The sequence below is a fragment of the Caldimonas mangrovi genome, from assembly GCF_023721835.1.
In the GTDB taxonomy this organism is placed as follows: domain Bacteria; phylum Pseudomonadota; class Gammaproteobacteria; order Burkholderiales; family Burkholderiaceae_C; genus Caldimonas; species Caldimonas mangrovi.
The window spans coordinates 388,814-443,520 of the sequence record NZ_JAMKFE010000001.1; the positions used below are offsets into that span (position 1 = coordinate 388,814).

Annotated in this window: 55 protein-coding genes and 1 pseudogene (2 of these 56 running past the window's edge); 29 read left to right on the plus strand and 27 right to left on the minus strand. The window is 67.5% G+C overall.

All coding sequences use genetic code 11. From position 1 onward, the window contains the following. The 7 genes from M8A51_RS01910 to M8A51_RS01940 form a co-directional block, all read right to left on the minus strand. Positions 1-206, minus strand: partial view of an ABC transporter ATP-binding protein gene (locus M8A51_RS01910; RefSeq protein WP_251776420.1) — the start only. It extends 586 nt beyond the left edge of the window; 206 of the gene's 792 nt are visible here — the first part of the coding sequence; its start codon is at positions 204-206; the stop codon falls past the left edge of the window. Then, positions 203-1,507, minus strand: coding sequence for a branched-chain amino acid ABC transporter permease (locus tag M8A51_RS01915; protein WP_251776421.1), 1,305 nt, complete (start codon positions 1,505-1,507; stop codon positions 203-205). The genes M8A51_RS01910 and M8A51_RS01915 overlap by 4 nt, the downstream gene beginning before the upstream one ends. Before the next feature lie 21 nt (positions 1,508-1,528). Next, positions 1,529-2,551, minus strand: coding sequence for a branched-chain amino acid ABC transporter permease (locus M8A51_RS01920; RefSeq protein ID WP_251776422.1), 1,023 nt, complete (start codon positions 2,549-2,551; stop codon positions 1,529-1,531). Between the two features lie 34 nt (positions 2,552-2,585). Further along, positions 2,586-3,833 (minus strand): branched-chain amino acid ABC transporter substrate-binding protein, encoded by a 1,248-nt coding sequence (locus M8A51_RS01925; RefSeq protein WP_251776423.1) that lies wholly within the window; start codon positions 3,831-3,833, stop codon positions 2,586-2,588. 77 nt (positions 3,834-3,910) lie between these two features. After that, on the minus strand, positions 3,911-5,560 hold the full coding sequence (locus M8A51_RS01930) for a 3-(methylthio)propionyl-CoA ligase (RefSeq protein ID WP_251776424.1): 1,650 nt from the start codon (positions 5,558-5,560) through the stop codon (positions 3,911-3,913). 34 nt (positions 5,561-5,594) lie between these two features. Further along, on the minus strand, positions 5,595-7,334 hold the full coding sequence (locus M8A51_RS01935) for a carboxylesterase/lipase family protein (protein WP_368408511.1): 1,740 nt from the start codon (positions 7,332-7,334) through the stop codon (positions 5,595-5,597). 121 nt (positions 7,335-7,455) lie between these two features. Beyond that, positions 7,456-8,571: an ABC transporter substrate-binding protein gene (locus tag M8A51_RS01940; RefSeq protein ID WP_251776425.1), complete on the minus strand. Its 1,116-nt coding sequence runs from the start codon at positions 8,569-8,571 to the stop codon at positions 7,456-7,458. 202 nt (positions 8,572-8,773) lie between these two features. Between M8A51_RS01940 and M8A51_RS01945 the strand changes: the two genes are divergently transcribed. The 4 genes from M8A51_RS01945 (at position 8,774) to M8A51_RS01960 (ending at position 12,990) form a co-directional block, all read left to right on the plus strand. Then, on the plus strand, positions 8,774-9,811 hold the full coding sequence (locus M8A51_RS01945) for a sensor histidine kinase (RefSeq protein ID WP_251776426.1): 1,038 nt from the start codon (positions 8,774-8,776) through the stop codon (positions 9,809-9,811). Between the two features lie 50 nt (positions 9,812-9,861). Further along, the gene (locus tag M8A51_RS01950; protein WP_251776427.1) at positions 9,862-10,494 is read left to right on the plus strand and encodes a response regulator; all 633 of its coding nucleotides are present in this window, start codon (positions 9,862-9,864) and stop codon (positions 10,492-10,494) included. 332 nt (positions 10,495-10,826) lie between these two features. Continuing rightward, the gene (locus M8A51_RS01955) at positions 10,827-11,102 is read left to right on the plus strand and encodes a hypothetical protein (protein ID WP_251776428.1); all 276 of its coding nucleotides are present in this window, start codon (positions 10,827-10,829) and stop codon (positions 11,100-11,102) included. Positions 11,103-11,445: 343 nt separating this feature from the next. After that, entirely contained in the window at positions 11,446-12,990 is a 1,545-nt protein-coding gene (locus M8A51_RS01960; RefSeq protein WP_251776429.1) for a phospholipase D-like domain-containing protein, read from the plus strand. Positions 12,991-13,024: 34 nt separating this feature from the next. Here the strand turns inward: M8A51_RS01960 and M8A51_RS01965 are convergent, their stop codons facing one another. Next, the gene (locus M8A51_RS01965; RefSeq protein ID WP_280925963.1) at positions 13,025-14,503 is read right to left on the minus strand and encodes an NAD-dependent succinate-semialdehyde dehydrogenase; all 1,479 of its coding nucleotides are present in this window, start codon (positions 14,501-14,503) and stop codon (positions 13,025-13,027) included. Between the two features lie 212 nt (positions 14,504-14,715). On the opposite strand from M8A51_RS01965, the gene alaS reads away from it, so the two are divergent. The 3 genes from alaS to M8A51_RS01980 all read left to right on the plus strand — a co-directional run bounded on the left by alaS (position 14,716) and on the right by M8A51_RS01980 (position 18,387). Further along, positions 14,716-17,343: an alanine--tRNA ligase gene (gene alaS / locus M8A51_RS01970; RefSeq protein ID WP_251776431.1), complete on the plus strand. Its 2,628-nt coding sequence runs from the start codon at positions 14,716-14,718 to the stop codon at positions 17,341-17,343. Positions 17,344-17,354: 11 nt separating this feature from the next. Then, positions 17,355-18,041, plus strand: a complete 687-nt coding sequence (locus tag M8A51_RS01975) for an NMCC_0638 family (lipo)protein (protein WP_251776432.1) — start codon at positions 17,355-17,357, stop codon at positions 18,039-18,041. A gap of 127 nt (positions 18,042-18,168) precedes the next feature. Further along, complete coding sequence (locus M8A51_RS01980; protein ID WP_251776433.1) at positions 18,169-18,387, plus strand: hypothetical protein; 219 nt, start codon at positions 18,169-18,171, stop codon at positions 18,385-18,387. Positions 18,388-18,415: 28 nt separating this feature from the next. Here the strand turns inward: M8A51_RS01980 and M8A51_RS01985 are convergent, their stop codons facing one another. Genes M8A51_RS01985 through M8A51_RS01995 form a run of 3 tightly spaced genes read right to left on the minus strand, consistent with a single transcriptional unit; the run spans position 18,416 to position 21,310 of the window. Further along, positions 18,416-19,411 (minus strand): cytochrome d ubiquinol oxidase subunit II, encoded by a 996-nt coding sequence (locus M8A51_RS01985; RefSeq protein WP_368408512.1) that lies wholly within the window; start codon positions 19,409-19,411, stop codon positions 18,416-18,418. Continuing rightward, positions 19,408-20,799, minus strand: a complete 1,392-nt coding sequence (locus tag M8A51_RS01990; RefSeq protein ID WP_251776434.1) for a cytochrome ubiquinol oxidase subunit I — start codon at positions 20,797-20,799, stop codon at positions 19,408-19,410. Before M8A51_RS01990 ends, M8A51_RS01985 begins: the two co-directional genes overlap by 4 nt. 1 nt (position 20,800) lies before the next feature. After that, positions 20,801-21,310: a GbsR/MarR family transcriptional regulator gene (locus tag M8A51_RS01995; protein WP_251776560.1), complete on the minus strand. Its 510-nt coding sequence runs from the start codon at positions 21,308-21,310 to the stop codon at positions 20,801-20,803. A 239-nt stretch (positions 21,311-21,549) separates the two neighbouring features. On the opposite strand from M8A51_RS01995, the gene M8A51_RS02000 reads away from it, so the two are divergent. Genes M8A51_RS02000 through dut form a run of 4 tightly spaced genes read left to right on the plus strand, consistent with a single transcriptional unit; the run spans position 21,550 to position 24,940 of the window. Next, the gene (locus M8A51_RS02000) at positions 21,550-22,101 is read left to right on the plus strand and encodes a TlpA family protein disulfide reductase (RefSeq protein WP_251776435.1); all 552 of its coding nucleotides are present in this window, start codon (positions 21,550-21,552) and stop codon (positions 22,099-22,101) included. A gap of 42 nt (positions 22,102-22,143) precedes the next feature. Further along, positions 22,144-23,244 (plus strand): transglutaminase-like domain-containing protein, encoded by a 1,101-nt coding sequence (locus M8A51_RS02005; protein WP_251776436.1) that lies wholly within the window; start codon positions 22,144-22,146, stop codon positions 23,242-23,244. Next, on the plus strand, positions 23,244-24,488 hold the full coding sequence (coaBC, locus tag M8A51_RS02010) for a bifunctional phosphopantothenoylcysteine decarboxylase/phosphopantothenate--cysteine ligase CoaBC (RefSeq protein ID WP_251776437.1): 1,245 nt from the start codon (positions 23,244-23,246) through the stop codon (positions 24,486-24,488). Before M8A51_RS02005 ends, coaBC begins: the two co-directional genes overlap by 1 nt. Continuing rightward, positions 24,485-24,940, plus strand: a complete 456-nt coding sequence (gene dut, locus M8A51_RS02015) for a dUTP diphosphatase (protein WP_251776438.1) — start codon at positions 24,485-24,487, stop codon at positions 24,938-24,940. The genes coaBC and dut overlap by 4 nt, the downstream gene beginning before the upstream one ends. Before the next feature lie 117 nt (positions 24,941-25,057). Here the strand turns inward: dut and M8A51_RS02020 are convergent, their stop codons facing one another. Next, positions 25,058-25,579 (minus strand): FKBP-type peptidyl-prolyl cis-trans isomerase, encoded by a 522-nt coding sequence (locus M8A51_RS02020; RefSeq protein WP_251776439.1) that lies wholly within the window; start codon positions 25,577-25,579, stop codon positions 25,058-25,060. Positions 25,580-25,604: 25 nt separating this feature from the next. On the opposite strand from M8A51_RS02020, the gene M8A51_RS02025 reads away from it, so the two are divergent. From M8A51_RS02025 to M8A51_RS02035, 3 genes are all read left to right on the plus strand, one after another. Beyond that, the gene (locus M8A51_RS02025) at positions 25,605-26,735 is read left to right on the plus strand and encodes a cupin domain-containing protein (RefSeq protein WP_251776440.1); all 1,131 of its coding nucleotides are present in this window, start codon (positions 25,605-25,607) and stop codon (positions 26,733-26,735) included. Positions 26,736-26,737: 2 nt separating this feature from the next. Continuing rightward, positions 26,738-27,238 (plus strand): hypothetical protein, encoded by a 501-nt coding sequence (locus M8A51_RS02030; protein WP_251776441.1) that lies wholly within the window; start codon positions 26,738-26,740, stop codon positions 27,236-27,238. Positions 27,239-27,405: 167 nt separating this feature from the next. Then, positions 27,406-27,624, plus strand: coding sequence for a hypothetical protein (locus M8A51_RS02035; protein WP_251776442.1), 219 nt, complete (start codon positions 27,406-27,408; stop codon positions 27,622-27,624). A gap of 84 nt (positions 27,625-27,708) precedes the next feature. Here the strand turns inward: M8A51_RS02035 and M8A51_RS02040 are convergent, their stop codons facing one another. Genes M8A51_RS02040 through M8A51_RS02070 form a run of 7 tightly spaced genes read right to left on the minus strand, consistent with a single transcriptional unit; the run spans position 27,709 to position 33,357 of the window. Then, positions 27,709-28,485: an MBL fold metallo-hydrolase gene (locus tag M8A51_RS02040; RefSeq protein WP_251776561.1), complete on the minus strand. Its 777-nt coding sequence runs from the start codon at positions 28,483-28,485 to the stop codon at positions 27,709-27,711. A 25-nt stretch (positions 28,486-28,510) separates the two neighbouring features. Beyond that, the gene (gene bamC / locus M8A51_RS02045) at positions 28,511-29,665 is read right to left on the minus strand and encodes an outer membrane protein assembly factor BamC (protein ID WP_407062189.1); all 1,155 of its coding nucleotides are present in this window, start codon (positions 29,663-29,665) and stop codon (positions 28,511-28,513) included. A 53-nt stretch (positions 29,666-29,718) separates the two neighbouring features. Then, positions 29,719-30,600, minus strand: coding sequence for a 4-hydroxy-tetrahydrodipicolinate synthase (dapA, locus tag M8A51_RS02050; RefSeq protein WP_251776444.1), 882 nt, complete (start codon positions 30,598-30,600; stop codon positions 29,719-29,721). A 46-nt stretch (positions 30,601-30,646) separates the two neighbouring features. Beyond that, positions 30,647-31,195: a class I SAM-dependent methyltransferase gene (locus M8A51_RS02055; protein WP_251776445.1), complete on the minus strand. Its 549-nt coding sequence runs from the start codon at positions 31,193-31,195 to the stop codon at positions 30,647-30,649. Then, positions 31,192-31,986 carry an SDR family oxidoreductase gene (locus tag M8A51_RS02060; protein ID WP_368408513.1) on the minus strand — a complete coding sequence of 265 codons (795 nt, stop codon included), beginning with the start codon at positions 31,984-31,986 and terminating at the stop codon, positions 31,192-31,194. The genes M8A51_RS02055 and M8A51_RS02060 overlap by 4 nt, the downstream gene beginning before the upstream one ends. A 5-nt stretch (positions 31,987-31,991) precedes the next feature. Next, a complete protein-coding gene (locus M8A51_RS02065; RefSeq protein ID WP_251776446.1) occupies positions 31,992-32,135 on the minus strand; it encodes a hypothetical protein in 144 nt (47 codons plus the stop codon). 7 nt (positions 32,136-32,142) lie between these two features. Further along, positions 32,143-33,357 (minus strand): MFS transporter, encoded by a 1,215-nt coding sequence (locus M8A51_RS02070; RefSeq protein WP_251776447.1) that lies wholly within the window; start codon positions 33,355-33,357, stop codon positions 32,143-32,145. Between the two features lie 95 nt (positions 33,358-33,452). On the opposite strand from M8A51_RS02070, the gene M8A51_RS02075 reads away from it, so the two are divergent. The 3 genes from M8A51_RS02075 to parC are packed head-to-tail and all read left to right on the plus strand — an operon-like array spanning position 33,453 to position 38,309. Next, positions 33,453-35,438: a DNA topoisomerase IV subunit B gene (locus M8A51_RS02075; protein ID WP_251776448.1), complete on the plus strand. Its 1,986-nt coding sequence runs from the start codon at positions 33,453-33,455 to the stop codon at positions 35,436-35,438. Beyond that, positions 35,438-35,965: a GNAT family N-acetyltransferase gene (locus M8A51_RS02080; protein WP_251776449.1), complete on the plus strand. Its 528-nt coding sequence runs from the start codon at positions 35,438-35,440 to the stop codon at positions 35,963-35,965. The genes M8A51_RS02075 and M8A51_RS02080 overlap by 1 nt, the downstream gene beginning before the upstream one ends. Before the next feature lie 22 nt (positions 35,966-35,987). Beyond that, a complete protein-coding gene (gene parC, locus M8A51_RS02085) occupies positions 35,988-38,309 on the plus strand; it encodes a DNA topoisomerase IV subunit A (RefSeq protein ID WP_251776450.1) in 2,322 nt (773 codons plus the stop codon). An 11-nt stretch (positions 38,310-38,320) separates the two neighbouring features. Here parC and M8A51_RS02090 read toward each other — a convergent pair whose 3' ends face one another. From M8A51_RS02090 to M8A51_RS02100, 3 genes are all read right to left on the minus strand, one after another. Further along, positions 38,321-38,668, minus strand: a complete 348-nt coding sequence (locus M8A51_RS02090) for a hypothetical protein (RefSeq protein WP_251776451.1) — start codon at positions 38,666-38,668, stop codon at positions 38,321-38,323. A gap of 113 nt (positions 38,669-38,781) precedes the next feature. Further along, the gene (locus M8A51_RS02095; RefSeq protein WP_251776452.1) at positions 38,782-39,273 is read right to left on the minus strand and encodes a disulfide bond formation protein B; all 492 of its coding nucleotides are present in this window, start codon (positions 39,271-39,273) and stop codon (positions 38,782-38,784) included. A 15-nt stretch (positions 39,274-39,288) separates the two neighbouring features. After that, positions 39,289-39,744 (minus strand): RidA family protein, encoded by a 456-nt coding sequence (locus tag M8A51_RS02100; RefSeq protein WP_251776453.1) that lies wholly within the window; start codon positions 39,742-39,744, stop codon positions 39,289-39,291. 74 nt (positions 39,745-39,818) lie between these two features. Between M8A51_RS02100 and M8A51_RS02105 the strand changes: the two genes are divergently transcribed. The 10 genes and pseudogenes from M8A51_RS02105 to M8A51_RS02125 all read left to right on the plus strand — a co-directional run bounded on the left by M8A51_RS02105 (position 39,819) and on the right by M8A51_RS02125 (position 46,692). Beyond that, complete coding sequence (locus M8A51_RS02105) at positions 39,819-42,278, plus strand: DNA internalization-related competence protein ComEC/Rec2 (protein ID WP_251776454.1); 2,460 nt, start codon at positions 39,819-39,821, stop codon at positions 42,276-42,278. Then, the gene (locus tag M8A51_RS02110) at positions 42,275-43,711 is read left to right on the plus strand and encodes a circularly permuted type 2 ATP-grasp protein (RefSeq protein ID WP_251776455.1); all 1,437 of its coding nucleotides are present in this window, start codon (positions 42,275-42,277) and stop codon (positions 43,709-43,711) included. The genes M8A51_RS02105 and M8A51_RS02110 overlap by 4 nt, the downstream gene beginning before the upstream one ends. A 3-nt stretch (positions 43,712-43,714) precedes the next feature. Continuing rightward, positions 43,715-43,792, plus strand: a pseudogene (locus M8A51_RS26685) (alpha-E domain-containing protein); the annotation flags it as partial. 73 nt (positions 43,793-43,865) lie between these two features. Further along, positions 43,866-44,015, plus strand: coding sequence for an alpha-E domain-containing protein (locus M8A51_RS26435; protein ID WP_368408515.1), 150 nt, complete (start codon positions 43,866-43,868; stop codon positions 44,013-44,015). Between the two features lies 1 nt (position 44,016). Next, positions 44,017-44,166 carry an alpha-E domain-containing protein gene (locus tag M8A51_RS26440; RefSeq protein WP_368408516.1) on the plus strand — a complete coding sequence of 50 codons (150 nt, stop codon included), beginning with the start codon at positions 44,017-44,019 and terminating at the stop codon, positions 44,164-44,166. Between the two features lies 1 nt (position 44,167). Continuing rightward, positions 44,168-44,317, plus strand: a complete 150-nt coding sequence (locus tag M8A51_RS26445) for an alpha-E domain-containing protein (protein WP_368408516.1) — start codon at positions 44,168-44,170, stop codon at positions 44,315-44,317. Position 44,318: 1 nt separating this feature from the next. Continuing rightward, positions 44,319-44,468: an alpha-E domain-containing protein gene (locus M8A51_RS26450; RefSeq protein WP_368408516.1), complete on the plus strand. Its 150-nt coding sequence runs from the start codon at positions 44,319-44,321 to the stop codon at positions 44,466-44,468. 1 nt (position 44,469) lies between these two features. Next, positions 44,470-45,429 (plus strand): alpha-E domain-containing protein, encoded by a 960-nt coding sequence (locus M8A51_RS02115; protein WP_251776456.1) that lies wholly within the window; start codon positions 44,470-44,472, stop codon positions 45,427-45,429. A gap of 164 nt (positions 45,430-45,593) precedes the next feature. Then, entirely contained in the window at positions 45,594-46,430 is an 837-nt protein-coding gene (locus M8A51_RS02120; RefSeq protein WP_251776457.1) for a transglutaminase family protein, read from the plus strand. A 43-nt stretch (positions 46,431-46,473) separates the two neighbouring features. Beyond that, on the plus strand, positions 46,474-46,692 hold the full coding sequence (locus M8A51_RS02125; protein ID WP_251776458.1) for a hypothetical protein: 219 nt from the start codon (positions 46,474-46,476) through the stop codon (positions 46,690-46,692). Positions 46,693-46,713: 21 nt separating this feature from the next. Here the strand turns inward: M8A51_RS02125 and mltB are convergent, their stop codons facing one another. The 4 genes from mltB to M8A51_RS02145 are packed head-to-tail and all read right to left on the minus strand — an operon-like array spanning position 46,714 to position 51,836. After that, positions 46,714-47,814, minus strand: a complete 1,101-nt coding sequence (gene mltB, locus M8A51_RS02130; RefSeq protein WP_251776459.1) for a lytic murein transglycosylase B — start codon at positions 47,812-47,814, stop codon at positions 46,714-46,716. Further along, a complete protein-coding gene (locus M8A51_RS02135) occupies positions 47,807-49,891 on the minus strand; it encodes a transglutaminase TgpA family protein (RefSeq protein WP_251776460.1) in 2,085 nt (694 codons plus the stop codon). The genes mltB and M8A51_RS02135 overlap by 8 nt, the downstream gene beginning before the upstream one ends. Beyond that, a complete protein-coding gene (locus M8A51_RS02140; protein ID WP_251776461.1) occupies positions 49,888-50,847 on the minus strand; it encodes a DUF58 domain-containing protein in 960 nt (319 codons plus the stop codon). The genes M8A51_RS02135 and M8A51_RS02140 overlap by 4 nt, the downstream gene beginning before the upstream one ends. A 50-nt stretch (positions 50,848-50,897) precedes the next feature. Continuing rightward, entirely contained in the window at positions 50,898-51,836 is a 939-nt protein-coding gene (locus tag M8A51_RS02145; protein ID WP_407062190.1) for an AAA family ATPase, read from the minus strand. A gap of 51 nt (positions 51,837-51,887) precedes the next feature. On the opposite strand from M8A51_RS02145, the gene M8A51_RS02150 reads away from it, so the two are divergent. Both M8A51_RS02150 and M8A51_RS02155 read left to right on the plus strand, forming a co-directional pair. Further along, on the plus strand, positions 51,888-52,823 hold the full coding sequence (locus tag M8A51_RS02150; RefSeq protein WP_251776462.1) for a histone deacetylase family protein: 936 nt from the start codon (positions 51,888-51,890) through the stop codon (positions 52,821-52,823). Between the two features lie 85 nt (positions 52,824-52,908). After that, positions 52,909-54,192 (plus strand): mechanosensitive ion channel family protein, encoded by a 1,284-nt coding sequence (locus M8A51_RS02155; protein ID WP_251776463.1) that lies wholly within the window; start codon positions 52,909-52,911, stop codon positions 54,190-54,192. 48 nt (positions 54,193-54,240) lie between these two features. Here the strand turns inward: M8A51_RS02155 and M8A51_RS02160 are convergent, their stop codons facing one another. Then, positions 54,241-54,707, minus strand: partial view of a fumarate hydratase gene (locus M8A51_RS02160; protein WP_251776464.1) — the 3' end only. The gene runs 1,060 nt beyond the window's last position; only the last 467 of its 1,527 coding nucleotides appear in the window; its start codon lies beyond the right edge, outside the window — the gene reads right to left on this strand; its stop codon occupies positions 54,241-54,243.

Below are 54,707 nucleotides of genomic sequence, written 5' to 3' on the forward strand. Positions count from 1 at the left end.
TCGCCGTTGAGCCGGATCTCGCCGCTGCTGGCGGCGAAGCGTCCGCTGATGAGGTTGAACAGCGTGGACTTGCCCGCGCCGTTAGGTCCGATGATGGCCACCCGTTCGCTTGGCCTCACCTGCAGGTTGGCGCCACGGATGATCTCCGTCTTGCCGAAGCGCTTGCGGACGTCGCGCAACTCGACGGCGTAGGTCTCAGTGCTCATCGCTCCTCCTCGTTCACCAGCTCGCTTTCGATCTGCAACTGCACTTCGTTCCATTCCCTGCGGAAGCGTCGCCGCGCATGCGACAAGCACCACAGTCCCAGTACGGCTGCCAGGCCGGCACCCAACCAGGCCGGCATGCCCTGCGCATCCAGTGTCAGTCCGAGGTGGTGCAGCGGCGGCGATTCGGCACCGTGCTGGCGTAGGTGATAGGTCATCTCGACGAGCGCCGATGTACCGGCCAGCGTGAGCAGCAGCGATGCAACCATGCCGAGGTAGGCGAGGCGCATCTGTGCCAGCCTGCGATAGCGCAGCACGCGCGCGAGCGCTGCTGCCAAGCCTGCGATGCCGCCCGGCGCATGCATCACCATCAGCACGAAAGCCACGCCGAGGTAGAGCGACCAGGCGGGCGTGAGTTCGGAAAGCAGCACCAGCGACAGCACCATCAGCACCGCGCCGATGATGGGGCCGAAAAAGTGCGCGGTGCCGCCCACGAATACGAACAGCAGGTAGGTGCCCGATCGCGCCGCGCTCACCATTTCGGCGGTCACGATCTCGAAGTTCAGCGTGCTCAGTCCGCCCGCGATGCCGGCGAAGAAGCCTGAGATCATGAATGCGATGTAGCGCACGTGCCGGGTCGAGTAGCCGATGAACTGCACGCGCTCCGGGTTGTCCCGTACAGCGTTGAGCAAGCGGCCGAGCGGCGTGCGGGTGAACGCGAACATGGCCGCGGTACAGACGAAGCAGTAGGCGGCAATGAGGTAGTAGACCTGGATCTGTGGGCCGAAGCTGATGCCCAAGGTGGTGAGGCCGGCCACGCGATTGCCCGCCACACCCGCTTCGCCGCCGAAGAATTCGGGCAGCATCAGCGACATCGACCACACCAGTTCCCCGATGCCCAGGGTGATCATCGCGAAGGTGGTGCCTGCTTTTTTGGTGGTCACGTAGCCGAACAGCGCTGCGACTCCGAGGCCGGCCGCGCCGCCCACCAGCGGTATCAGACTCACCGGCAGCGCCAACCCGCCGGCCGACACGAGATTGAGCGTGTGGATCGAAAGGTAGGCGCCGAGTCCGCTGTAGACGGCATGGCCGAAACTCAGCATGCCGCCCTGCCCCAGCAGGATGTTGTAGGCCAGGCAGGCGACGACGGCAATGCCGATCTGCGACAACAGGCTCTGCGCAAAGTCGCTGTGCCACAGCAGCGGCGCCGCAAGCAGCACGGCTGCGAAGCCGATCCAGGGAGCCAGGCCGGCATCGAGGCGCTGCGGCGGGCGCGGCAGCGCGAGGGAAGGGGTGGAGTGCATGGCGGGGTGTGAGGCCTTGGTTCAGTCGCTGCGGGTGCCCAGCAGGCCCTTGGGCCGGAAGATCAGGACCAGCACCAGCAATAGGTAAGGCAGGATCGGCGCAGCCTGCGCGAGCGTGATGCGCAGCAGCGGCCAGCCCGTTGTCTGCGGGCCGACTTCGGCGCCCAGGCTGTTGGCCACACTGGCGAGCGAGGCGTCCACCGTGAGCGGCAGCGTCTGCAGCAAGCCGATCAGCATCGAGCCGGCAAAGGCGCCTGCCAGCGAGCCCATGCCGCCGACCACAACTGCCACGAAGACGATCGAGCCGACGATCGCCGCCATGGGCGGTTCGGTGACGAAGGTGACGCCGCCGATGACACCGGCCAAGGCCGCCAGCGCACAGCCGCCGCCGAACACGGCCATGAACACACGTGGCACGTTGTGCCCCAGCGACTCGGCCATCTCGGGATGTGTGAGCGCGGCCTGTATGACCAGTCCGATGCGCGTGCGCGTCAGCAGCAGCCACAACGACGCCAGCATCAGCAGCGCGACGAGCATCATGAAGGCGCGCGTGGCGGGGAACGCGGAGCAGGAGACACCGGCGGCGGCGCAGGCCGAAGCCGGCGCCTTGCCGGCCATGAGCGAGAGGCCGGCATCGGGAGGCTGCACGATGGTGAAGGCCGCGCCCTGCAGCAGCTCGGGCGGTGCGAAGGGCACGGCGCTGCGCCCCCATACCAGCTGCACCAGCTCCAGGATCACATAGGAGGCGCCGAAGGTGACGAGCAGCTCCGGCACGTGGCCGTAGCGATGCACATGCCGCAGTGCCGCGCTCTCGAACCATGCGCCGATGCCGCCCACCAGCAGCGGGGCCAGCAGCAGCGCGGCCCAGAAGCCGAGCGCGCCGGCCAGGGCGTAGCCGAAATAGGCGCCCATCATGTAGAAGCTGGCGTGGGCGAAGTTCAGCACGCCCATCATGCTGAACACCAGCGTCAGGCCCGAGCTGAGCAGGAACAGCAGCAACCCGGAGCTGATACCGTTCAGGAGATTGATGAGTAGCTGGTCCATGGCGGTCGGGCTTTCGTCGTCAGGGCAGGCTGCCTCAGCTCGGCGAGACAGGCAGCTTCATCTGACAGGTCGTGGGCGTGCTGGCCACCCAAGCGTCGAACTTCTTCACGGGTGCAAAGGTGTAGCCGGTGTTCTCAACGCTGTACTTGTTCTTGTCGTCGACCTTCTGCCATGCCGCGATGTACAGGCTCTGCTGCAACTGATGGTCGGTCTTGCGCATCTCGACGTCACCGTTGAAGCTCTTGAACTTCAGGCCGTGCATCGCGGCGGCCACCTTCACCGGGTCGATGGACTTGGCCTGCGCCATGGCGGATGACAGCATTGCCAGGGTGGCGTAGGTCGAGTTGACGTACCAGTCCTCGTTGAAGCGGGCCTTGAACTCTTCGGCCAGCTTGCCCGTTTCCCCGCCCATGTTCGGGTGGCTGTAGGCCACCGTGAACACACGTCCGGTCGACTCGGCGCCCAGGGTCGTCGGCGTGCCGGTGGCGTTGGCGTAGTACGTGTAGAACTTGGTCGCGAGGCCGGCATCGTGGGCGGCCTTGACCAACAGCGTGAGGTCGGAGCCCCAGTTGCCGGTGATCACGGTATCGGCGCCCGAGGCCTTGATCTTGGAGATGTAGGGTGCGAAGTCACGCACCTGGGCCAGCGGATGCAGGTCGTCGCCGACGATCTCGATGTCAGGGCGCTTGCGCGAGAGGGTGTCCTTTGCGAGCTTGGAAACCTGATGACCATGCGCGTAGTTCTGGTTGATGAGGTAGACCCGCTTGATGTCTTTCTGGTCTTTCATGAAGGTGGTGAGGGCCTCCATCTTCATCGAGGTGTCGGCGTCGACACGGAAGTGCCAGTACGAGCACTTGCTGTTCGTGAGTTCGGGGTCGACCGCGGCATAGTTGACGTACACCACCTCCTTGCCGGGATTGCGTTCGTTGTGCTTGTTGATCGCGTCGACCAGCGCACCAGCCACTGATGAGCCGTTGCCCTGCACGATGTAGCGTGCGCCGTCGTGGATGGCCGACTTCAGCGCGTTCAGGCTTTCGGACGGGGACAGCTTGCTGTCGAACGGCGCGAGCTCGAACTTCACGCCGGCCGGGTTGCGCTTGTTGAAGTGCTCGACGGTGAACTGGAAGCTCTTGAGCATGTTCTGGCCTATCGGCGCCATCAGGCCCGATTGCGGGTCGATCCACGCGATCTTCACGGTCTGGCCCTGCTGGGCGGCAGCCGGCAGCGCGCAGGCCGCCAGTGCGGCGGCCGAGGCGAGAGTGCGGCAGAGTTTGGGCGTCATGGTGGTCTCCTGTGAGCTGGAAAAACGTGCGAACGCAAGCAGTTCGCTTGTCGCGAACGGGTTGAAGGGCAGGGAAGTCAGGCGGTCGGCAGCACGTGGTCCTTGAGCTGCTCGCGCAGGCGCAGCTTGTGGACCTTGCCGGTGGCGGTGTGGGGCAGCGCCTCGACGAATACGACGTCGTCGGGGATCTGCCAGGAAGCGATCTTTCCACGGTAGTGCTCGAGCAGCGATTCACGCGACAGCGCGGCGCCAGGCTTGGGCACCGCCACCAGCAACGGGCGCTCATCCCACTTGGGGTGAGGGCAGGCAATGGCAGCCGCTTCCTGTACGCCGGCATGCGACATCGCGATGTTCTCGAGGTCGATCGAGCTGATCCACTCGCCACCGGACTTGATGACGTCCTTGCTGCGATCGGTGATCTGCATGAAACCGTCAGGGTCGATGGTGGCCACGTCACCGGTGGGGAACCACTCGCCCTCACCGTCCACGCTCACCAGCGGCGAGGCGGGCAGACCCAGGTAGCGCTCGATCACCCAGGGCCCGCGCACCACCAGATCGCCGGCGGTCTGGCCGTCCCACGGCAGCGATCGGCCTTGATCGTCGACGATGGCCATGTCGAGCCCGAACACCGCGCGGCCCTGCTTCTCGAGCACGCGCTGTTGCTGGGCGGCGCTCTGCACCGCATGTTTGGCCTTCAAGCGAGACAGCGTGCCCATCGGCGACAACTCGGTCATGCCCCAGGCATGGATCACTTCGATGCCGAAGTCCTGGCGCAGCGTGTGCAACATGGCCGGCGGGCACGCCGAGCCGCCGATCACCGTGCGTTTGAAACTGGAGAAGCGCAGCCCGTTGGCGCTGATGTAGTTCAGCAGCCCCAGCCACACAGTGGGCACACCGGCGCTGAACGTGACCTGCTCTGACTCGAACAGCTCATAGAGCGACTTGCCGTCCAGATCGGGCCCGGGCAGCACCAGCTTGGCGCCCACGAGCGCGGCCGAGTAGGGCATGCCCCAGGCGTTGACGTGGAACATCGGCACCACCGGCAGCATCACTTCGCGGGCCGAGCAGCCCATCGCGTCCGGCAGCGCGGCGGCATAGGCGTGCAGCATCGCCGAGCGGTGGCTGTAAACGGCTCCCTTCGGGTGGCCGGTAGTGCCCGAGGTGTAGCAAATGCTCGAGGCCGTGTTCTCGTCGAACTGGGGCCAGCGGTACCGGCCGTTCTCCTGCCCGACCAGTTCCTCGTAGCACAACAGGTGGGGCAGCGTCGTCGCGGCCGGCATGTGCGCACGGTCGGTCATCAGCACGAAGTGCTCAACGCTGGTCAGCTGTGGGGCGATCTTCTCCACCAGCGGCAAAAAGGTGAGGTCGAAGCACAGCACACGGTCGCCCGCGTCGTTGGCGACCCAGGCGATCTGCTCGGGATGCAGACGGGGGTTGATGGTGTGGCACACCAGGCCCGAGCCCGAGCTGGCGTAGTAGATCTCGAGGTGCCGGTAGCCGTTCCATGCCAGGGTGCCGATGCGGTCGCCGGGCATGCAGCCCAGCCGTGCGAAGGCCTGTGCCATCTGCCGCGAGCGCAGCTCGGCGCCGGCCCAGTCGTAGCGGTGAAGGCCACCCTCGGCGCATTTCGAGACGATCTCGGTGTCCGCCGCATGGCGGGCCGCGTGCTGGATCAACGACGAGATCAACAGCGGCATCTGCATCATCTGGCCGCGCAGTGCGGTCATGGGTTTCTCCTGAAGGTTTGAAAGGGGCGCGGGATCACTGCACGCTGATCTGCTGGCGCGTGAGGCTCGCATCGAAGTGGAGTCGCGCCGGCCACGGAGCCCAGGTGACGCCCAGCGAGGCGTTGTTGGGGTCGCCGGTGCGCATGAAAGCGCCGAGCGTGCGCATCATCGACGCTGAAAGCGCCCGCCTGCCGGGATCGTTGGCGGCGCTGTTGACCACGTTGGCAAACAGCGATGGTCCGAAGTTGCCGAACAGGAAAGGCAGGTCGAAGGCGTGCGCGGCGCCGTAGATGTCGTTCCACGGCGCCGGCTGCTGCGCCCATTTGAAGTGGTAGTACCAAACGTCGGCCTGCTGCGACTTCAACGTGTCGAGCACGTTGTCGCGGCTGGGCACCATGAAGACGGCATTGAGCGTCGCGGTGCGCGCGTTCCAGCCGGTGCCGGCCGCATCCACCGGCAGGTAGGAGGGATCGATCACCTGGTCGATCGTCGTCGCCGCTGCCTGCGCCGCATCGGCCATCACCGCGAAGCGCGTCGCGTCGTTCATGATGAAACCGGGTTTGCCGCCCAGCACCGGCGACAACGCCAGGAAGGACCCGAACAGCTTGCCTTCGTCGGCCGTGTTGCCCGCCAGCACCGGGACCTTGTTGTAGTTGCCCGCTGCGATGGCGGCGGTCGGGTCCGTGGGCAGCACGGTGCCTTCGGGGATGGGGCCCGAGCCGGTGAGGCCCTTGGTCGACAGCGTGGTGAGGATGGTGGCGGCGCTTTTGCCTCGCAGGTAATCGGCCACCTGCTGCGGGGCGAGTGCGGCGATGTGGTCGGTTGCCGCCGACAAGTCGGCCGCTGTGCCGTCGGCCACCATCAGTTGGGCCAGCAGCGCGTTGGCCTGGGTGGCGTATGTGGCGGCGGGATTCAGCATCGGGACCGTGCCGGGCGGCAGGTTGCCTGCTAGAGAGATGCCGCCGCTCAAGGGCACGGCCTTGTGGAACAGTCCCACCGCCTTGGGCGAAGCGAGCAAGGCCCAGGTATTGATGGCGCCGGCCGACTGGCCCATCACGGTGACGTTGCTGGCGTTGCCGCCGAATGCGGCGATGTTGTCCTGCACGAACTTCAGCGCCTGGATCAGGTCGAGGAGCGCGAAGTTGCCGGAGTCGCCGTCGGGGTCGGTGCTCGTGCCGCCGCTGGCCGTGGTCTTGAGCTGCGCCAGGTTGAAGAAGCCGAACGGTCCCAGGCGGTAGTTGACCGTCACGACGACGGCGTTGGCCGCCTTCGCGAGCTTCGCCCCGTGATAAACCGGGTCGGCCGTGTAGCCGGAGATGTTGCTGCCGCCGTAGATGAAGAACAGCACCGGCAGGTCCGGCTCGCTGCTGGCAGGGCGCCAGATGTTGAGCGTGAGGCAGTCTTCGCTGCCCACCGGCGTGTTCAGCGAGGTGCCGATGGTAGCGTCGTAGGTGTTGTTGGTGCCGGGGCCATAGATGCGGCCGTTCTGGATGCAGGCATTGCCGAAGGCCTTGGCCTCGCGCACGCCGCTCCAGGCATCGGGAGTCATCGGGGCCTTCCAACGCAAGTCGCCCACCGGCGGCTTGGCGTAGGGCACGCCGAGCCAGGCGTAGGTGCCGCCGCTGCTCGCCTCGTCGAGGCCGGCGAGCTTGCCGAGGCGAGTCTGGCGCTCCAGCGGAGAAGGCAGGTGCTCGTCGTTGTTGCCGCCGCAGGCAGACATGACGGTCAGCAGCGCGAAGCCGGCGGTGGCCACCGGTTTGAGCTTGATGAACATGCGCAGGGATTCCTTGGAGCAGGGGTGCTCGCTGGGGATGGACGATAGGGATTGCGTCGCGACGGGGCCATCGGAAATTTCCGAGCGCCGGCCCGGGTAAGCCCGGGCCAGCCACCGTGCGCTAATGAACAAGCTTGCCGTTCCAGCCGATCATCGACAGGGTCACCGAATGCGGAAGCACACCCGGTGTGCCGGCCCGGGAGATCGGCATGCCGTGGATCTCGCGTCGCACCAGTTGCTGCATTGCTTCTTCCATCGTGCGGCGCGGAGTGCTCGTGTAGGCGACGCGGGCGGCCTCCACCGCCACCATCGCGGCAACGTAGCCTTCGAGCGAGAAGTAGCTGAACTTCTCTTCCTCGCTGAAGCGTCGCATGTCCTGCTGGTAGCGCTGCACGAGCGTGGTACTGGGAAGGTGAGGGTTGGGCATGACCTGCGAGATGACCGTGCCCCGTGCCGCCTGGCCCACTGTGCTGGAGAGCATCTCGCCGTTGACGATGGACAACGCATACGGCGTGAACCGGTAGCTGCCATCCGACCCGACGCCCGACAGCACCTTGGCTGCGCATGGCGTGACACACAGCATGAACAGCGCGTCCGGCTTGGCGGCGCGCACTGCCGCAGCCACGGCTGCAGCATCCATGGACTTCAGCGACACGGCCTGTTGCCCCACAAGCGTGATTCGGGCGTCCTTCAGTGCGGCTTCGAGCGCGTCGAAGGCGTCCCGGCCCAGGCCGTCGTCCTGCCAGACGGCGAACACGCGCGATTGCGCGACGGCCTGCACCTGGGCGACCAGGCGACGCACCTCATCCGCATAGCTGGCGCGCAGGTGGTAGATCAGCGAGCGCTGTGCATCGCGCAGCACCATGGCGCCGCTCATCGTGCCGATCAGCGGCTTGCCGGACTTCTGCACGATCGGGTAGGCCGCGTCGATGTGCGAGGTGCCGGCCGACAGCACCAGTGCGGCGACCTTGTCCTCTTCGAGCAACTGCCTGACGTTGGCCACATGCCGCTCGACCGAATACCCGTCGTCGAGCATGCGCAGCACGACCTTGCGGCCGGCCACGCCGCCCTCGCTTTGCACGCGAGCCAGATAGGCGTCCATGCCTGCCTTGACCGATCGGCCGGCCACCCCGAGCGGGCCCGACAGCGGCCCGGATTGCCCGATGACGATCGGTTCTCCAGCGTAGCTGACATTGCAGAACAACAGGAGGCAAACAAGTTTGAGCCAGTACTGCATGCGGCTTCCTTTCAGGCCTGGTGTGCAAGACGTCACGATCTATTTGTGACTAAGTGCAACAGTACCGGCCGCGGGCTTCGCCACCCATCGGAAATTTCCGAATCGGCGTCGGGGAAAGCCGCCTGCTCTTGAACCCCTAGAGTCACTCCCGCGAGGGAAACGGTTGCCTATCATGGGGCACCCCTTGGAGCAGTACCGTCCCATGAGTGAAATCACGCAGCTGCCCGACATCCCGTTCGATGCCATCGTCGAGCAGTCGGTGGTGGGCATATACGTGATCCAGGATGACTGTTTCGTGTATGCCAACGCTCACTGGGCAGCCATCGGCGGCTATACCCCTGCCGAGTTGATCGGCATGCCGCTCGCGAGCATCGTGCCTCCGGACTTTCTGGAGACAGTTCGTTCACGCGTGGCCCAGCGCCTCGCCGGGGACCCGCCGAGCATGCGCTTCATCACTCGCGGGTTGCATCGCGATGGCCACATGGTGCTGGTCGAAGTTCATGGCTCGCGCATAACGTACCGAGGGCGACCGGCGGTGATGGGGGTCGGGATCGAGGTGACCGAGCGGCTGCGTAACGAAGATGAGCTGCGGCGCTCGCGCGAGCAACTGCAAGCGCTCACGGCGTACACGGAAGCCAAGCTCGAAGAACAACGCCTGGCGATTGCGAGGGAGGTGCATGACGTCCTAGGCGGCATGCTCACGTCGATCAAGATGGACGTCGCTCGCTTGCAGCGCCGCGCCGACAGCACCGAACTGCAGGCGCTCACGCAGGATCTGCTGAGCTTGACGCAACAGACCATCGAAACCGTCAAGCAGATCTCCGAAACGCTGCGCCCGGCGGTGCTCGACCACCTCGACCTTCCGCTAGCGCTGGCGCACGAATTGCACCAGTTCACGCACCGTTCAGGCGTGTTGCACGAACTCGAAGCCGACAACCCTACCGTGCGCCTGCCGCCCAAGCGCATGACGGCCGTCTTCCGCGTGTTCCAGGAGGGGCTCACGAACGTGGCACGGCACGCTCAGGCGCGGCACGTGAGAGTGTCGATGCGAGTGGACGGCGACCTGCTCCGGCTCGCGCTGCGCGACGATGGCTGCGGCTTCGACCCGGCAGCGCCCGGTCGCAATGCGTTGGGGCTGCTGTCCATGCGCGAGCGTGCGCGGGAGATCGGTGGCGAGTTGGGCATCGAATCGGTGCCTGGCCGGGGCACGGAGCTCAAGCTGACCGTGCCGTTGCTCTGACGTGTGGCGACAAAGGCCCGCGATGTCGTGCACAGAGGAAGACCGGGACCATGATTGACGTTCTACTGGTCGATGACCACACCATCTTTCGATCCGGCGTGCAGCGGCTGCTGCTGGACGAGTCCGACATCCGCGTGACGAGCGAGGCCAGCAACGGCGTCGAGGCGCTCGACCAGATCCGCCATCGTCGTTTCGACGTGGTGCTGCTGGACATCAACATGGAGGGGCGCAACGGCCTGGACGTGCTGGCGTCGATCCGCCATGCGCAGCCTGGCCTGCCGGTTCTGATGCTGTCGATGTACCCCGAGGAACAGTACGCGCTGGTGGCGGTGCAAGGTGGCGCGGCCGGCTATGTCGCCAAGGACGCCGAGGCCGCCGAGCTGGCGCTCGCTATTCGCAAGGTGGCCGCAGGCGGCCAGTATCTGAGCGCCCGCGCCGCTCCGCTGGTGCGTGATCAACTGCAAGGCAAGGACGAGCGCCCCGCACATCAGCGCCTCACCGTGCGCGAGCACCAGATCATGTTGATGATGCTCAAGGGCATGTCGCTCACCGAGATCGGCGAGGAGATGCTGATCAGCGTGAAGACCGTGAGCACGCATCGCACCAACATCTTCGAGAAACTGGGGGTCGCGAGTACCGCGGAACTCGTGTTGTATGCGGTGCGCCAGGGAATGATTCACTGAAGTACCTTCTCGTTCCAGCCGCCGTGGGGCCTTGGATGATGGCCTGGGACCACCTGATGTTGTTTCAACGGTTGGATGCCAGAAACTGTTCCCTTCACCCGCTCAAGACAAAAAGGGCCGCCTCGTGCGGCCCTTTGCTTTGCAGCGCGCAGGATGGGCCATCCGGTCGATTTCCCACGCCGTCAGACGTGTCCGACATACCAAGTCGTGTCCGGCCGACGCAGGCCGGCCTCGTCGGGAACGCACGTTGCCGCAATCTTCTTGCGGTCGTTCCGACACCTCATTCAAGGCGGTCGGCCGCTGACACCACTCACGAACTGCAGGAGATCGATATGAGCAAGATTCGCATGAGCGTTGCCGCAGCCGTTGCCTCCCTGATGGCGCTTTCCGGCGCGGCCCAGGCACAGTCCGCCAACACCGACGAAAGCACCAGCCAATCCGAGATGCAACGCGGCGTGCCGGGCGTGGACGTGGACGCCGGCCGGCGGGCCGACGGCGCGGTGGACGTCGACACCAACGCGGGCCAGAACCGGCAAGCGGAACAGGACTTGAATGCGCAGGGAGCGGCGGACGCCGATACCCGCGCGCCGCGCGCCGACCGCAACTGACGTTCAGACAGCACCAGCGACGCCCGGCGCACGCCGGGCGTTCGCCTGTCCTGTTCTGCCTGCCGGCAAGGGCCGTGCAGGACCTCCGACCCACTCGAGCAGCCGCGCGGCGCTGGCGAGAAGGAGCAGGCTGGCGCCCGTCTCAGGGCTCGCGATACCGCGTTCACCTTCATGCGCGGTCGTGACGAACGCGAGCAGAGCCAGCAGGTGCAGCGTCACCCGTTGCGCCTGCATCCCATGCGTGAGAAGTGCACAGCACGCCGGCCGCCCCATGGCGCCGCGTCGGTAGCGCCTGGAAACGTTCTGGCCGCACGGAAATTGCTCCCTGAGATACAAGCGAGGCATGTCGTTGGAAGTCTTGTGGTCTGCGGCACTTGTACGGTGGATGCTGGCCGGTGCATGCCTGCTGACGGGTTGTGCCAGCTTGCCGGCGCCGGCCCATGCGCCGCCCAGCCGGGCTTATCCGCAACCGCACGACACCCCGCTAGGACGGTTGGCCGCGGGATCCGCGCCGCACCCCCGGTTGTCCGGTTTTCGCCTGCTGGTGTCAGGAGAAGATGCGCTGGGCTCGCTGATGACACTGGCCGACCACGCACGGCACACGCTCGACCTGCAGTACTACCTCATACACAACGACGAATCGACACGGGAGATTCTCCAGCGCGTCAGGGCTGCCGCCGACCGGGGCGTGCGCGTGCGTTTCCTGCTCGACGACATTCACACGGCGGGCGAGGACGACAAGCTGCTCGCGCTGGACGATCATCCGAACATCGAGGTGCGGCTGTTCAATCCCTTCCCGAGCGGGCGCTTCTCGATGATCACGCGGCTGGCGTTGTCGCTGACAGACATTCCGCGCATCAATCAGCGCATGCACAGCAAGATGTTCGTGGCTGACAACGCGCTGGCGATCACCGGCGGCCGCAACCTGGGCGACCCCTATTTCGTGCGCAGCCCCACGAGCAATTTCCTCGACCTGGACGTGGTCGCCGCCGGCCCGGTGGTGCGGCAGCTGTCGGCCTCGTTCGACGAGTTCTGGAACCATCGGCTGGCCTACCCGGTGCGCACGCTCGCCACGGCGCGGCCGTCGGCCTCCGACGACGCCGCGCCGAGCCTGGCCGCGCCGACGAGCGAGTCGGCGCTGCCCCATGACGCCCGGTTGGCACGCGAGCTGGAGCGCGGGCGGCTCGACCTCGTGTGGGCGCCCGCGGTCATCCTCAGCGACAAGCCCGCCAAGATCGTCAGCGAGGGGGATCCCGGGCGGGAAGAAAACATTGCGCAGGACGTGTACTCGCTGATGCGCTCGGCACGCAGCGAGCTGATCGTGATCTCGCCCTATTACGTGCCCGGGGAGCGCGGCATGGCGCTGGTGCGCGAATTGCGCTCGCGTGGGGTGCGCGTGCGGGTGCTGACCAACTCCCTGGCGGCCACCGACGCGCCTGTCGTGCACATCGGCTATGCGCGTTACCGCAAACGCCTGGTCGCAGCCGGCGTGGAGTTGCACGAACTGCAGCCACGACTGGCAGGCGGCCGTAGCCGGATCGGCTCGTTCGGTTCGTCGCGCGCCAGCCTGCACGCCAAGGCCTTGATCATCGACCGCCACACGGTGCTGGTGGGCTCGATGAACATGGACCCCCGTTCCGAAAAGCTGAACACCGAGATCGGCATGGTGGTGCGCAGCCGGCCGCTGGCCGGGCAGCTGGTCAAGCTGTACGAGGACGTGACCCTGCACAGCAGCTATCGCATCGCGCTCACCGGCGACGACGAGGTGCGCTGGCTCAAGGAAGCGCCCGAGGACCGCGAGGCGCATGACAGCGAACCGGAGGCCAGCCGCGGGCTGCGCCTGCTGCTGTTCCTGCTGACGCCGTTCGCGGCCGAAGAAATGCTGTAGCGGGCGCCGTTCCCGGGGAGCCGCCGGGAAAGGGCTATTTCTGGATGTCGCCCAGGCAGAGGTACTTGACCTCGACGTAGTCGTCCATGCCGTGGTGCGAGCCTTCGCGGCCCAGGCCCGACTGCTTGACGCCGCCGAACGGCACTTCTGCCACGGCGATCAGGCCGGTGTTGATGCCCACCATGCCGTATTCCAGCGCCTCGCCGACACGGAAGATGCGGCCGATGTCGCGACTGTAGAAATAGCTCGCCAGGCCGAACTCGGTGTCGTTGGCCAGCGCGATGACCTCGTCTTCGGTGCGGAAGCGGATCACCGGCGCGACCGGGCCGAAGGTTTCCTCGCGCGAGCACTGCATCTCCGAGGTCACGTCGGCCAGCACGGTGGGCTCGAAGAAGCGACCTTCGATGCGCTTGCCGCCCGTCAACACCCGGGCACCCTTGCCGACGGCGTCGGCCACGTGCTGCTCCACCTTCGCGATCGCGTTGTCGTCGATCAGCGGGCCCTGGTTGACGCCGTCCTCGAAGCCGTTGCCGACCTTCAAGGCCTTGGCTTTTTCGGCGAGGCGCTCGACGAAGGCGTCATAGATGTCCTCCTGCGCATAGAGGCGGTTGGCGCACACGCAAGTCTGGCCGGCATTGCGGTACTTGCTCTGCATGGCGCCTTCGACGGCGCTGTCGAGGTCGGCATCGTCGAAGACGATGAAGGGGGCATTGCCGCCGAGCTCGAGCGAGAGCTTCTTGATGGTTGGTGCGCATTGCTGCATCAGGATGCGCCCGACTTCGGTCGAGCCGGTGAAGGACAGGTGCCGCACCGTGTCGCTGCCGCACAGCACCTTGCCGACGTCGATGGATCGGTCGCTGTCGGCCGTGACGATGTTCAGCACGCCGGCCGGGATGCCGGCGCGCACCGCAAGTTCCGCCGTCGCCAGCGCCGACAGCGGCGTCTGCTCCGCCGGCTTGATCACCACCGGGCAGCCGGCGGCCAGGGCCGGCGCCACCTTGCGCGTGATCATCGCGATCGGGAAATTCCACGGCGTGATCGCTGCGCACACGCCGATCGACTGCTTGATGACCAGGTAGCGCTTGTTGTTGTCGGTGGTCGGAATGGTTTCGCCATAGACGCGCTTGGCCTCTTCGGCGAACCACTCGATGAAGCTGGCGGCATAACCGACCTCGCCCTTGGCTTCGGCGAACGGCTTGCCCTGCTCGGCGGTCATGATGCGGGCGAGGTCGTCAGCGTGGTCCTGCAGCAGCCTGAACCACTTCAGCAGGATGGCCGCGCGCGCCTTCGCGGTGGTGGTGCGCCAGGTCTTCCAGGCGGTATCGGCCGTGGCGACGGCTTGCGCGGTCTCGTCGGCACCCAGGTTGGCGACGTCGGCGAGCTTGAGGCCCGTGGCGGGGTCGTGCACGTCGAAGCGGGCGTGGCCCTTGACCCACACGCCGTTGATCAGCGCGTCGGTCTTCAGCAGGCTCGGGTCCTTCAGGGCGGCCAGGGGAGAGGTCTTCATGTCCATGTTCGGGGCTCCGGTACGGCGGGGAAGGCCGGGAAAAGCGTGAAAACCATCATAAATGGCGCTGCTGAAAGCCACCTGTCGCGCCCGTGCCACCGCCTTGCGCCATGGGTCTTCCGTGCCTGCCCCACCTATAATCGAAAACTTCGTCAAATCAAGCATTTACGCCGCCTTCAGCCGCATTCGGCACGGCAGCGAGCCAGAAAGAGACCCGGATGAAAGCCGCCGAGATCCGTCAGACGTTCCTGAAGTTCTTCGAATCCAAGGGCCACCAGATCGTCGCCTCCAGCGCGGTGGTGCCTGGCGACGATCCGACGCTGCTGTTCACCAACGCCGGCATGAACCAGTTCAAGGACGTCTTCCTCGGTTTCGACAAGCGCCCCTACACCCGCGCGACCACCGCGCAGAAATGCATCCGGGCCGGCGGCAAGCACAACGACCTGGAGAACGTCGGCTACACCGCGCGTCACCACACCTTCTTCGAGATGTTGGGCAACTTCAGCTTTGGCGACTACTTCAAGAAGGACGCCATTGCCTATGCCTGGGAGCTGCTGACGGAAGCGTTCAAGCTGCCGAAGGACAAGCTGTGGGTTACCGTCTACGCCGAGGACGACGAGGCCTACGAGATCTGGAACAAGCAGGTGGGCGTGCCGGCCGAGCGCATCGTGCGCATCGGCGACAACAAGGGTGCTCGCTACGCGTCCGACAACTTCTGGATGATGGGCGACACCGGGCCCTGCGGCCCGTGCACCGAGATCTTCTACGACCACGGCCCCGACGTGGCGGGTGGCCCCCCGGGCAGCCCGGATGAAGACGGCGACCGCTACATCGAAATCTGGAACAACGTGTTCATGCAGTTCAACCGCGACGAAGCGGGCGTGATGCACAAGCTGCCGAAGCCGAGCGTGGACACCGGCATGGGCCTGGAGCGCATCACCGCGGTGCTGCAGGGCGTGCACTCCAACTACGAGATCGACCTGTTCGTGGCCCTGCTCGCTGCGTCGAAGAAGGCCGTGGACGCAGCCGGAGGCGGTGACTGCGACAAGGACAGCCCCAGCCTGAAGGTGATCGCCGACCACCTGCGGGCTTGCACCTTCACGGTGATCGACGGCGTGATCCCCAGCAACGCCGGCCGCGGCTACGTGCTGCGCCGCATTGCACGCCGTGCCATCCGCCACGGCTACAAGCTCGGCGCGCGCAAACCTTTTTTCCACACGCTGGTGCCGGCGCTGGTCGAGCAGATGGGCGAGGCCTACCCCGAACTGCGCCAGGGTGCACAACGCGCCGCGGAAGTGCTCAAGCAGGAAGAAGAAGGCTTCTTTCGCACCATCGCCAACGGAATGGAGATCCTGGAGCGTGCGCTCGCCACGGGCACCCGCCAGATCGACGGCGAGACCGCCTTCAAGCTGCACGACACCTATGGGTTCCCGATCGACCTGACAGCCGACGTGTGCCGCGAGCGCGGCGTCACGGTGGACCAGCCTGGCTTCGATGCGGCGATGGAGCGGCAACGCAAGGAAGCTCAGGCCGCCGGCAAATTCAAGATGGCGCAGGGCCTCGAGTACACCGGCGCGGCCACCACCTTCCACGGCTACGAGGCGCTGCTGCACGAAACCGCCAAGGTCACGGCGGTCTATGTCGACGGCACGCCCGTCGAGGCTGCGCGTGCCGGCGACGACGCCGTGGTCGTGCTCGATCACACGCCGTTCTATGCCGAGTCGGGCGGCCAGGTGGGCGACACCGGCGAGCTGCGAAACAACACCACCCGGTTCATCGTCGAAGACACGCTGAAGGTCCAGGCCGAGGTCTACGGCCACCACGGCCGTATGGTCGAAGGCGAGATCAAGGTGGGCGACACGATCACTGCCCGGGTCGACGCAGATCAGCGCGCCAGGACCGTGCGCAACCACAGTGCGACGCACCTGATGCACAAGGCCTTGCGCGAAGTGCTGGGTGCACACGTGCAGCAGAAGGGTTCGCTGGTGAATGCCGAGCGCACCCGCTTCGACTTCGCGCACAACGCGCCGGTGACCGATGAGCAGATCCGCAAGGTCGAGGCCCTCGTCAACGCCGAGATCCTGGCGAACCACCCGACGAACGCGCGCGTGATGCCGATCGACGAGGCGCAGAAGCTGGGCGCGATGATGCTGTTCGGCGAGAAGTACGGCGACAACGTGCGCGTGCTCGACATCGGCAGCAGCCGTGAACTGTGCGGCGGCACACACGTGCAGCGCACCGGCGACATCGGGCTGTTCAAGATCGTCTCCGAAGGCGGCGTCGCCGCCGGCGTGCGCCGCATCGAGGCGGTGACCGGCGACAACGCGCTGGCCTACCTGCAGTCGCTCGAGTCGACCGTCAACCAGGCCGCGGTCACGTTGAAGGCCGCGCCGGCCGAGTTGACCGGGCGGCTGGCCCAGGTGCTCGACCAGGTGCGCGTTCTCGAGAAGGAGCTCGCCGCGCTGAAAGGCAGGCTGGCCTCGGCCCAAGGCGACGAACTGCTCGCCAAGGCGGTCGACGTGAAGGGTCTGAAGGTGTTGGCCGCCACGCTGGAGGGCGCTGACGCTAAGGCGCTGCGCGAGACCCTGGACAAGCTCAAGGACAAGCTCAAGAGCGCAGCCATCGTGCTGGCCGCGGTTGACGGCGGCAAGGTGCAGCTGGCGGCTGGTGTCACCAGCGACAGCACCGCCCGGGTCAAGGCCGGCGAACTGGTCAACTTTGTCGCCCAGCAAGTCGGCGGCAAGGGCGGCGGCAAGCCCGACATGGCGATGGCCGGGGGCACCGACCCGTCCAAGCTGGGTGTGGCCCTCGCGTCGGTGCAGGGCTGGGTGGCCGAGCGGGTGTGACGGAGCCCACCATGCTTTCTGTTGTGGCTGCTCCCGGCTGGCACCGAAAGGCGGCGTCCTGCCTGCTCGCCTGGGCCACCGCTGTCGCCGTGCCGGCGGCCGCGCAACCCCAGGCCGTGACGCAGCCCGACGTGCGGGCCATGCCGCTGGACGGTGCACCTGCCATCGGATGGGTGGCGCCGCCAGACCCCGAGGCAGTCGCGCGCGCGTTCGTCGAAGGCTGTGTCGCGCATGAGGGCGACATGACGGCCATCGTCGACTGGGCCTTGTCCGAAGGCTATGAACCACGCGATGCGCTCGCACCCGAGTCGCAGACCTTGCTGGAGGGGCAGGCCGGGACGGTCCTCGCGATGCCCGGAGCCGCCTTGCCGGTGTATCTGGTGGCCTTGACGGGCCAGCGTTGCATCGTGTGGGCCGAGGGCGCGGCCGGACCGGCGCTGCACCAGGCCTTCCTGCTGGCACTCGGCCGACTGGAAAGCAAGACCGGCCGGGTCGACAAGCTGCTGGAGCGCAATATCGATCGCGGCGGGACCTGGCGGCGCCAGCTGCAGCTGCGCTACCGGCGTGCCGGGGGTAGCCAGGACTTCGGCATCAACGCGGTGACGACACTCAACGATCAACTCGGCGTGCAGGCCTTTCACCTCGCACCCGCCGCGCGCGAAGCCACCTACGCACCCGACGGCATGCCGACGAGGTGATCGGCCGATGGTGGCGCGCCGTTCGCTGCGGGGCTCGCAACCCTTCGGATCCCCTGAGCCCGCGATCGCACCGTGCCCATTGTGCGGGCGGCGCATCGTGCCGGGCGCGAGCGCCGACGAGCATCACTTGGTACCGCGCAGCGAGGGTGGGCGCGACAAGACCCTGGTGCACCGCATCTGTCACCGCAAGATCCACGCGACCTTCTCCGAGAAGGAACTGGCGCGCGACTACGCCACTTGGGAGGCATTGCGCGCCCACCCGGAGATCGCCGCGTTCGTCGACTGGGTGCGCAAGAAGCCGCCCGAGTTCTACGACGGCAGCGCGAGGCCGAACCGCAGGCGCTGAAGGCGTGCCGTCGAAATGACGCCGTCGACTACGCGTAGCGCAATTCGGCAGTCTTGCCCCAGAACACGCGGTAGGCAAACACCGTGTAGCCGATGATGGCCGGCACCGAGATGGCCGTGCCGATCAGGATCACGACCAGTGAAGCCGGCGCGCTGGCGGCCTGCCAGATCGTCATGCGGTCCATCACGACATAGGGATAGAGGCTGTACGCCAGACCGAAGAAGCCGAGCACGAACACCACGACGACCAGCACGAAGGGCACCCAGCACAGCTTGCCGCGAATGCGCGACGAATTGAGCAGGGCGCGCACGGCGGCCAGCGTCAGGGCGGTCGTCAGCGGGATCGGCAGCAGCGCGATGAAGGCCGGCATGCTGAACCAGCGCTCGCGCACGGTGGTGCTGACGATCGGCGTGGCGAGCGAGATCAGCGCGATGCCGATCACCACCGGCGGCCATGCCAGCTTGGCCCACCGGACGGCCTTGGCTTGCAGCGCACCGTCGGTCTTCATGATGAGCCAGGTGGCGCCGAGCAGCACGTAAGCGGCCGGCAGCGCCAGTGCGATGGCCGCCGCGAAAGCGGTGAACAGCGGTCCCTCGGCAAACCCCGTCACATAGCGGCCGAGCATCCAGCCCTGCGCCAGCGCGGCCACACCGGAGCCGGCGAAGAAGGCGCGATTCCACAGCGGCTTGTGCCGTGCGTGTGCCTTGACGCGGAAGTCGAACGCGACACCGCGCAGGATCAGGCCGATCAGCATCGCGGCGGTCGGCAGGTACAGCGCGGTCAGCACCATGCCGTGCGCCTTCGGAAAGGCGATCAGCAAGATGCCGACCCCGAGCACCAGCCAGGTTTCGTTGGCGTCCCAGAACGGCCCGATGGAGGCGACCAGGGTGTCCTTCTCGTGTTCGTCGGCGCGCGGCATCAGCAAGCCGACGCCGAGGTCGTAGCCGTCGAGGATGACGTAGGCGAGCATCGCCAGGCCCATCAGGGCCATGAAGATCACGGGCAGCAGGGTATCGATGTTCACGCGGGGCTCCGATCGGAAGGCTGGACGCCGGTCATCGCACCCGGCGGCGTATGGCGGCGCTCGGACGCTTCGTGCTGCAGCACTTCCTCTGGTTTCTCAGCCATGTAGCGCAGCACCGTCACATAAGCGACGATCAGCCCGAGGTAGACCGTCACGTAGGCCGCCAGCGTGAACGCGACCATCGGCGGCGGTACGTTGGAGACGACCTCTGCCGTGCGCAGCAGGCCGTGCACGATGTAGGGCTGGCGGCCGATCTCGGTGACGTACCAGCCCGCGACGGTGGCCAGCCAGCCCGAGAAGCTCATCGCGGCGAGCGTCCACAGCAAGGGGCGCGGCAGTCGCTCGGCGGCCCACGCCCGTCGCTTGTAGAGCCACAAGCCCACCCAGCTCACCACGAGCATCAGCACGCCGGTGCCGACCATGATGCGAAAGCCGAAGAACAGCGGGGCGACCGGCGGATGCGCGCCGGTGAAGTCGTTCAGGCCCTTCAGCTCGCCGTCGGCCCGGTGCGTGAGAACCCAGCTCGCGCCGCGCGGAATGCCGATGGCGTAGCGGTTGACCCGCTGCGCCGCGTCCGGCAGCGCGAACAGCAGCAGGGGCGCGCCGCGCTCGGTCTCCCAGATGCCTTCCATGGCGGCGATCTTCTGCGGCTGGTGCTCCAGCGTGTTCAGGCCGTGCAGGTCGCCGACGAAGATCTGCACCGGGATCAACACGGCCCCGAGGGTCAACCCGACCCGCAGCGTCATCGACGTGGCACGGTTCGCGGTGCCGCGCAGCACCTGCCAGGCGCTGACGCCGGCCAGCAGGAAGGCGACCGTGAGCCCCGAGGCGAGCAGCATGTGTGCCAGCCGGTACGGGAACGACGGGTTGAACACCACCTCGAGCCACGACCGCACATGGAACTCGCCGTCGATGATCTCGTAGCCGGCGGGCGTCTGCATCCACGAGTTGAGGCTCAGGATCCAGAACGCCGACATCGTGGTGCCGAAAGCCACCAGGAAGGTCGCGATCAGGTGCACCCGCTCGGACACCTTGCCATGGCCGAACAGCATCACGCCGAGGAAGGTGGCTTCCAGGAAGAAGGCCGTCAGCACCTCATAGCCCAGCAGGGGGCCGGCGACATTGCCGACGCGCTCCATGAAGCCGGGCCAGTTGGTGCCGAACTGGAAGCTCATCGTGATGCCCGAGACGACCCCGAGCGCGAAGGTCAGCGCGAACACCTTGGTCCAGAACCGGTAGGCGGTGAGCCAACCGGCGTGCGCAGTCCTGAGCCAGCGCCAGCGGAAGAACAGCAGCGCCCAGCCCAGCGCGATGCTGATCGTCGGGAACAGGATGTGGAAGGTGATGTTGGCTGCGAACTGCAGGCGGGCGAGCAGCAGGGCGTCCATGTCAGGCCTTTCCTCCGGGCAGCACCTTCACCTTGCCGGTGAACTCCAGCAGCTTCTGGACCTTGGCGCCCATGCGCATCAGCTGCGACAGCGTCTGCGCGTCGAGCCGCTGCACGTCGTCGAACCAGTTCATCATCAGCTCGATCAGATCGTGCATGCTCTTCATGCGTTCCTGCGCGATGCGGTCCTCCTCGGTGGCCGGCGTTTCGAGCAGCGCGTTGCGCAGCATCGACAGCGTCGGTTCGATCTCGCGGCGACGGCGTTCCTCGGCCAGGGTGCGGAAGATCTCCCAGGCATCGGTGGGGGCCTCGAAATACTCGCGCCGGTCGCCGGGCAGATGGCGCAGCTTCACGAGCCGCCAGGCCTGCAGCTCCTTCAGGCCCATGCTGACGTTCGAGCGAGAAAACTCCAGCTGCTCGGCCATCTCGTCGGCATTCAGCGGCTGCGGCGAAACGAAAATCAGCGCGTAGATCTGGCCGACCGTGCGGTTGATGCCCCAGCGACTGCCCATCTCGCCGAAATGCGAGACGAAGCTACGGACCAGCGGCGACAGCGTGCTCACTTGAAGCTCCAGCGGTTTGCGTAGCCTCAAGTATCGTTTGAATTTTCAGTAATTACTGAAAATTAAAGAAGTCCCACTCAGACAGTCGGGCAGTCGGAATCACGGAAGTGGCAGCCTCCCGGTATCCACACGCGGGCAGGAGGCTCGCGCGAGGCCGATAATCGCCGCCACGTTGTCCGCGGATTCCAATGTCCCTACGCCTCACGCGACGCACTCTTCTGCTGGCCGCCGGCGTCGGCGCCTTGCCGGTTGCCCATGCCCGCGCTCTGGTACGCCCCTGGCCTGCGGACTGGGCGGTACCGTCATTGCGGTTGCCGGACCTGCAAGGGCTGGAACACACGCTCGAGCCACTGCGTGGCCAGGTGGTGGTGCTCAACTTCTGGGCCAGCTGGTGTGAGCCGTGTGTCGCTGAAATGCCGAGCCTGCTGCGACTGGCCGAGACGCGTGCCAACGACGGGGTCATCGTGTTGGCCGTCAACTACCAGGAGGGCGCCGACAAGGTCCGCCGTTTCCTCGACACCGTGCTCGGCGAAGTGCCCGGCTCGATGCCGGTGCTGCTCGACCGCGATGGCGCGGCCGCAAAAGCCTGGACGCCGCGCGTGTTCCCATCGACCGTGCTGATCGACCGCGATGGAAGCCCGCGCTGGGCAGTGATCGGCGAGCTCGACTGGACCGGCGAGCAGGCGAGCACGCTGCTCGCCCCGCTGGTGGCCGGGCCCGCGCCCGGGCAGCGCCGATAATCCGGCCCGTTTCCTCCGCTTCAGAAAAGAGAGAGCTGCGCCATGACTTTCCCTCCGCGTCGCCGATTCATCCAGGCCGCTGGCGCCTTGCTGGCCGGTGCCGGCCTTCCCCTTGCAAGTGCGCAGGCCGAGCGTCGCTTCACGCCGACGCCGGGGCGCTGGCGCCGTTTCGAAGTCACGACGCGCATCGAACTGCTCGACGCGCAAGGTGCGTCGCAGGTCTGGTTGCCCGTGCCTTCGCTCGACACCGGCTACCAGCGCTCGCTGGCCAGTCGATGGACGGGCAACGCCGGCGTGGCCCGCATCGTCAGCGACCAGAAATACGGCGCGAAGATGCTGCATGCGCAGTTTGTCGCCGGCACCGCGTCGCCGATGATCGAGCTGGTCAGCACCGTGCAGACGCAGGACCGGGCGACCGACTGGAACCGGGCCGTGCCCGGTGCCGACGATGCAGCAAGCCTGCGCGCGTGGACCACCGCGACCGAGTTGATACCGATCGACGGCATCGTGCGCGAAACAGCGATCGAGGTCGCGCGCGGTGCGATCTCTGACGTCGACAAGGTGCAGCGCATCTACGAATGGGTCGTCAACACGACCTATCGCGAGCCCCTGGTGCGCGGCTGTGGCGTCGGTGACGTCAAGTCGATGCTGGAGACCGGCAACTTCGGCGGCAAGTGCGGCGACATCAATGCGCTGTTCGTCGGCTTGTGCCGTTCGGTCGGCGTGCCGGCGCGCGACGTCTATGGCCTGCGACTCGCTCCGTCGGCCTTCGGATACCGCGAGCTGAGCGGCAACCCGGCCAAGTTGCAGGGCGCACAGCACTGTCGCGCCGAGGTCTACCTGAAGCAGCACGGCTGGGTCGCGATGGACCCGGCCGACGTCGGCAAGGTGATGCGACTCGAGACCGGTACATGGATCAAGGACACCCGCCATCCCGTCGTCGCACCGGTGATGGAGGCGCTGTTCGGCGGGTGGGAGGGCAACTGGCTCGGCTACAACATGGCGCACGACGTGGCACTGCCCGGCTCGGACGGGCCGGTGCTCGGCTTCCTGATGTACCCGCAGGCCGAGAACGCGAAGGGCCGCTACGACCCGCTCGAACCGGACCGCTTCCGCTACACCATCACGGCGCGCGAGGTGTGATGAGCGCACTTCTCGAACTGCAGGGCCGGCGCATCGTCCTCGGTTTGTCGGGCGGTATTGCCTGCTACAAGAGCGCCGAGTTCGTGCGCCTGCTGACGAAGGCCGGCGCGAGCGTGCAAGTCGTGATGACGGAAGCGGCGGAGCAGTTCATCACCGCCGTGACGATGCAGGCCTTGTCCGGGCAGCCGGTGGTCACCAGCCAGTGGGACGCGCGTGAGCCGAACAACATGGCGCACATCAACCTCACGCGCGGTGCCGACGCGATCATCATCGCGCCGGCGAGCGCCGATTGCATCGCGAAACTGGCGCAGGGAAGGGCCGACGACCTGCTCAGCCTGACTTGCCTGGCACGCCCGTGGGCGGCGGGTGCCGGGCGCTGCCCGCTGCTGATCGCACCGGCGATGAACCGCGAGATGTGGGCGCATCCGGCCACGCAGCGCAACGTCGCGCAGGTGGTCGCCGACGGCGCCGTGATCCTCGGCCCCGGCAGCGGCGACCAGGCCTGCGGCGAGACCGGTGACGGCCGCATGCTGGAGCCGGCCGAACTGTGGCTGGACCTGGTGGCGTTCTTCCAGCCCAAGGCGCTGCTCGGCAAGCGCGTGCTCGTGACGGCCGGCCCCACCTTCGAAGCGATCGACCCGGTGCGCGGCATCACCAACCTGTCGAGCGGCAAAATGGGCTTTGCCATTGCGCGCGCGGCGCGCGAGGCAGGGGCCGAGGTCACGCTGGTGGCCGGGCCGGTGGACTTGCCGACACCGCGCGGTGTGGCGCGCATCGATGTGCGCAGTGCACAGCAGATGCATGACGCGGTGCTGCCGCGAGCGGTTCGGCACGATGTGTTCGTCGCCACGGCCGCGGTCGCCGACTGGCGCCCGGCGACGCTGTCGGAGCACAAGATCAAGAAGGATGGCAAGAAGCTTGCGCCGAGCTTCGAGTTGACCGAGAACCCGGACATCCTCGCCGCTGTCGCAGCACTGCCCGAGCGGCCCTATTGCGTGGGCTTCGCCGCCGAAAGCGAGAACCTGCTTGCACATGCACGCGCCAAGCTGCAGCGCAAGCGCGTCCCATTGATCGTCGGCAACCTCGGGCCAGCCACCTTCGGCCGCGACGACAACGCACTGCTGCTGGTCGACGAACAGGGCCAGCGCGAGCTGCCAGAAGGCGGGTCCACCGCCGACAAACTCAGCCTCGCGCGCCAGTTGGTGCGCGAGATCGCCGCCCGCATCGCCGCCGGATCTGCATGACCACGAAGACGATCGACCTGAAGGTGCTCGACCCCCGCATGGGCGAGCAATTGCCCGCGTATGCCACCCCCGGCAGCGCCGGCCTGGACCTGCGCGCCTGCCTCGACGCACCCCTCCTGCTGGAGCCCGGGCAGACGCAGCTGATCCCGACCGGCCTTGCGATTCACATCGGCGACCCCGGCCTGGCCGCGCTGATCCTGCCGCGCTCGGGCCTCGGCCACAAGCACGGCATCGTGCTCGGCAACCTGGTCGGCCTGATCGACTCGGACTACCAGGGGCAGCTGATGGTGAGCTGCTGGAACCGCGGCCAGTCCACGTTCACGATCCAGCCGATGGAGCGCATGGCGCAGCTCGTGATCGTGCCGGTCGTGCAGGCCGCCTTTCGCGTGGTCAGCGACTTCGACGCGTCCGACCGAGGCGAAGGCGGCTTCGGCTCCACCGGCAAGCGATAGCTCCTGCTGCGCACCTGCCGGCCAGACGATGCGGACAGATCGAGTGGTGCCGCGGATCCGGCTCCGCCGGTCGGCTGGCACAGGCCCCTCGAGGGGCGTGCTCAGCGCGTAGAGGGGTCAATGAACTCCCGAACTGGGCGGCACGGTGTTCAGCACCGTGAGGACGGGTTGGCCCACCGAGCGGTTCTCGATCTCTTCGCCGCTCGCTTCACGCACGTCGCGCACCTTCAGGCTGAGGCGCAGCGCGATGCCGGCCAGCGGGTGGTTGCCGTCGAGCACCACGTGGCTGTCGTAGACCTCGGTGATCGTGTAGATCAGGTCGTTGGGCATGCCCTGCGTCGTGGAGCCTTCGGGCAGGCCGTCGAACTGCATGCCCGGCTCGACGTGCTCGGGAAAGATGCCGCGTTCCTCGAAGAACACGAGGTCAGGGTTGTAGTCGCCGAAAGCCTGTTCGGGCTCGAGCTGCAGCCTGGTTTCGAAGCCGGTCTGCTGGCCTTCGATGGCCTCTTCGACCTTGCCGAGCAGGTCGTCGCCGCCGAAGAAGAACTCGACCGGTTCGGTGAGTTCGTCGATCAGGTGGCCCAGGGTGTCTTCGAGTCGCCAGGTGAGGCTGACGACACAGGGAGTCGAAATCAACATCAGGCAATCATCGCACAATGCCCGCATGCGAACGGACCAAAAACTCTCCCTGCTCGGGGGGCTCACGCCCGAGCAGTTCATGCGGCGGCACTGGCACAAGAAGCCGCTGCTGATCCGCCAGGCGATGCCGGGCATTGCGCCGCTGGTGCCGCGCGCCGGCCTGTTCGAGCTGGCCTCGCGCGACGACGTCGAGTCCCGGCTCATCGTGCACGAGGGTCATCAAGCGTGGACGCTCAAGCGGGGGCCCTTGCCGCGTCGCGTGCTGCCGCCGCTGTCGCAACCCGGTTGGACGGTGCTGGTGCAAGGCGTCGACCTGCACGTCGAGCCGGTGCACCGGCTGATGCAGCAGTTCCGCTTTGTGCCGGATGCGCGCCTGGACGACCTGATGATCTCGTATGCGACCGACGGCGGTGGCGTCGGGCCGCACGTCGATTCCTACGATGTCTTCCTGCTGCAGGTGCATGGGCGCAGGCGTTGGCGCGTCGGCCGCCTCGACGACCCGCAATGGGTGCCTGGCGTGCCGTTGAAGATCCTGCGCAACTTCGAGCCCGAAGAGGAATGGGTGCTCGAGCCCGGCGACATGCTGTACCTGCCGCCCGGCTGGGCGCACGATGGCGTGGCCGAAGGCGAATGCATGACCTACTCGATCGGTTTTCGCTCGCCGCGCCGCCACGAACTGGCGCGCGAGGTGCTGGTGCGCATGCTCGAAGCCCAGGAGGACGACGAAGCGCTCTACCGTGATCCGAAACAGGCGGCGACGACGACACCGGGGTTGCTGCCCCCGGACTTGCGGGCGTATGCGGGCGCAGCGGTCGCCGCACTGTTGCGCGACGAAGCTTCGCTGGATTGCGCCCTCGGTGAATACCTGACGGAGCCGAAGCAGGAGGTGTGGTTCGCTGCGGGCGACGGCGGCGACGTCTCGGGCGGCGTGAGGCTCGATCGGCGCACCCGCATGATGTACGACGCGAAGCACATCTACATCAACGGCGAGTCGTACCGTGCTGCCGGCCGCGATGCCACACTGATGCGCCGGTTGGCCGACGCGCGCGAACTTGACGCGGCGCAGGTGCAGCGCCTCGGCGAAGGCGCACGGGCCTTGCTTGAACAGTGGGCCGACGACGGCTGGCTGGGCCCACCGGCGATTGAGAAGGAGTGAAGATGGATGCACCACCGACATCACAGGTCTACCGGCGTTTCGAATCACGCAACGAATTCCAGACCGCGGTGCGCGCCGCCTTCGAACTCGCTGCCGAGCAGGGCTCGCGTGAACTGTGGCTGTGCGACACCGACTACGCCGACTGGCCGCTCGGAGAACGAGCCGTCGTCGAGGCCTTGACCCGCTGGGCCTACGGGCATCGCCGACTGGTCGTGTTGGCAGGCAGCTTCGACGAGATCGTGCGCCGGCACGCGCGGTGGGTGCAATGGCGCCGCGAATGGGCGCACATCATCGAGTGCCGTGCCATCGAGCAACTGCCGCCGCAGCAGGTGCCGCGCATGTGGCTGGCGCCCGGGCAGCACCTGGTGCGCTTGCTCGACCCGCTGCACTATCGCGGCGTGGTCGAGAACCACGGCGTCGATCTCGTCGCGGCCCACGAAACGCTGAACGAAATGTTGCAGCTTAGCGTCGACGCCTTCCCGGCACACACTTTGGGCCTATGAATTCTGGTTTACCCGCAGATATAATTTTGGGCTGGCGTGGAAATGCTCACATGTCCACTCACGTCACTCGCGGATGGGGGTGTGCGTCTCGCGCTCGGTTGGAACTCAGACCGTCGGGTTCCGGCTGATTACCGGTGATTGGTCGAAAACTTTCTGAGGAATAAGGAATGAAAAAGTCGCTTCTGTTGGCTTCCGTGATCGCTGCCCTGGCCCTGGCTGCTTGTGGCAAGAAGGAAGAGCCGGCGCCCGCCCCGGCCGTCGAAGCTCCGGCTCCGGCTCCGGCCCCCGCAGCTGAGCCGGCCTCCGAAGCCGCTGCTCCCGCCGCTCCCGCGTCCGAAGCTGCTCCGGCTGCTGCTGAGCCTGCTTCCGCTCCCGCCTCGATGTAATTCCCCGAAGCGAGACCAAAAAAGCCGCCTTCGGGCGGCTTTTTTGTTGCGTGGTCGTAAGCAAGGAAAATGGCTGTGCGCAGCCTATGCTTGCAACCACCCGAAGCCGTGGTCGGGTGTCGCGACGATGATGTCGTCGGCCTGACAGCTCAACGCACCGGCCAGTGCCGCTGCTGCGTGAGCCGGGGTGTTGTTCTGTTCGCTGAGGTGGGCGGCCACCACATGCCGTAGCGCCGAGTGCCGGCAGGCGGCAAGAATCTCGGCAGCCGTCCCGTTGGACAGATGGCCGAGCCGCCCGGCAATGCGCGCTCTCAGCGATGGCGGGTAGCGCGAGGCTTGCAGCATCTGCGGGTCGTGATTGCACTCGAGGAGCAGGGCGCTGCAAGCCCGCAGTTGCTCGACGAGATGCGCGGTCGCGCAGCCCGCGTCGGTGAGGATGCCGAGCTTCGAGTCGCCGTCGGTGCAGGTCAGCTGCAACGGCTCTCGGGCGTCATGGGGCACCGTGTAGGGCGTCAGCTCGAGGTTGCCGACGGTGAACGGTGTCAGGTCGCGCACCAAGTGCAGCGGCACGTCCGCGGCATCGGGCTCTCCGATCGCGCGCCAGGTGCCGTGGCTCATGTAGAGCGGAATACCGTGGCGGCGCGACAGGCTGACGGCGCAACCGACGTGGTCGCCGTGTTCGTGCGTCACGAACACGGCGGCCAGCGCGGCCGCTTCCACACCTGCACGCGCCAGTCGCGTGTCCAGTTCGCGCAGCGAAAAGCCGCAGTCGACCAGCACGCGCGTGACGTGACCGCCGGCGGCGGCTTCGATCAGCGTGGCATTGCCGGTGCTGCCGCTGCCCACGCTGCAGAAGCGAATCATGGGCGGCGCCCTGTCGTGCGGCTTACTTCAGGTCTTCGGCGAGCAGCTTGACGATGCGCTGCGCCGCCTCCCCGGACTCCGGTGCCCCCTGGGCATTCAGCACCGAGACCAGCGTGCGCTGCTCCCCTTCGCTCTTGACCGCGACACGGTAGCGGGACGGGCCGGCGTCGGCCGCGTTTCCTCCGCTGCCGAACCAGCGCGACAGCAAGCCGGGCTCGCGCCGGCCGTCGTCGCCCGAAGGCATGACGTAGCGCACGAAGTAGAGGCCTTGTGCACGATCGCGGTCTTCGACCGTGAATCCACTGCGATCGAGCGACAGCCCGACACGGCGCCAAGCACGATCGAAGCTCTCGTCCAGCTGGACCGCCGGCGTGCCGCCGCTCGTGACCACGCGCGCGCGCTCGGGGGCGGCGGGCGTCGCGATCACTTTCGCTTCGGCCTGCTCGCGCTCGGTCTTGGCGCCGAGCTTCACCATCAGCCGGGCCAGGATCTGTGCTTCGAGTTCGGTGTCCGACCCGGCCGGCTGCCACTTGGTGTGGTCCTGCAGCTGGTTGGTGTAGACCTCTTCCATGCGGCGATGGCTGATGTAGATCTCCGTGCCGGCCGACGTGCGCTCGATGCGCGTGCGGAAGCGGTCCAGTTCGCCGGTCGAATAGAACGACTCCAGCACCCGGCCGACGGTACGGCGCACGATGTCTTGCGGCAGCTTGGCGCGGTTTTCGGCCCAGTCGGTTTCCATCACGCCGGTTTGCGGCGAGTCGGTGGTGAGATTGAAGCCGAGGTCCTGCCAGAACTCCTTGAGCTGCGGCCAGACCTGCTCGGGCGCCTGCTGGAGCACCAGCCAGCGCTGGTTGCCGGCACGCTCGATGCGGATGTCACCGATCGCATCAGGCGCCACTGTCGCAGCGGCCTGGGCCGCCGGGGCGGCTGCCGCCTGCTGCTGGTAGGCCGCTGCGCTGACGCTGCCGCCGGGTGCCTGGTAACGCGGGTCGCGGGCCAGCTGAGTCAGGTCGGGGGGAACTTCCAGCCGAGCCGACTTGGAGCCGCCGGAGCGGTAATCGACCTTGTCGCCTTCGAGCATCGAGCCGATCGAGGAGCAGCCGGCCAGCGTGGCGGCCAGGGCCAGGGCGGTCAGGCGGACGGCAGGCCGGTTCAGGGGCGCATTCACAGAAGACATCTCCGTTTGGGCTGAGGCACGCCGGCACGTGGATCGGGCCGGCTGGGCGGCGCTCAGATCAGATTCGCTTCGCGCAGGGCTTGTTCCAGCGCGGCATGGTGAGGGGTGGACAGCGGCACCAATGGCAGGCGCAGCGCGGGGCCGATCTTGCCGATGCGGGCCAACGCCCACTTGACGGGGATCGGGTTCGATTCGACGAACAGCAGCTTGTGCAGCGACAGCAGTTGCAGGTGCAGCTCCGCTGCCCGTCTGGCGTCGCCCGCCACGGCGGCGCGGCACAGTTCACTCATTGCCCTGGGGGCCACGTTTGCCGTGACGCTCACGTTGCCGTGGCCGCCGAGCAGCATCAGTGCCACCGCGGTGGGGTCGTCGCCCGAGTAGATCGAGAAACCCTTGGGGGCCTGTTTGATGAGCCAGGCGGCGCGGTCGATGTTGCCGGTGGCCTCCTTGATGCCGACGATGCCCGGGATCTGCGCCAGGCGCAGCACCGTCTCGTGCTGCATGTCGGCGACGGTGCGGCCGGGCACGTTGTACAGCACCATCGGGATGTCCACCGCTTCGGCGATGGCGCGGAAGTGTTGGTACTGGCCTTCTTGCGTCGGCTTGTTGTAGTAGGGCACGACCTGCAGCGTGCAGTCGGCGCCGATCTTCTTCGCGTGGCGGGACAGCTCGATGGCCTCGGCGGTGGAATTGGCCCCGGCGCCGGCCATGATGGGCACCCGGCCCTTCGCGTGTTCGACCGCGACACGGATGATCTCGGCCTGCTCCTCGACCGTCACGGTCGGGGACTCGCCGGTGGTGCCGACAACACCGATGCAATTCGTGCCTTCGGCGATGTGCCAGTCGATCAGCGCGCGCAGCGTGCCGTAGTCGACGCGGCCGTCTTCGTGCATCGGCGTCACGAGCGCGACGATGCTGCCAACAATCGGGGTCATGGGGTCAGTTCCTCAGTATCCGGCGATTTTACCCACGGGGCCGGGCTCATCCCGGCAGTGGGTAGCGCGGCAGGGCGCGGCCCGGGACCTCGCGCACGGCCGCCAGCCGCTGAAGGTAGCGTGGCGGCGCGTCGGCGTAGCCGTCCTCGTAGCCGAGCGGCCGCAGGTGGCCCTGCACCGCCTCCAGCAATTCACCGGGCCTCAGCAGGAAGGCGGGGTTGGACGGCCGGCCGACGGTCTGGTTGCCGAAGGCAAAGGTTTCGTAGATCAGCACGCCGCCCGGCGCGACGCGGTCGACCAGCAGCGGCAGCAGCGGGCGCCACAGATAGTTGGTGACCAGCACGGTGTCGAACCGGCGCTCACCCAGCGGCCACGAGCCTTGCTCGATGTCGGCAATCACCACTTCGGCGCAGTCCTGCAGCGGGCGCACCGCCGCCTCGTCACGGTCGAGCGCGGTCACCCGGCAGCCCCGGCTCGCAAACCAGCGCACATGCCGGCCCGAGCCGCAGGCGACGTCGAGCACCGCGCCCCCGACGGGCACCAGATGCGACCAACGCTGCACCCAGGGCGACGGGCTGATGCCGGCATGGTTCATCGGTCCGACCCCGATTTGTTCAGCGCTGCGAGCGCCATGCGGTCGACCCAGCCGGGCGCCAGCAGCTTCATCCAGCGCCCGAGCTTGCCTTTGGCGCTCATCACGACGTCGCGCTGCCGGCGGTCCATGCCTCGCAAGATCAGGCGCGCGCAGTCTTCCGCGCTCATCGCACCGCGTTCGTCGAGCCCGCTCTTGCCGGCCGGTTGTCCGGCGGCGTTGTAGCCGCGGCGGCGGATCTCCGTGGCAACGACGCCGGGGTAGGCGATGGTCACGCCGACGCCGGCTTCGGCCAGCTCGACGCGCAAGGCCTCGAAGAAGCCGTTCATGGCGAATTTCGTGGCACTGTAGGCGGTGCGCCCGGGCACGCCGACCAGCCCGGCGAGACTGCTGACGGCAACGATCTGCCCGCGGCTGGCCTTCAGGTGCTGCAGCGCCGCGTGGGTGCACCAGACGGCGCCCCAGTGGTTGGTGCGCATCAGGTCTTCGTACCAACCGAGATCGCCGACCTCGTCGAGCCGGGCGTGGGCCGACATGCCGGCATTGTTGATCAGCACGTCGAGCCGGCCATAGGTTTGAACCGCCGCCTGGATCAACGTGCGGCAATCGGCCTCGACCGAGACGTCGGTGCGTTGCACCAGCACGTCGCCGGCGCCGCGGTCGCGGCACTGCTGCGCCACCGCTTGCAGCTTGTCGAGGTTGCGCGCGGCCAGCACCAGCGTGGCGGGCCGCAGCGCCAACTGGCGCGCCAACTCGGCACCGATGCCGTCCGAGGCACCGGTGATCACGACCACCTTGTTCAGAAGCAGCTCCAGAGTTGGTTGGCCAGCTCCACCATCAGTGCAGGCTGCTGGTACCAGGCGAACACCGCGAGCAGCAGCGCCACGGCCAGCGCCCATAGCAGGGCGCGCAGCCACAGTGGGGCGGGGCGGTGCGCGTTCATTCCCGCATCATGCCGCGGCGGACGCCGGCCGTGAAATGGCGCTTTCCCGCACGGGGAGATTCACCAGCGCGGCAAACACGCCGAGGGCGACCGCCAACCACCAGACGATGTCGTAGCTGCCGGTGGCGTCGTAGAGCTTGCCGCCCAGCCAGACGCCAAGGAAGGAGCCGATCTGGTGCGAAAAGAACACGAAGCCGCCCAGCATCGACAGGTATTGCACGCCGAAGATCTGTGCGACCACCGCATTGGTCGGCGGCACGGTGGACAGCCACAGCACGCCCATGATCGCCGAGAACACATACACGCTCATTGGCGACAGCGGCACGGACAGGAAGACGATGATCGCGATGGAACGCAGCAGGTAGATGGTGGAAAGGATGTAGCGCTTCGGCAGCCGCTGCCCCAGCGTGCCGGCGGCATAGGTGCCGAACACGTTGAACAGGCCGATCAGCGCCAGCGCGTAGGTCGCCACTTCCGGCGACAGGCCGTGGTCCTTCAGGTAGCTGGGCATGTGCACGCCGATGAACACCACCTGGAAGCCGCAGACGAAATAGCCGGCCATCAGCAACTGGAAGCTCGGGTAGCCGAAGGCTTCGCGCAGCGCCTGGCCGATGCTCTGCTGCACACCGGTGGGCGCGGCGGCTTTCGGCTCCTTCAGGCCGATGGCCAGCGGCATGATGGCAAGCGCCAGGCAGCCGAGGATGAACAGTGCGTTCTGCCATCCCACACCACCGATCAGCCAGTTCTCGACCGGCACCATCAGGAACTGGCCGAACGACCCGGCGGCGGCGGCCACGCCCATGGCCCACGAGCGCTTTTCCGGTGCGACGTTGCGGCCGATGACGCCGTAGACGATGGCGTAGGTCGTGCCCGCCTGAGCCATGCCCAGCATCAGACCGGCGCTGCCGGTGAAGGCGAGGCCCGAGGTCGCCAGCCCCATCAGCACGAGGCCGCCGGCGTACAGCAGGGAGCCCGCCAGCAGCACGCGGAAGGCGCCGAAGCGGTCGGCCAGCATGCCGGCGATGGGGCCGGTGGCGCCCCACATCAGGTTCTGAATGGCGATCGCGAAGGCGAAGGTCTCGCGGCTCCAGCCACGCTCCATCGTGATCGGCTGCAGCCACAGGCCGAAGCCGTGGCGGATGCCCATCGACAGCGTGACGATCATCGCGCCGCAGATCAGCACCTGGGTCATCGAGAGTTTGGGGGGCGTGGGGTGCGTCATGGTGGCGTCGACTGTAACGAAAGCCGCACGATCGTGCTGGCGAGGGGGCGCCGGCGCCGAGCAGGGTTTTCGACCCGCCTAGAATCCGCCGCCATATGGCGACCAAACCGAGTTCGAAACCCGACGCCGCCTATGGCGAGGCGTCGATCCGCGTGCTGAAGGGCCTGGAGCCGGTCAAGCAGCGCCCGGGCATGTATACCCGCACCGAAAACCCTCTGCACATCGTGCAGGAGGTGATCGACAACGCCGCCGACGAGGCGCTGGCCGGTTTCGGCCGTCGCATCGCGGTGACGGTGCACACCGACGGCTCCATCGGTGTCGAGGACGATGGCCGCGGCATCCCGTTCGGCCTGCACCCCGAAGAGAAGGTGCCCGTGGTCGAGATCGTCTTCACCCGGCTGCACGCCGGCGGCAAGTTCGACAAGGGTTCCGGGGGGGCGTACAGCTTCTCCGGCGGCCTGCACGGCGTCGGGGTCAGCGTGACCAACGCCCTGTCGAAGCGGCTGGAGGTGGCCGTGTGGCGCGACGGCCAGGCGGCCCACCTGACCTTCAGCGGCGGCGACGTGATCGAGCCGCTGAAAAAACGCAAGGCCGACGCGGGCGAGCGCAAGTGCGGCACTTCGGTGCGGGTGTGGCCGGACGCCAGGTACTTCGAGAGCGCCGAGCTGCCCAAGCACGAACTGGTGCACCTGCTGCGCAGCAAGGCCGTGCTGATGCCCGGTGTGACCGTCACGCTGACCTACGAGAAGAGCGGCGAGACCAGCACCTGGCTCTACAAGGGCGGGCTGCGCGATTACCTGATGCAGACGCTGCCGTCCGACCCGGTGATCCCGTTGTTCGAAGGCGAGCACTACGCCGAGGAAGGCGAGACCGAGAACTTCGCCGAAGGCGAGGGCGCTGCATGGTGCGTGGCCTTCACCGAGGACGGCTCGCCGATGCGCGAGAGCTATGTCAACCTGATTCCCACGGTAGCCGGCGGCACGCACGAGGCCGGGCTGAAGGACGGCTTGTTCGGTGCCGTGAAGGGGTTCATCGAATTGCACTCGCTGCTGCCCAAGGGCGTGAAGCTGATGCCGGAAGACGTGTTTTCGCGTGCCAGCTTCGTGCTGTCGGCCAAGGTGCTGGACCCGCAGTTCCAGGGCCAGACCAAGGAGCGGCTCAACAGCCGCGATGCGCTGCGGCTGGTGTCGACCTACGTGAAGCCGGCGATGGAGCTGTGGCTGAACCATCACGTCGACTACGGAAAAAAGCTGGCTGACCTGGTCATCAAGCAGGCGCAGGCGCGCCAGCGAGCGGGGCAAAAGGTCGAGAAAAAGAAGGGCTCGGGCGTCGCGGTGCTGCCCGGCAAGCTGACCGACTGCGAAAGCCGCGACATCTCGCTCAACGAGGTGTTCCTCGTCGAGGGCGATTCGGCCGGCGGCAGCGCCAAGATGGGGCGCGACAAGGAGACCCAGGCCATCCTGCCGCTGCGCGGCAAGGTGCTCAATGCCTGGGAGGTCGAGCGCGACCGGCTGTTCGCGAACAACGAGATCCACGACATCGCGGTGGCGGTCGGGGTCGACCCGCACGGGCCGAGCGACGAGCCGGACCTGAGCGGCCTGCGCTACGGCAAGATCTGCATCCTGTCGGACGCCGACGTGGACGGCTCGCACATCCAGGTGCTGCTGCTGACGCTGTTCTTCCGCCACTTCCCCAAGCTGATCGAGCGCGGCCATGTCTATGTGGCCAAACCACCGCTGTTCCGCATCGACGCACCCGCGCGCGGCAAGAAGCCGGCGACGAAGATCTACGCGCTCGACGAGGGCGAGCGGACCGCCACGCTCGACAAGCTGCGCAAGGAAGGTTGCCGCGAAGGTGCCTGGACCATCAGCCGCTTCAAGGGACTGGGTGAGATGAGCGCCGAGCAGCTGTGGGAAACCACGCTCAACCCGGACACGCGCCGGCTGCTGCAGGTGGCGTATGGCGAACTCGACTTCGCCACCACCGAGCAGCACCTGACCAAGCTGATGGGCAAGGGCGAGGCGGCCTCTCGGCGCGAGCTGATGGAGATCCACGGCGACGCGGTGGAGATCGACATCTGATGATCGGCAATGCGCGCATCCGGCTGCGGCCGACGCTGACGGACGATCTCGACTACGTGCTCACGGTCGAGAACGACCCGGTCAACCGGCCCAGCATCACGCCATGGGAACGTACGCAGCACGAAGCGGCGGTGCGTTTTCCGGACTTTCGCCACTTCATCGTCGAAGCCGGCGACGCCCAGGAGCCGGTCGGCTTCGTGATCCTGGTGGGTTGCCGCAACCATCACAAGTCGATCGAGCTCAAGCGCATGGTGATCCAGAGCAAGGGCCGCGGGCTGGGTCGCGCCTGCCTGCGGCTGCTGAAGAAGATCGCCTTCGAGGACCTGGGCGCGCACCGCTTCTGGCTCGACGTGAAGACCCACAACGTGCGCGCCAAGGCGCTGTACGACAAGGAAGGCTTCGTCGAGGAAGGCCGGCTGCGCGAAAGCGTGCGCACCGATGCGGGCTACGAGTCGCTGGTGGTGATGTCGCTGCTCGAAAGCGAATACGCCGAGCGGTGCACCGCGGGCCTGGAAGCAGCCGCCTGACAAGAACGAGTTTGCAGACACGATGACACAAGAAACGATCGACCTGTTCGACGGCACCATCGGCGGTGGCGGCGACGACCTGACGCTGGCTCGCTACGCCGAGCGAGCCTATCTGGAATACGCGCTGTCGGTGGTGAAGGGCCGCGCGCTGCCCGACGTGACCGACGGGCAGAAGCCGGTGCAGCGGCGCATCCTGTTCACGATGGAGCGCATGGGGCTCACCTTCACCGGGGCCGGTGGGGCCAAGCCGGTGAAGAGTGCGCGGGTGGTCGGCGACGTGCTCGGCAAATACCACCCGCACGGCGACCAGGCCGCGTACGACGCGCTGGTGCGCATGGCACAGGACTTCTCGCAGCGCTATCCGCTGATCGACGGGCAGGGCAACTTCGGTTCGCGCGACGGCGACGGCGCGGCGGCGATGCGCTACACCGAGGCGCGGCTGGCGCCGATCGCCAGGCTGCTGGTCGACGAACTCGACGAAGGCACGGTCGACTTCGTGCCCAACTACGACGGCTCGTTCCAGGAGCCCCGGCAGCTGCCGGCACGCCTGCCCTTCGTGCTGCTCAACGGCGCGAGCGGCATCGCGGTGGGCCTGGCAACCGAGATCCCGAGCCACAACCTGCGCGAGGTGGCCGCGGCCGCCGTGGCGTTGATCAGGAACGACAAGCTCACCGACGACGAGCTGTTCGCGCTGCTGCCGGGACCGGACTTTCCTGGCGGCGGCCAGATCATCAGCAGCGCGGCCGACATCCGCGAGGCCTACGCCAGTGGACGCGGCAGCCTGAAGGTGCGGGCACGGTGGAAGATCGAGGACCTGGCACGCGGGCAGTGGCAACTGGTCGTGACCGAGTTGCCGCAGGGCACCAGTGCGCAGAAGGTGCTCGAAGAGATCGAGGAGCTGACCAACCCGAAGGTCAAGGCCGGCAAGAAGGCGTTGACCGCCGAGCAGCAGCAGCTCAAGGTGACGATGCTGGGTGTGCTCGATGCGGTGCGCGACGAGTCGAGCAAGGACGCGCCGGTGCGCATCGTGTTCGAGCCGAAGACCAGCCGCATCGACCAGCAGGACCTGGTGCGCACGCTGCTCGCGCACACCAGCCTCGAAAGTTCGGCGCCGATCAACCTGACGATGGTGGGCGGCGATGGCCGGCCCACGCAGAAGTCGCTGCGCCAGGTGCTGGGCGAATGGATCGCGTTCCGCCTCGCGACGGTGCAGCGCCGTACGCGGCACCGGCTCGACAAGGTGCTCGACCGCATCCACGTGCTCGAAGGCCGCCAGCTGGTGCTGTTGAACATCGACGAGGTGATCCGCATCATCCGCAACTCGGACGAACCCAAGGCGGCGCTGATCGAGCGCTTCCGGCTCAGCGACCGGCAGGCGGAAGACATCCTCGAACTGCGCCTGCGCCAGTTGGCGCGGCTGGAGGCGATCAAGATCGAGCAGGAGCTGGAAGCCCTGCGCACCGAACAGGCCAAGCTCGAGGACATCCTCAACAGCCCCGCCAGCCTGCGCCGCACGGTGGTCAAGGAGATCGAGGCCGACGCGAAGCAGTACGGCGATGAGCGCCGCACGCTGATCCAGGAAGACAAGCGCGCGGTGGCCGAGGTCAAGGTGGTCGACGAGCCGGTGACGGTGGTGGTCAGCCAGAAGGGCTGGGTGCGTGCACGACAGGGGCATGGGCACGAAGCCGGGAGCTTCGCGTTCAAGGCTGGCGACGGGCTGTACGGCACCTTCGAATGCCGCACCGTCGACACGCTGCTGGTGTTCGGCTCCAACGGCCGCGTCTACACGGTGGCAGTGTCCGCCCTGCCGGGGGCGCGCGGCGACGGCCAGCCGGTGACGACGATGATCGAGCTCGAATCGGGCTCGCAGCTGGCCCACTACTACGCCGGCCCGGCCGACACGACGCTGCTGCTGGCCAACACCGCAGGCTACGGGCTGCTCGCCAAGATCGGCGACATGATGTCGCGCCAGAAGGGCGGCAAGAGCTTCCTGACGCTCGACGAGGGCGCGAAGCTGCTGCCGCCGGCGCGCGTCGGCGACGCGTCGCGCGTCGCCTGCCTGTCGTATGCGGGGCGGTTGCTGGTGTTCGGGCTCGAGGAGCTGAAGCTGCAGTCCAATGGTGGACGCGGTCTGACGCTGATGGACGTCGAAGCGAAGGATCCGCTGGTCTCGGTGGCGCCGTTCAAGGACGCGGTCGTCGTGCAGGGCCTGGGCCGCGGCGGCAAGCCGAAGGAAGAGACCTTGCGCAGCGCGGCGCTGTCGGCCTATGCCGGCAAGCGAGCCCGCAAGGGCCGCCCGACAGAACTCGGCATGAAGCCGCCGCAGCGGGTGCTGCCGGCGTGATGCTGCGCGTCTCAGCGGCTGCGCTTCTTGCGCAGGCGCTTGACGTTGGCATTGACGGTCGTGCTGTACGGCAGCATCACCTGGTTGGCCAGCCGCACGGCGTCGCGCGTGGTTCGCGCGTGCGAGCCCGAAAGCGCGCGCCCGCCGACCCACAGGCTGGGCAACATGGTGGTGTAGATCGACAGGCCCGCCTGCCAGGCGGCCATCATCTTTTCCCACACCATCAGTTGTGATTCGAGCACCGTGGCGACCGGCCAGGGGCCGGGCTGGCCCATCATCGCCAGCCGGCGATGGATGACCTCGGGCGCGCCCATCGCGATGTCGGCCGAGCGGGTCCAGAAGGTGAGCCAGGGAATCATGCGCTGCCTTTCGCTGCTGAAGAAAAGGCCGCGTTGCGGCCTTGACGTTCAGCTTACCGAGGCGGCTGGGCCGGCCCGTAACAAGCTTGCCGGCGACAGGGGCAAGCGCACGTTCAGCGGCGCACCGCCGCGACCGCGCAAGCGGCACCGAGCAGCAAGAAGAGCGCTCCGCTCCAAGCCTCGTAGGGCCATCCGAGCAGCGACACCGCCGCGTCGGCGCATGACGCCTGGATGCCGAACAGGAAGGGCGCCAGGCTTTCGAGCCTGAGGGCACCGATCACCCGGTCGGCGAAGGTCAGGGCACACGATGCCGATTGCGCGGCGACGAAGTGCTGCCAGCCTGCAGCGACCACGCCGGCGGCAGCCATGAGCACCGCCAGCAGCGCCAGCGCCCGCTTGACGGCTCGGGCCGGTAGCAGCCAGGCGACGCCGCTCACGACACCGATCAAGACGAAGACGAAGCGCTGCAAGATGCACCACGGGCAGGGCAGCATGCCGAACTGATATTGCGAGAGCAGCGCGGCACCGACGGCGGCGAAGCTGGCGATGCAGGTGAAGCCGAGCAGGGCGTTGCGAGACAGGCGCAAGGTCAGGTCACTCCACATGGCGAAACGGCTGGGTCACTCGATTTCGGCAATGAGTTCGATCTCGACGCAGGCACCGAGCGGAATCTGCGCGACGCCGAACGCGCTGCGGGCATGCGTGCCCTTGTCGCCGAACACCTGGCCGAACAGCTCGGAAGCGCCGTTGGTCACCAGGTGCTGCTCAGTGTAGTCGGGCGTGCTGTTGACCAGACTCATCAGCTTGACGATGCGACGCACCTTGTTCAGGTCGCCCACGGCGGCGTGCAGCGTGCCCATCAGGTCGATCGCGACGGCACGCGCGGCGGCCTTGCCTTCTTCGGTGGCGAGGTTCTTGCCGAGCTGGCCAACCCAGGGCTTGCCGTCCTTCTTCGCGATGTGGCCGGACAGGAACACCAGGTTGCCGGTGCGCAGGAAGGGCACATAGGCCGCGGCAGGGGTGGCGACCGGCGGCAGCTCGATGTTCAGGGCCTTGAGTTGGTCGTAGACGGACATGCGTGAAGCTCCTGTTGCTGTTTTGAATGAGCGGCCATCCTACACTTGCGCCGACCACGGGGAGAGACACAAGAATGAGGCAGCAGGGGAGGTCCGGCCCGGCCGTCTGGCTGGTGCCGTCGGGGGTGGTGCTGGGTGCGGCACTGCAGTTGCAGCAGCGGGCGCTGACGGCATCGGCGGTCTACATCGGCGCGACCCTCCTGGCGTTTGCGCTGCTGGCCGTGCTCGCCTGGTGGCGGCCGCGGCGACATGCCTGGGCTGCTGCGTTGGCCGCGTTGACCTTCGGTTGGGGGGCAGCGGGCTGGCAGGCCGGCGTGAAGCTCGCAGACCGTCTGGTGCCCGAGCTCGAAGGCGTGGATCTCGACGTCACGGGCGTGGTCTCGTCGATGCCGCGCTTCCATCCGTTGGGGGTGAGTTTCCGGTTCGACGTCGAGACGGCGAGCGATGCAGCCGGGCCGGTCACCTTGCCGCGCAGCGTGCAGCTGGGCTGGTATGCCGGGCTGCGCGAAGGCAGCCTGAACGCACGCCCGCATACCGAGCTGAAGGCTGGCCAGCGCTGGCGTTTCAAGGTCCGCCTGAAACAGCCGCACGGCACCCTCAACCCGCACGGTTTTGACTATGAGTTGTGGCTGTTCGAGCGGGGCATGGGCGCGACCGGCTCCGTGCGGGCGACACAGGTCGCGCTGCCGCAACGGCTGGCCGATCGTGCCGGCTACCCGGTGGAACGGCGGCGGCAGGAGGTGCGCGATGCGATCGAGGCTCAGGTCACTGACGAGCGCGCCGCCGGCGTGCTGGCCGCGCTGGTCACCGGCGATCAGGCCGCCATCGACCGCGAGGATTGGGACGTCTTTCGCATCACCGGCGTGGCGCATCTGATGGCCATCAGCGGGCTGCACATCACGATGTTCGCCTGGGTGGCGGCCGCCGTCGTGCGGCGTGCATGGCGCTGCAGCGCGCGGTTGATGCTGACAGTGCCGGCGCCGACGGCGGCCCGCTGGGGTGGACTGATGCTGGCCGCCGGCTACGCCGTCTTCGCGGGCTGGGGCGTGCCGGCTCAACGCACGGTGCTGATGCTCGCGACGGTCACCCTCGCCGCTCAGGCGGGCCGGCGGTGGCCGTGGCCGGCGGTGCTCTGCGTCGCGGCGGGCGTGGTCACGGTGGTCGACCCGTGGGCAGTGCTGCAGGCAGGGTTCTGGCTGTCCTTCGTCGCGGTGGGCCTGCTGATGGCGTCGCGGCGCGATCCTGCGACGGCCACGCCACCGCCCGAGGAGACCGGTTGGCGCCGATCACTGCACGGAGTCGGCGCGGCCGCGCGCGGCATGGTGCGCACGCAGCTCATCGCGACGGTGGGACTGGCGCCGCTGACGATGGCGTTCTTCCACCAGGTCTCGCTGGTCGGGCTGCTGGCCAACCTGGTGGCGATTCCGGTGGTCACGCTGGTGATCACGCCGCTCGGCCTGCTGGGCGTCGGGTGGCCGCTGTTGTGGACGCTCGGCGCGACGGGCCTGCAGTGGCTGGGTGTGCTGCTGCAGGCAATGGCGCAATGGCCCGCGGCCTTGTGGTTGACGGCCGCGGCACCGTCCTGGGCGGTGGCCGCTGCGGTGCTGGGCGGGGTGCTGGCCGTGCTGCCGTTGCCGCGTGGCGTGCGCCTGCTGTCCCTGCCCTTGCTGCTGCCGCTGCTGTGGCCGGCACCCCCGCGGCCGGCGTCCGGCAGTTTCGAGCTGCTGGCCGTCGACGTCGGGCAGGGCGGGGCGGTGCTGGTGCGCACCGCTTCGCACACCTTGCTGTACGATGCCGGCCCCCAATATTCGCAGGACAGCGACGCCGGGCAGCGGGTGCTGGTCCCGTTGCTGCGCGCGTTCGGTGAGCGCCGACTCGACCGGCTCGTGCTGTCGCACAGCGACATCGATCACGCCGGAGGGGCGCGGGCGGTGCTCGAAGCCTACCCCGATGCCGCGCTGTGGAGCTCGCTGGCGCCGGGGCATCCTTTGCTCGCCGCAGCCAGCGCGTCGGTGCGCTGCGAAGCCGGCCAGTCGTGGCAGTGGGACGGCGTGCGCTTCGAAATGCTGCACCCCGGGCCGGACGACCATGCCCCACCGCTCAAGCCGAACCGCGTGTCTTGCGTGCTGAAGGTGAGCGGCGGCGGCCAAACGGTGCTGCTGGCCGGCGACATCGAGCGGCGCGAGGAATCCCGGCTCGTCGTGCACCAGGCCGAAGCATTGAAGGCCGATCTGCTGCTGGCACCGCACCACGGCAGCAAGACGTCGAGCACGGCCGGTTTCCTCGAGGCCGTCGCGCCCCGCGTCGCGGTGTTCCAGGCCGGCTACCGGAACCGCTTCGGCCACCCGGCCGTGCAGGTGCTGGAGCGCTACGAAGAGCGCGGCATCGAGCGCATCGTCAGTCCGGCCTGCGGAGCCTACCGCTGGGCCGACGGCGTCGGTGTCTGCGAGCGTGACCTGCGGCGCCGTTACTGGCACCATGGCACCCTGAACCCGGAAACCCCACCGGATGAGCAGGCGGAGAGCGAAGGATGAGCCCGATGTTCGATGAAATGCACGCCACCAGCACCGCGGTGCGCGAGCACTACCGCACGTATGACCGGTGGCTGGCGCGGCAGCCGAGGGACGTGATGCGTTCGCGGCGCGAGGAGGCGGAAGTGATCTTCCGCCGGGTGGGGATCACGTTTGCGGTGTACGGGGCCAAGGACGAGGACGGGGCGGGCACCGAGCGGCTGATCCCGTTCGACCTGATCCCGCGCATCATCCCTGCGCACGAATGGCGCGAGATGGAGCGCGGGCTGGCGCAGCGCGTGTCGGCGCTCAACCGGTTCATTCACGACGTGTACCACGGGCAGGAGATCATCAAGGCCGGGCTGATCCCGCCCGAGCAGGTGTTCGGCAACAGCCAGTTCCGCCCCGAGATGCTGGGCGTGGACGTGCCCGGCGGGGTGTACGCGCACATTGCCGGCATCGACATCGTGCGGGCGGCCAACGCCGACGGCTCGGGCAGCTACTACGTGCTCGAAGACAACCTGAGGGTGCCCAGCGGGGTGAGCTACATGCTCGAGAACCGCAAGATGACCATGCGGCTGTTTCCCGAGCTGTTCAGTGAACACCGCATTGCGCCGGTGGCGCACTACCCCGACCTGCTGCTCGAATCGCTGAGGGCGGTGGCGCCGGCCAGCGTCAACGACCCGACGGTGGTGGTGCTGACGCCGGGGATGTACAACTCCGCCTATTTCGAGCATGCCTTCCTGGCGCAGCAGATGGGCGTCGAGCTGGTCGAAGGGCAGGACCTGTTCGTGCGGGACAACTTCATCTACATGCGCACCACGCAGGGCCCCAAGCGGGTGGACGTGATCTACCGGCGCGTGGACGACGATTTTCTGGACCCGTTGGCGTTCCGTGCCGACTCCACGCTGGGGTGCGCGGGACTGCTGAGCGTGTACCGGGCGGGCAACGTGACGCTGGCCAACGCGATCGGCACCGGCATCGCCGACGACAAGTCGATCTACCCGTACGTGCCGAAGATGGTGGAGTTCTACCTGGGCGAGAAGCCGATCCTGAACAACGTGCCGACGCACCTGTGTCGCGAGCCGCAGCAGTTGCAATACGTGCTGGAGCACCTGGAAGAGCTGGTGGTCAAGGAGGTGCACGGGGCGGGCGGCTACGGCATGCTGGTGGGGCCGGCGGCGACGAAGGCGGAGATCGAGGCGTTCAGGCAGCAGTTGAAGGCCAACCCGGGCAACTACATCGCGCAGCCGACGCTGTCGCTGTCGACGTGCCCCACGTTCGTCGAAAGCGGCATCGCGCCGCGGCACATCGACCTGAGGCCGTTCGTGCTGAGCGGCAAGACGGTGCAGATGGTGCCGGGGGGGCTGACGCGGGTGGCGCTGAAGGACGGCTCGCTGGTGGTCAACAGCAGCCAGGGCGGGGGCACCAAGGACACCTGGGTACTCGAAGGGTAAAGGATGCTGTCACGCACTGCTGACCACTTGTTCTGGATGGCCCGGTACATGGAGCGGGCGGCTCAAGCGGCTGCGGCGCTTGGACGGCGCGGCCATCAGAGTACCGCGCACGCGCCCGCGTGCAGCGGTGTTGCCGGCCTGGGAGCTTGCTGAAATGCTGTCACGCACTGCTGACCATTTGTTCTGGATGGCCCGGTACATGGAGCGGGCGGCTCAAGCGCCTGCGGCGCTTGGACGGCGCAGCCGTCAGAGTACCGCGCACGCGCCCGCGTGCAGCGGTGTTGCCGGCCCGGGAGGTTGCTGAAATGCTGTCACGCACTGCTGACCATTTGTTCTGGATGGCCCGCTATATGGAGCGGGCGGCTCAAGCGCCTGCGGCGCTTGGACGGCGCAGCCGTCAGAGTACCGCGCACGCGCCTGCGTGCAGCGGTGTTCTCGGCCTGGGAGGTTGCTGAAATGCTGTCACGCACTGCTGACCATTTGTTCTGGATGGCCCGCTATATGGAGCGGGCGGCTCAAGCGCCTGCGGCGCTTGGACGGCGCAGCCGTCAGAGTACCGCGCACGCGCCTGCGTGCAGCGGTGTTCTCGGCCTGGGAGGTTGCTGAAATGCTGTCACGCACTGCTGACCATTTGTTCTGGATGGCCCGCTATATGGAGCGGGCGGCTCAAGCGCCTGCGGCGCTTGGACGGCGCAGCCGTCAGAGTACCGCGCACGCGCCTGCGTGCAGCGGTGTTCTCGGCCTGGGAGGTTGCTGAAATGCTGTCACGCACTGCTGACCATTTGTTCTGGATGGCCCGCTATATGGAGCGGGCCGAGAACACCGCCCGCATGCTGGACGTCAACTACCAGATGGGCCTGTTGCCGCAGTCGGCCGAGATGGCCGAGCAGGGCTGGCGCAGCCTGCTGAGCATCAGCGAGTTGACCGAGGATTTCACGCGGCGCTATGCAGACTTCAGCCCACGCGAGGTGATGAACTACATGGTGCACGACGAGAGCAATCCGTCGAGCATCTCCAGCTGCCTGAAAGCCGCACGCGAGAACGCGCGCGCGGTGCGCGGCGCCCTGACGACCGAGGTGTGGGAGACACAGAACCAGACCTGGCTGGAATTCCACCGCCAGTTCGACGGTGCGCGCTTCCAGCGCGACCCCAGCGAATGCTTCGAGTGGGTCAAGTTCCGCTCGCACCTGTCGCGCGGTGTCACGCTGGGCACCATGCTGCAGGACGAGGCCTTTCATTTCCTGCGCATCGGTACCTTCCTGGAGCGGGCTGACAACACCGCGCGGCTGCTCGACGTGAAGTTCCACGGCATGGGTGACGAATTTTTTGGTGCCAGTAGCCAGAAGGACGTCGAGTACGACTTCTATCACTGGTCGGCGATCCTGCGCTCGGTCTCGGGCTTCGAGGTCTATCGCAAGGTCTATCGCAACGTGATCCAGCCGGAGAAGGTAGCCGAACTGCTGATCCTGCGCGCCGACATGCCGCGTTCGCTGGCCGCGTGCATGAACGAGGTCGTGGCGAATCTGCTGGCGGTGGCGAACGAGCAGTCGAGCCAGACGCAGCGGCGTGCCGGGCGGCTGCGGGCCGATCTGCTGTACGGGCGCATCGACGAAATCCTGGCGACCGGGCTGCATGCCTATCTGACGCAGTTCCTCGACCGCGTGAACGATCTGGGCGCCGGCATCAGCCAGGACTTCCTGGTGCCGGTGACCGGCTGACAGGCCCTGCCACATGGCTGCTCGAACCGATCGAACGCGCTCGCTCGTCGTCGCAAACGCTCGTCGCAGCGCGGGCTGCCGCGCCTTGCGCCTGGATGGCCGGGAGCGTGCGAGCGGCCCGTCGAGCCCTGCCGGACGGGCTCCTATCCGCTGACGGACGCACCGTGCGGCTGCAGATCCACCACGCCACCCACTACGAGTACGGCCAGCCCGTGATGCATGCGGTGCAGGCGCTGTGCTTGACGCCCCGCAGCTCGGCGCATCAGACGGTCGAGCGCTGGGAGGTGCGGGCACCGGGGCGCCTGTTCGAGTCGGTCGACGGTTTCGGCAACCTGACGCACACCTACACGCTGAGCGGCCGGTTGACGAAGGGCACGATCCGGGCCGAAGGGGTGGTCGAGACCCACGCTTGCCCGGAAGTGATCGACGCACCGGGCCTGCCCCCGCCGCAGCTCTACCTGCGCGCCACAGCGCTGGCCGAACCCCACCGGCGCGTCGCCGAGTTCGCGGCGCCGCACCTGGACGACGGGGCCGACCCGGCGCGCCTGCTGATGCTCGCCGAAGCCGTACGTGCGCAGGTGGTCTACCGGCCGGGGGCGACCGGCGTGCACACGACGGCGCTCGAGGCGTTCGACTGGGGCAAGGGCGTGTGCCAGGACCAGGCACATGTGTTCATTGCCGCCTGCCGCAGCCATGGCGTGCCGGCTCGCTACGTCAGCGGGTACTTCCATGCCGTCGACGCGCCTGAACTGGCCAGCCACGCGTGGGCCGACGTCTGCATCGACGCGGCGGCGAGGCGGTGGCTCAGCATCGACGTCACGCATGCCTGCCTGATGGACGAGCGGCACGTGCGCCTGGCGATCGGCACCGACTACGCCGCCTGCCCGCCGGTCAAGGGCATACGCACGGGCGGGGGCGAGGAAACGATGCAGGTGCACATCGACATGCAACGGCTGCCCCCCGATTTCCGGGCCCCTGTTTCAGGGGTACACAGCGCGTGATGCGAGGTGGATAGTTCTCCCACGCAGTCGTGGAAGGACGTCTATGGTCCTGTTCAACAGCAAGAAGGGTGCACCTGCGGCGCGCGGGGGCATCGCCTCATCCCGGGCTCGGGTCGACGCCGGTTTCTCGGCCAGCCCGCCGGACGCGCGCGAGCGCCGCTCGTGGATGGATTCGTCCTTGGACCTGAAGCAGGGACTGGACGTCATCGAGCTCGACGAGCTGCCGGACGAACTGTTCGGCAGCTTGCCGGCCAGCCAGTGACGCCCGGCGCCTTTCGCGCCGTCAGGACCCCGATCCCGGAGGGCGCGACCGGTACAGCGCTTCCACCGAGCGGCCGAGGTCGATCACGGCCATCGCGTAGTAGCTCGACCAGTTGTAGCGGGTGATCGCATAGAAGTTCGAGGTGCCGGCCACATAGCTGGGGGCGGCGTCGCCGTTCTGCAGTTCCACCAGCGCGAGCAGGCCTGGGTATTGGCGGCCCTCGGGAGACAGGCCGGCGCCGCGGGCGCTGAACTCTTCGGCGGTGAAGCTGGGCAGGATGTCGGGCTGGAGCAGGTGCGCGCGGTCGCTCGTCTGCGTGGGGGCGGCCACTTCAAAATGCGTCGGCTGCCCGCGTTGCCAGCCGAACTCGGCAAGGTAGTGTGCGACGCTGCCGATCACGTCGGCGGCATTGCCGTGCAGGTCGACGTGGCCGTCGCCGTCGAAGTCGACCGCGTACTTGTTCCAGCTGCTCGGCATGAACTGCGGCATGCCCATGGCGCCGGCGTACGAACCCAGCAGCGTCTGCGGGTCGACCGATTCGCTGCGGCACAGCACGAAAAACTGCTCCAGCTCGCTGCGAAAGAAGGCGCTGCGGTCGCTGCGGCCGGTAGGAAAATCGAAGCTCAGCGTCGCCAGCGCGTCGAGCACGCGGTAGGTGCCCATGTGCCGGCCATAGATGGTCTCGACGCCGACGATGCCGACGACCACCTCCGGCGGTACGCCGTACATCTCTTCGGCCTGTGCGAGCCATTTCGCGTGCGCCTCGCGGAAAGCGAGGCCGGCGCGGATGCGGCGCGGCTCGACGAAGCGCGAGCGGTACGCCGCCCAGTTTTTCGCGGTGCCGGCCGGCGGCGGCATGATGAACCGTGCCACCGACGGCACGTAGCGCGACTGTGCAAGCGTCTGGCGCACCCAGGCCGGGTCGAGCTGCTGCCGCTTGGCGATCTCGTCGGCGAAGTTCATCACGTCTTCGCGTTCGCCGTAGGTCACGACGTCGGGCGGCTCAGGGGTCTTGGCGGTGCGTTTGCCGGGCTGCGCGCAGGCGCTGGCCGCGACCGACAACAGAAGACACGCGCCGGCACGGCAAAGGCGCTGGCGCAGGGAAACGGGGCAATCAGGCATGTCGGAGATCGAGGACTGCGCGGCGCAGGTCACGCGCCAGCGAGCGGGCCAGTGTAGGTGCACCGGGCCGGCCGCGGGCGGATGCCGGCGCATAGCGTAGGGCTTCCATTCTCGCCAGCAACTCGGATACCTTTTCCGCTGCCGGTCCCCAGTGCTGCAGTGCCAATGCAGCCAGCGTGCGCGGCGGCGTATGCGGGCCGCTCGGCAGGCCGGCCGCCGCCAAGTGCGCCTGCATCCGGTGGTAGGCCCGCACCCACGGGTCCTGCCGCCGGCGCTCCCACCAGGCCCATGCGGCACCGGCGGTGGCTGCAACGATGATCAGGCCGATCAGCAGCAGCGACAGGTCCTGCCAGCTCGGCGAGCGGAAGCCGAGCTGCTTCAGCAGGTCGAGCTGGCGGCCACGCGTGTAGTTCAGTACCCACTGGTTCCAGGCGTTGTTCAGCGCGTCCCACTGGTTGCGCATCCGGCGCCACAACTCCGGGTTGACGTTGTCGAACGCCGACGCCACGAAGCCGGGGGGTGGACGCAGGCTTACCGTGCTGCCGATGCGTGACGGCGCCACGGCGGCGGTGGGGTCGGCCCGGACCCATCCGACGCCCGGTTGCCAGAACTCGGCCCAGGCATGTGCAAAGCTGTTGCGCACCAGGTAGTAGCCATCGACCGGATTCAGCTCGGCACCCTGGTAGCCGGTGACGATGCGTGCCGGCACGCCCATGGCGCGCATCACGACGACGAACGCCGCCGCGAAATGCTCGCAGAAGCCTTCGCGCCGGCCGAGCCAGAACTCGTCGATCGCGTGATAGCCGTTCTCGTCGCCGTAAGAGCCCGGCTCCAGCGTGTAGACAAAGTTCTCGCGGCGAATGTGCTCGAGCACCGCCCGTGCGAGCGTGCCCGCGTCGGCCTGCGCGTAGCGCGGTTGCTGTTTCAGTTCGGCGGCCCAGGCCAGCGTGCGCGGGTTGTAGCCGGCGGGGAGTGCGACATAGGGCCGCAGGCCCTGCACCGGTTGCGAAGGGCCATGGCGGAAACCGGTGTACGCGACGCCTCGAAAGCGCTGCCGCTCGCGCAGCGGCGCATAAGAGTGCCACTGCATGTCGTCGCGCAAGCGCAATTGCACGCCCTCGACGTCGTCGATCTGCGGCGTCATCTCGAGCGCCGGGATCACCGCCACCTGGGTCGGCTCCACCGTCATCTCGTAGTGCAACGCAGGCCCGCTGACGCGCAGGTCGGCGTCGACATCCTGCCCACGCGGCCAGTAGCGGTACGGCAACGGCCGCCAGCGCCTGCCGTCGAAATCGGCCAGCACCGGGCCGCGGAAGTACAGCGCGCTCGGCGGCGGTGCGCGCCCGTCGAACTTCACGGTCATGGCGGTGTTCTCGTCCAGCGCGAGCCGCGCCATGTGGCCCATTTCCATGCGTTCGGACAGCCCTGTGCGGCCGCTGAACGCATCGCTGGGCAAGCCCCACAATGGCCCGAACCGCGGGAACAGCACGAACAGCGCCACCATCACCGGTGCGCCGAACAGGCACATGCGGGCTGCCAGCCCGCCGGCCCGCGCCAGGCTCGGCTGGCCGACCGGCATGTGGGCCACCACCAGCCCGGTCAACAGCCCCCACACCGCGAGCACCATCGCCAGCGCGAGCAGCAGCGTCTGCGAATAGAGGAAGTGCGTCAGCACGAGGAAAAAGCCCAGGAAAAACACGGCGAGTGCGTCGCGCCGTGCGCGCAGCTCCAGTGTCTTCAGCGCCATCAGCACGACCACCAGCGTGACGCCGGCTTCCTTGCCGAGCAGCGTGCGATGGGTCAGGAAGGTCGCACCCAGCGACGCCAGCAGCAGTGCCGCCAGCACCCATCGCCCTGGCAGCGCCGTGCCCGCGAGCGCGAGCCAGGCGCGCCACAGCAGCACGCAGCCCGCCAGCGCGCTGCACCACCACGGCAGATGCGAGACATGCGGCGCCACCACCCAGGTAATCACCCCGAGCAGGAACAGCGTGTCGCGGGTTTCGCGGGGCAGGTGCCGCCACCCGGGCCAGTGCGGTGGCGTCAGCCAGGATGCAGCCGTGGAGCGGGGGGACGTCATCGGTACAAAGCCAGTTGTTCGAGGCAGCGCCGCTTGTGTGCCTCGCCGTGTTCCGGGAGCAGTTCGGTGCTGCCGGGCAGCCGCAATCCATAGACCAGGCCAAGTTGCTCGGCCGCCATCACCCAGGCGGTGAGCCGCGACAGCCGGTGCTCGGCGGGTAACGGTCCGGTGTGCAGATAGTCGAGCCACAGCTCCTGCCGGGCTGCGGCCGACGTATCCCGGCTGATCAGCTCGTCGGTCTTGGCAACCTTCTTCCACACCACCATCTTCAACGGGTCGCCCCGGCGATAGGCGCGCACGCCTTCTGTTTCGCCGCCTTCGCTGTGGCGGGCCTGCACCGGCCCGCCGGGCATCGGCTGCGCCACCGGCAGCGGCGGGGGGTAAGCCTCGGGCGCTGGGTAGACGAGCAGGCGGGAGGCCGGCCGCCACACCGACCAGACCCGGAAGATGCCGAGCGGGAAGCGCGTCTCGGCGGTCAGTGTGGGCACCGGATGCCAGCCGCGCTGTCGGGGCTGGAAGCTGACGTGCGTGGTGGCCTGGGCCAGCGCCGGCACGTCGGTCCAGGCCCAGCCGTGAGCGCCGTCGACCGGGCCGTCAGGGTAGACGCGCAAGCCGATGCCGTAGCGTTCGCGGCGGTCTTCGCTGGTCAGGGTCACTTCGAGCAGCGCCGCTTCGCCGGCGAACACCGGTGCCGGGGGCCTGAGACGCAGCGTGAGCCCGCGCAGCGTGCCGTGGGTGACGTGCATGCCGGCCACTCCCGCACCGGCCAGCAGGAAGGTCAGCAGATAACCCAGACTGAGCTGGTAGTTGATCGAGGCGACCAGCAGCACGACAAGGGTGAGCGCGAACATGAAGCCCGGCCGGGTCGGCAGGATGTAGACATTGCGCTGCGTCAGCGTCAGCGTGTCGGACAGCGGCAGCCGCTGCTGCCACCAGGCGCGAAATCGCCGCCGCACCCAGCCAGCCGGGCTCCAGTGCGAAAGCGGCCGTGCGGCCCCGGCCCGGCTCACGGCAGCGGCACCGCCTCGATCATCGCTCGCACCTGCTCGACGCGTCCGCGCCCGCTGCTCGCCACCGGCACCAGGCGGTGCGCAATGGTCTGCGGCAGCACGGCCTGGATGTCGTCGGGCGCTACGTAGGCGCGCCGTGCGATGAACGCGCGCGCCTTCGCGGCACGCAGCACGGCGATGCCGGCGCGCGGGCTCAGCCCTTCGGCGAACCACTGGCCCGAACGAGTGGCCGCGATCAGGTCCTGCAGATAATCGAGCAGCGGCTCGGCTGCGTGCACCTGGCGCACCGCCTGCTGCACGGCGAGCAGGTCGTCCGGCGGCATCACCGGCACCAGGTGCTGGATCGCGTCGCGCCGGTCGCGCCCCGACAGCAGGTCGCGCTCGGACGCCCGGTCGGGGTAACCGAGCGTGATGCACATCAGGAAGCGGTCCAGCTGCGATTCCGGTAGCGGGTAGGTGCCGAGCTGGTCGGCCGGATTCTGTGTCGCGATCACGAAAAACGGCTTCGGCAGCGGGCGCGTCTCGCCCTCGACGGTGACCTGCTGCTCCTCCATCGCCTCCAGCAGCGCACTCTGCGTTTTCGGACCGGCGCGGTTGATCTCGTCGGCCAGCAGCACCTGCGAGAAGATCGGCCCCGGGTGGAACACGAAGGCTTCCTTGCCGCGCTCGTACACGCTGACGCCGACCAGGTCGGACGGCATCAGGTCGGCGGTGAACTGCACGCGCGAAAAGCGCAGTCCGAGCGACACCGCCAGGGCATGCGCGAGCGTGGTCTTGCCGACGCCCGGCACGTCCTCGATCAGCAGGTGGCCCCCGGCCAACAGGCAGGCGACGCTGTCTTCCACCTGCGTGCGCTTGCCGACGATGATCGTGTTAATCTGATCCAGCAGCCGCTGGAGCTGCGCATGCAGCGCGTGGTTGTCGAGGGTGCTCATGGCCGAGCACATTACCCGAAATCACCGCGAGAAGACGGGGACAAGTTCACAATGGCTACCGGCTACTACAGCCATCCGGATTGCCGCAAGCACGACATGGGCCGCGGCCACCCCGAGTGTCCCGAGCGGCTCGACGCCATCGGCGACTTCCTGCTTGCCAGCGGCGTGGAGTTGGGGGTGGAAAAACGCGAGGCCCCGCTGGCAGACCTGAGCGACGTGCAGCTGGCGCACGACACCGCATACGTGGCCAACATGAAAGACTTCCTGCAGCAGGTGGAAGCTTCCGGGGAACGCCGAGCGATCGACCCGGACACCGTGGCGTGTCCGCACACGCTGGCCGCGGCGCTCCGCTCCGCGGGAGCCGCCGTGGCCGCCACCGATGCGGTGATCGACCGCGAACTGGAGAATGCCTTCTGCGCAGTGCGCCCGCCCGGCCATCATGCGACGCGCCGGCAGGCCATGGGCTTCTGCTTCTTCAACAACGTCGCGATCGCTGCGCGCCATGCGCTCGACGTGCGGCGGCTCAGGCGCGTGGCCGTCGTCGACTTCGACGTGCACCACGGCAATGGCACCGAAGACATCTTCGCCGGCGACGACCGGGTGCTGATGGTCAGCTTCTTCCAGCACCCGCTGTACCCGTACAGCGGCACCGAGACGCCGGCCGACAACATGGTCAACCTGCCCGTGCCGGCCTACACCCGGGGCATGGAGATCCGTGAGCTGATCGAGGCGATCTGGATCCCGCGGCTCGAACGCTTCAAGCCCGAAATGGTCTTCATTTCGGCCGGCTTCGATGCCCACCGCGAAGACGATCTCGGCCAGCTCGGTCTGGTCGAGGCCGACTACGAGTGGATCACGCGGCGCGTGAAGGACGTTGCCGAACGCCACGCCAAGGGGCGCATCGTGTCCTGCCTGGAAGGCGGATACCACCTCGACGCGCTGGCACGCAGCGTTGCCGCCCACGTGAGGGTGCTGGCGGACGTGTAGCTCGGCAGCCGGTGCCGGCGGCGCGTGTCACGCGCAGCGGCTATCCTTCGCGCCGTTGTACAAATACAAGCACGAGGGTCGCCACATGGCTCAACCGATGACGACCGACGAACTGTCGGCGCTGTTCGCATCCTTCACCCAGCCTTCCGCGCTGATCGAAATCGGCACCACCGCCGGCTGCCTCGCGGTGGCCTGGGGCATCGTGCGGCTGCTGCGCGGGCGCGCGAGCAACGGCCGCTCGGTATGGTTCGGCGAACGTATCGTCGACGGCGCGCTGTTTCCGCTGCTGGCACTCGCGCTGGCGTTCGCGGCGCGGCTGGCGCTGGAGCCGCTGATTCCCATCGCCGTGTTCCGCATCGTGATTCCGGTGCTGATCTCGTTCGCGGTCATCCGCCTCAGCGTGCGGGTGTTGTCGCTGGCGTTTCCGCAGTCGCGCATGGTGCGCGTGGTCGAGCGCACCATCTCGTGGGTGGCCTGGCTCGCCGTGGTGCTCTGGATCACCGGCGTGCTGCCGGTGGTGATGGAGGAACTCGACCGGATCGCCTGGACCTTCGGCACCGTGAAGGTGTCGTTGCGCAAGATCATCGAAGGCACCCTGTCGGCCGGCTTCGTGCTGATGCTGGCGCTGTGGGTGTCCGCGGCGATCGAATCGCATCTGCTCAAGGGCGCCGTCGGCGAACGCCTGTCGCTGCGCAAGGCTGCGGCCAACGCCTTGCGTGCGGTGCTGATGTTCGTGGGTCTGTTGCTGGCGTTGTCGGCCGTCGGCATCGACCTGACCGCGTTGTCGGTGCTCGGTGGCGCGATCGGCGTGGGCATCGGCTTCGGCCTGCAGAAGCTGGCCGCCAACTACGTCAGCGGTTTCGTGATCCTGGCCGAGCGCTCATTGCGCATTGGCGACTTCGTGCGCGTCGACAACTTCGAAGGCCGGGTGATGGACATCACCACGCGCTATACCGTGATTCGCTCGGCCGGCGGGCGCGAGTCCATCGTGCCGAACGAGACGCTGATCACCACACGGGTCGAGAACCTGTCGCTCGCCGACCGGGAAATCCTGCTGCAAAGCGTGGTGCAGGTGGCCTACGGCACCGACGTGGCCGGCCTGCGCGCCAAGATCGTCGAGGTCGTCAGGGGGATCGAGCGTGTGTTGCCCGACCCGAGACCGGCCGCGCACCTGACCAACTTCGCCGCAGACGGCCTCGAGATCACCGTCTTCTTCTGGATTGCCGACCCGGAGAACGGGCAGGCCAACGTGCGTTCGGAAGTGAACCTGGCGATCCTGGCGCTGTTCGAGCGCGAGGGCGTCGAGATCCCGTTCCCGCAGCGCGTGGTGCATGTGAGGCCCGGCGTCGCGCCCGCGCTGCCGCAATGAAAAAAAACGCCGCCCGAGCGGGCGGCGTTTCGTGGGCGTGCACGGTATTCAGGCCGTCGCGACAGGAATCTTGCCGATCTTCGCCTGCCACTCCTTCGGCCCGGTGACGTGGGCCGAGGTGCCGCCGGCATCCACCGCCACCGTCACCGGCATGTCCTTCACGTCGAATTCGTAGATGGCTTCCATGCCCAGGTCTTCGAAGCCGAGCACCTTGGCCGACTTGATCGCCTTGCTGACGAGGTAGGCCGCGCCGCCCACGGCCATCAGGTAGGCGCTCTTGTGCTTTTGAATCGCTTCGATCGCCACCGGGCCGCGCTCGGCCTTGCCGACCATCGCGATCAGGCCGGTCTGCGACAGCATCATGTCGGTGAACTTGTCCATCCGGGTGGCGGTGGTCGGGCCTGCGGGGCCCACCGCCTCGTCGCGTACCGGGTCGACCGGGCCGACGTAGTAGATGACGCGGTTGGTGAAGTCGACCGGCAGCTTCTCGCCTTTGGCCAGCATTTCCTGGATGC

What these genes read in the sequence shown, in the direction of transcription:
- M8A51_RS01915 (WP_251776421.1), bottom strand. Translation starts at nt 1,507, where the DNA reads ATGCACTCCACCCCTTCCCTCGCGCTGCCGCGCCCGCCGCAGCGCCTC.
- M8A51_RS01920 (WP_251776422.1), bottom strand. Translation starts at nt 2,551, where the DNA reads ATGGACCAGCTACTCATCAATCTCCTGAACGGTATCAGCTCCGGGTTG.
- M8A51_RS01925 (WP_251776423.1), bottom strand. Translation starts at nt 3,833, where the DNA reads ATGACGCCCAAACTCTGCCGCACTCTCGCCTCGGCCGCCGCACTGGCG.
- M8A51_RS01930 (WP_251776424.1), bottom strand. Translation starts at nt 5,560, where the DNA reads ATGACCGCACTGCGCGGCCAGATGATGCAGATGCCGCTGTTGATCTCG.
- M8A51_RS01935 (WP_368408511.1), bottom strand. Translation starts at nt 7,334, where the DNA reads ATGTTCATCAAGCTCAAACCGGTGGCCACCGCCGGCTTCGCGCTGCTG.
- M8A51_RS01940 (WP_251776425.1), bottom strand. Translation starts at nt 8,571, where the DNA reads ATGCAGTACTGGCTCAAACTTGTTTGCCTCCTGTTGTTCTGCAATGTC.
- M8A51_RS01945 (WP_251776426.1), top strand. Translation starts at nt 8,774, where the DNA reads ATGAGTGAAATCACGCAGCTGCCCGACATCCCGTTCGATGCCATCGTC.
- M8A51_RS01950 (WP_251776427.1), top strand. Translation starts at nt 9,862, where the DNA reads ATGATTGACGTTCTACTGGTCGATGACCACACCATCTTTCGATCCGGC.
- M8A51_RS01955 (WP_251776428.1), top strand. Translation starts at nt 10,827, where the DNA reads ATGAGCAAGATTCGCATGAGCGTTGCCGCAGCCGTTGCCTCCCTGATG.
- M8A51_RS01960 (WP_251776429.1), top strand. Translation starts at nt 11,446, where the DNA reads ATGTCGTTGGAAGTCTTGTGGTCTGCGGCACTTGTACGGTGGATGCTG.
- M8A51_RS01965 (WP_280925963.1), bottom strand. Translation starts at nt 14,503, where the DNA reads ATGGACATGAAGACCTCTCCCCTGGCCGCCCTGAAGGACCCGAGCCTG.
- alaS (WP_251776431.1), top strand. Translation starts at nt 14,716, where the DNA reads ATGAAAGCCGCCGAGATCCGTCAGACGTTCCTGAAGTTCTTCGAATCC.
- M8A51_RS01975 (WP_251776432.1), top strand. Translation starts at nt 17,355, where the DNA reads ATGCTTTCTGTTGTGGCTGCTCCCGGCTGGCACCGAAAGGCGGCGTCC.
- M8A51_RS01990 (WP_251776434.1), bottom strand. Translation starts at nt 20,799, where the DNA reads ATGGACGCCCTGCTGCTCGCCCGCCTGCAGTTCGCAGCCAACATCACC.
- M8A51_RS01995 (WP_251776560.1), bottom strand. Translation starts at nt 21,310, where the DNA reads ATGGGCAGTCGCTGGGGCATCAACCGCACGGTCGGCCAGATCTACGCG.
- M8A51_RS02000 (WP_251776435.1), top strand. Translation starts at nt 21,550, where the DNA reads ATGTCCCTACGCCTCACGCGACGCACTCTTCTGCTGGCCGCCGGCGTC.
- M8A51_RS02005 (WP_251776436.1), top strand. Translation starts at nt 22,144, where the DNA reads ATGACTTTCCCTCCGCGTCGCCGATTCATCCAGGCCGCTGGCGCCTTG.
- coaBC (WP_251776437.1), top strand. Translation starts at nt 23,244, where the DNA reads ATGAGCGCACTTCTCGAACTGCAGGGCCGGCGCATCGTCCTCGGTTTG.
- dut (WP_251776438.1), top strand. Translation starts at nt 24,485, where the DNA reads ATGACCACGAAGACGATCGACCTGAAGGTGCTCGACCCCCGCATGGGC.
- M8A51_RS02020 (WP_251776439.1), bottom strand. Translation starts at nt 25,579, where the DNA reads ATGTTGATTTCGACTCCCTGTGTCGTCAGCCTCACCTGGCGACTCGAA.
- M8A51_RS02025 (WP_251776440.1), top strand. Translation starts at nt 25,605, where the DNA reads ATGCGAACGGACCAAAAACTCTCCCTGCTCGGGGGGCTCACGCCCGAG.
- M8A51_RS02030 (WP_251776441.1), top strand. Translation starts at nt 26,738, where the DNA reads ATGGATGCACCACCGACATCACAGGTCTACCGGCGTTTCGAATCACGC.
- M8A51_RS02035 (WP_251776442.1), top strand. Translation starts at nt 27,406, where the DNA reads ATGAAAAAGTCGCTTCTGTTGGCTTCCGTGATCGCTGCCCTGGCCCTG.
- bamC (WP_407062189.1), bottom strand. Translation starts at nt 29,665, where the DNA reads ATGTCTTCTGTGAATGCGCCCCTGAACCGGCCTGCCGTCCGCCTGACC.
- dapA (WP_251776444.1), bottom strand. Translation starts at nt 30,600, where the DNA reads ATGACCCCGATTGTTGGCAGCATCGTCGCGCTCGTGACGCCGATGCAC.
- M8A51_RS02055 (WP_251776445.1), bottom strand. Translation starts at nt 31,195, where the DNA reads ATGAACCATGCCGGCATCAGCCCGTCGCCCTGGGTGCAGCGTTGGTCG.
- M8A51_RS02065 (WP_251776446.1), bottom strand. Translation starts at nt 32,135, where the DNA reads ATGAACGCGCACCGCCCCGCCCCACTGTGGCTGCGCGCCCTGCTATGG.
- M8A51_RS02070 (WP_251776447.1), bottom strand. Translation starts at nt 33,357, where the DNA reads ATGACGCACCCCACGCCCCCCAAACTCTCGATGACCCAGGTGCTGATC.
- M8A51_RS02075 (WP_251776448.1), top strand. Translation starts at nt 33,453, where the DNA reads ATGGCGACCAAACCGAGTTCGAAACCCGACGCCGCCTATGGCGAGGCG.
- M8A51_RS02080 (WP_251776449.1), top strand. Translation starts at nt 35,438, where the DNA reads ATGATCGGCAATGCGCGCATCCGGCTGCGGCCGACGCTGACGGACGAT.
- parC (WP_251776450.1), top strand. Translation starts at nt 35,988, where the DNA reads ATGACACAAGAAACGATCGACCTGTTCGACGGCACCATCGGCGGTGGC.
- M8A51_RS02090 (WP_251776451.1), bottom strand. Translation starts at nt 38,668, where the DNA reads ATGATTCCCTGGCTCACCTTCTGGACCCGCTCGGCCGACATCGCGATG.
- M8A51_RS02095 (WP_251776452.1), bottom strand. Translation starts at nt 39,273, where the DNA reads ATGTGGAGTGACCTGACCTTGCGCCTGTCTCGCAACGCCCTGCTCGGC.
- M8A51_RS02100 (WP_251776453.1), bottom strand. Translation starts at nt 39,744, where the DNA reads ATGTCCGTCTACGACCAACTCAAGGCCCTGAACATCGAGCTGCCGCCG.
- M8A51_RS02105 (WP_251776454.1), top strand. Translation starts at nt 39,819, where the DNA reads ATGAGGCAGCAGGGGAGGTCCGGCCCGGCCGTCTGGCTGGTGCCGTCG.
- M8A51_RS02110 (WP_251776455.1), top strand. Translation starts at nt 42,275, where the DNA reads ATGAGCCCGATGTTCGATGAAATGCACGCCACCAGCACCGCGGTGCGC.
- M8A51_RS26435 (WP_368408515.1), top strand. Translation starts at nt 43,866, where the DNA reads ATGCTGTCACGCACTGCTGACCATTTGTTCTGGATGGCCCGGTACATG.
- M8A51_RS26440 (WP_368408516.1), top strand. Translation starts at nt 44,017, where the DNA reads ATGCTGTCACGCACTGCTGACCATTTGTTCTGGATGGCCCGCTATATG.
- M8A51_RS26445 (WP_368408516.1), top strand. Translation starts at nt 44,168, where the DNA reads ATGCTGTCACGCACTGCTGACCATTTGTTCTGGATGGCCCGCTATATG.
- M8A51_RS26450 (WP_368408516.1), top strand. Translation starts at nt 44,319, where the DNA reads ATGCTGTCACGCACTGCTGACCATTTGTTCTGGATGGCCCGCTATATG.
- M8A51_RS02115 (WP_251776456.1), top strand. Translation starts at nt 44,470, where the DNA reads ATGCTGTCACGCACTGCTGACCATTTGTTCTGGATGGCCCGCTATATG.
- M8A51_RS02125 (WP_251776458.1), top strand. Translation starts at nt 46,474, where the DNA reads ATGGTCCTGTTCAACAGCAAGAAGGGTGCACCTGCGGCGCGCGGGGGC.
- mltB (WP_251776459.1), bottom strand. Translation starts at nt 47,814, where the DNA reads ATGCCTGATTGCCCCGTTTCCCTGCGCCAGCGCCTTTGCCGTGCCGGC.
- M8A51_RS02135 (WP_251776460.1), bottom strand. Translation starts at nt 49,891, where the DNA reads ATGACGTCCCCCCGCTCCACGGCTGCATCCTGGCTGACGCCACCGCAC.
- M8A51_RS02145 (WP_407062190.1), bottom strand. Translation starts at nt 51,836, where the DNA reads ATGAGCACCCTCGACAACCACGCGCTGCATGCGCAGCTCCAGCGGCTG.
- M8A51_RS02150 (WP_251776462.1), top strand. Translation starts at nt 51,888, where the DNA reads ATGGCTACCGGCTACTACAGCCATCCGGATTGCCGCAAGCACGACATG.
- M8A51_RS02155 (WP_251776463.1), top strand. Translation starts at nt 52,909, where the DNA reads ATGGCTCAACCGATGACGACCGACGAACTGTCGGCGCTGTTCGCATCC.